General features: G+C 72.1%; 54 protein-coding genes (1 of these 54 running past the window's edge). 33 read left to right on the forward strand and 21 right to left on the reverse strand.

Annotated elements, in window-relative coordinates; genetic code table 11:
* From WMF42_RS06725 to WMF42_RS06740, 4 genes are all read left to right on the forward strand, one after another.
* On the forward strand, positions 1–48 hold the 3' portion of the coding sequence (locus WMF42_RS06725) for an ABC transporter permease (protein ID WP_437690965.1). Its footprint begins 813 nt before the window's first position; 48 of the gene's 861 nt are visible here — the last part of the coding sequence; its start codon lies off the left edge, out of view; its stop codon occupies positions 46–48.
* 29 nt (positions 49–77) lie between these two features.
* A complete protein-coding gene (locus WMF42_RS06730; protein WP_061609238.1) occupies positions 78–860 on the forward strand; it encodes an ABC transporter permease in 783 nt (260 codons plus the stop codon).
* 19 nt (positions 861–879) lie between these two features.
* The gene (locus WMF42_RS06735) at positions 880–1,635 is read left to right on the forward strand and encodes an ABC transporter ATP-binding protein (RefSeq protein WP_061609239.1); all 756 of its coding nucleotides are present in this window, start codon (positions 880–882) and stop codon (positions 1,633–1,635) included.
* Between the two features lie 129 nt (positions 1,636–1,764).
* Entirely contained in the window at positions 1,765–2,928 is a 1,164-nt protein-coding gene (locus WMF42_RS06740) for a sigma-54 interaction domain-containing protein (protein ID WP_437694218.1), read from the forward strand.
* Between the two features lie 64 nt (positions 2,929–2,992).
* On the opposite strand, the gene WMF42_RS06745 is transcribed toward WMF42_RS06740, so the two are convergent.
* Both WMF42_RS06745 and WMF42_RS06750 read right to left on the reverse strand, forming a co-directional pair.
* Positions 2,993–3,481, reverse strand: a complete 489-nt coding sequence (locus WMF42_RS06745) for a hypothetical protein (RefSeq protein ID WP_437690968.1) — start codon at positions 3,479–3,481, stop codon at positions 2,993–2,995.
* 202 nt (positions 3,482–3,683) lie between these two features.
* Positions 3,684–4,142, reverse strand: a complete 459-nt coding sequence (locus WMF42_RS06750; protein ID WP_437690970.1) for a thioredoxin family protein — start codon at positions 4,140–4,142, stop codon at positions 3,684–3,686.
* Positions 4,143–4,254: 112 nt separating this feature from the next.
* Here WMF42_RS06750 and WMF42_RS06755 point away from each other — a divergent pair, with 112 nt between their 5' ends.
* A complete protein-coding gene (locus WMF42_RS06755; RefSeq protein WP_434046088.1) occupies positions 4,255–4,512 on the forward strand; it encodes a hypothetical protein in 258 nt (85 codons plus the stop codon).
* Positions 4,513–4,594: 82 nt separating this feature from the next.
* On the opposite strand, the gene WMF42_RS06760 is transcribed toward WMF42_RS06755, so the two are convergent.
* The 5 genes from WMF42_RS06760 to WMF42_RS06780 all read right to left on the reverse strand — a co-directional run bounded on the left by WMF42_RS06760 (position 4,595) and on the right by WMF42_RS06780 (position 11,869).
* Complete coding sequence (locus WMF42_RS06760) at positions 4,595–5,053, reverse strand: SRPBCC family protein (RefSeq protein WP_061613198.1); 459 nt, start codon at positions 5,051–5,053, stop codon at positions 4,595–4,597.
* A 122-nt stretch (positions 5,054–5,175) separates the two neighbouring features.
* A complete protein-coding gene (locus WMF42_RS06765) occupies positions 5,176–5,979 on the reverse strand; it encodes a phosphatase PAP2 family protein (protein ID WP_434046089.1) in 804 nt (267 codons plus the stop codon).
* The gene (locus WMF42_RS06770) at positions 5,976–7,703 is read right to left on the reverse strand and encodes a M16 family metallopeptidase (RefSeq protein ID WP_437690973.1); all 1,728 of its coding nucleotides are present in this window, start codon (positions 7,701–7,703) and stop codon (positions 5,976–5,978) included. Before WMF42_RS06770 ends, WMF42_RS06765 begins: the two co-directional genes overlap by 4 nt.
* Before the next feature lie 3 nt (positions 7,704–7,706).
* Complete coding sequence (locus WMF42_RS06775) at positions 7,707–9,347, reverse strand: M16 family metallopeptidase (RefSeq protein ID WP_061612142.1); 1,641 nt, start codon at positions 9,345–9,347, stop codon at positions 7,707–7,709.
* A gap of 104 nt (positions 9,348–9,451) precedes the next feature.
* Positions 9,452–11,869 carry a lysyl oxidase family protein gene (locus WMF42_RS06780; protein WP_437690975.1) on the reverse strand — a complete coding sequence of 806 codons (2,418 nt, stop codon included), beginning with the start codon at positions 11,867–11,869 and terminating at the stop codon, positions 9,452–9,454.
* 47 nt (positions 11,870–11,916) lie between these two features.
* On the opposite strand from WMF42_RS06780, the gene WMF42_RS06785 reads away from it, so the two are divergent.
* Entirely contained in the window at positions 11,917–12,702 is a 786-nt protein-coding gene (locus WMF42_RS06785) for an SDR family NAD(P)-dependent oxidoreductase (RefSeq protein WP_437690977.1), read from the forward strand.
* Positions 12,703–12,776: 74 nt separating this feature from the next.
* On the opposite strand, the gene WMF42_RS06790 is transcribed toward WMF42_RS06785, so the two are convergent.
* Positions 12,777–13,796 carry a di-heme oxidoredictase family protein gene (locus tag WMF42_RS06790; protein ID WP_437690979.1) on the reverse strand — a complete coding sequence of 340 codons (1,020 nt, stop codon included), beginning with the start codon at positions 13,794–13,796 and terminating at the stop codon, positions 12,777–12,779.
* 85 nt (positions 13,797–13,881) lie between these two features.
* On the opposite strand from WMF42_RS06790, the gene WMF42_RS06795 reads away from it, so the two are divergent.
* From WMF42_RS06795 to WMF42_RS06825, 7 genes are all read left to right on the forward strand, one after another.
* Complete coding sequence (locus WMF42_RS06795; protein WP_155798956.1) at positions 13,882–14,076, forward strand: hypothetical protein; 195 nt, start codon at positions 13,882–13,884, stop codon at positions 14,074–14,076.
* A 176-nt stretch (positions 14,077–14,252) separates the two neighbouring features.
* Positions 14,253–15,404 carry a HesA/MoeB/ThiF family protein gene (locus WMF42_RS06800; RefSeq protein WP_437690982.1) on the forward strand — a complete coding sequence of 384 codons (1,152 nt, stop codon included), beginning with the start codon at positions 14,253–14,255 and terminating at the stop codon, positions 15,402–15,404.
* The gene (locus WMF42_RS06805; RefSeq protein ID WP_437690984.1) at positions 15,401–16,216 is read left to right on the forward strand and encodes a class I SAM-dependent methyltransferase; all 816 of its coding nucleotides are present in this window, start codon (positions 15,401–15,403) and stop codon (positions 16,214–16,216) included. Before WMF42_RS06800 ends, WMF42_RS06805 begins: the two co-directional genes overlap by 4 nt.
* A 15-nt stretch (positions 16,217–16,231) precedes the next feature.
* Entirely contained in the window at positions 16,232–17,305 is a 1,074-nt protein-coding gene (locus WMF42_RS06810; protein ID WP_437690986.1) for a S66 peptidase family protein, read from the forward strand.
* A 73-nt stretch (positions 17,306–17,378) separates the two neighbouring features.
* On the forward strand, positions 17,379–17,558 hold the full coding sequence (locus WMF42_RS06815; protein WP_437690987.1) for a hypothetical protein: 180 nt from the start codon (positions 17,379–17,381) through the stop codon (positions 17,556–17,558).
* Between the two features lie 176 nt (positions 17,559–17,734).
* Positions 17,735–18,268, forward strand: coding sequence for a hypothetical protein (locus WMF42_RS06820; protein WP_061612136.1), 534 nt, complete (start codon positions 17,735–17,737; stop codon positions 18,266–18,268).
* Positions 18,265–19,113, forward strand: a complete 849-nt coding sequence (locus tag WMF42_RS06825; protein ID WP_437690989.1) for an HTTM domain-containing protein — start codon at positions 18,265–18,267, stop codon at positions 19,111–19,113. Before WMF42_RS06820 ends, WMF42_RS06825 begins: the two co-directional genes overlap by 4 nt.
* A 277-nt stretch (positions 19,114–19,390) precedes the next feature.
* Here the strand turns inward: WMF42_RS06825 and WMF42_RS06830 are convergent, their stop codons facing one another.
* On the reverse strand, positions 19,391–20,953 hold the full coding sequence (locus WMF42_RS06830; protein ID WP_434046094.1) for a DUF1552 domain-containing protein: 1,563 nt from the start codon (positions 20,951–20,953) through the stop codon (positions 19,391–19,393).
* Positions 20,954–21,017: 64 nt separating this feature from the next.
* Entirely contained in the window at positions 21,018–22,634 is a 1,617-nt protein-coding gene (locus tag WMF42_RS06835; RefSeq protein WP_437690991.1) for a DUF1592 domain-containing protein, read from the reverse strand.
* A 127-nt stretch (positions 22,635–22,761) separates the two neighbouring features.
* On the opposite strand from WMF42_RS06835, the gene WMF42_RS06840 reads away from it, so the two are divergent.
* Positions 22,762–23,622 (forward strand): LamG domain-containing protein, encoded by an 861-nt coding sequence (locus WMF42_RS06840; protein ID WP_437690993.1) that lies wholly within the window; start codon positions 22,762–22,764, stop codon positions 23,620–23,622.
* A gap of 3 nt (positions 23,623–23,625) precedes the next feature.
* Here WMF42_RS06840 and WMF42_RS06845 read toward each other — a convergent pair whose 3' ends face one another.
* From WMF42_RS06845 to WMF42_RS06860, 4 genes are read right to left on the reverse strand one after another with little or no spacing between them, the layout of a single operon-like run.
* Entirely contained in the window at positions 23,626–24,657 is a 1,032-nt protein-coding gene (locus tag WMF42_RS06845) for a hypothetical protein (protein ID WP_434046096.1), read from the reverse strand.
* 9 nt (positions 24,658–24,666) lie between these two features.
* Positions 24,667–25,623: a hypothetical protein gene (locus WMF42_RS06850; RefSeq protein ID WP_437690996.1), complete on the reverse strand. Its 957-nt coding sequence runs from the start codon at positions 25,621–25,623 to the stop codon at positions 24,667–24,669.
* Positions 25,616–26,251 carry an RNA polymerase sigma factor gene (locus WMF42_RS06855; RefSeq protein WP_437690998.1) on the reverse strand — a complete coding sequence of 212 codons (636 nt, stop codon included), beginning with the start codon at positions 26,249–26,251 and terminating at the stop codon, positions 25,616–25,618. The genes WMF42_RS06850 and WMF42_RS06855 overlap by 8 nt, the downstream gene beginning before the upstream one ends.
* On the reverse strand, positions 26,248–26,889 hold the full coding sequence (locus WMF42_RS06860) for a glycosyl hydrolase (protein ID WP_437691000.1): 642 nt from the start codon (positions 26,887–26,889) through the stop codon (positions 26,248–26,250). The genes WMF42_RS06855 and WMF42_RS06860 overlap by 4 nt, the downstream gene beginning before the upstream one ends.
* A gap of 199 nt (positions 26,890–27,088) precedes the next feature.
* Between WMF42_RS06860 and WMF42_RS06865 the strand changes: the two genes are divergently transcribed.
* The 3 genes from WMF42_RS06865 (at position 27,089) to WMF42_RS06875 (ending at position 31,424) form a co-directional block, all read left to right on the forward strand.
* Positions 27,089–28,348, forward strand: a complete 1,260-nt coding sequence (locus WMF42_RS06865; protein WP_437691002.1) for a hypothetical protein — start codon at positions 27,089–27,091, stop codon at positions 28,346–28,348.
* A 427-nt stretch (positions 28,349–28,775) separates the two neighbouring features.
* Positions 28,776–29,390 carry a hypothetical protein gene (locus tag WMF42_RS06870; protein ID WP_155797941.1) on the forward strand — a complete coding sequence of 205 codons (615 nt, stop codon included), beginning with the start codon at positions 28,776–28,778 and terminating at the stop codon, positions 29,388–29,390.
* Between the two features lie 342 nt (positions 29,391–29,732).
* On the forward strand, positions 29,733–31,424 hold the full coding sequence (locus WMF42_RS06875; RefSeq protein WP_437691004.1) for a hypothetical protein: 1,692 nt from the start codon (positions 29,733–29,735) through the stop codon (positions 31,422–31,424).
* Between the two features lie 34 nt (positions 31,425–31,458).
* On the opposite strand, the gene WMF42_RS06880 is transcribed toward WMF42_RS06875, so the two are convergent.
* Positions 31,459–31,614, reverse strand: coding sequence for a hypothetical protein (locus tag WMF42_RS06880; protein WP_437691006.1), 156 nt, complete (start codon positions 31,612–31,614; stop codon positions 31,459–31,461).
* Positions 31,615–31,740: 126 nt separating this feature from the next.
* Here WMF42_RS06880 and WMF42_RS06885 point away from each other — a divergent pair, with 126 nt between their 5' ends.
* Positions 31,741–32,367 (forward strand): hypothetical protein, encoded by a 627-nt coding sequence (locus WMF42_RS06885; protein ID WP_437691008.1) that lies wholly within the window; start codon positions 31,741–31,743, stop codon positions 32,365–32,367.
* 75 nt (positions 32,368–32,442) lie between these two features.
* Here the strand turns inward: WMF42_RS06885 and WMF42_RS06890 are convergent, their stop codons facing one another.
* Positions 32,443–33,744, reverse strand: a complete 1,302-nt coding sequence (locus WMF42_RS06890) for a hypothetical protein (RefSeq protein ID WP_437691010.1) — start codon at positions 33,742–33,744, stop codon at positions 32,443–32,445.
* Between the two features lie 405 nt (positions 33,745–34,149).
* Here WMF42_RS06890 and WMF42_RS06895 point away from each other — a divergent pair, with 405 nt between their 5' ends.
* The 6 genes from WMF42_RS06895 (at position 34,150) to WMF42_RS06920 (ending at position 40,501) form a co-directional block, all read left to right on the forward strand.
* Positions 34,150–35,226: an FG-GAP repeat domain-containing protein gene (locus WMF42_RS06895; protein ID WP_061610011.1), complete on the forward strand. Its 1,077-nt coding sequence runs from the start codon at positions 34,150–34,152 to the stop codon at positions 35,224–35,226.
* 106 nt (positions 35,227–35,332) lie between these two features.
* Positions 35,333–36,046: a YcnI family copper-binding membrane protein gene (locus WMF42_RS06900; protein ID WP_437691012.1), complete on the forward strand. Its 714-nt coding sequence runs from the start codon at positions 35,333–35,335 to the stop codon at positions 36,044–36,046.
* A 16-nt stretch (positions 36,047–36,062) separates the two neighbouring features.
* Positions 36,063–36,326: a hypothetical protein gene (locus WMF42_RS06905; RefSeq protein WP_061610009.1), complete on the forward strand. Its 264-nt coding sequence runs from the start codon at positions 36,063–36,065 to the stop codon at positions 36,324–36,326.
* 598 nt (positions 36,327–36,924) lie between these two features.
* Positions 36,925–37,926 (forward strand): alpha/beta hydrolase family esterase, encoded by a 1,002-nt coding sequence (locus WMF42_RS06910; protein WP_437691015.1) that lies wholly within the window; start codon positions 36,925–36,927, stop codon positions 37,924–37,926.
* Between the two features lie 67 nt (positions 37,927–37,993).
* Positions 37,994–39,220, forward strand: coding sequence for a DNA polymerase IV (dinB, locus tag WMF42_RS06915; protein WP_437691017.1), 1,227 nt, complete (start codon positions 37,994–37,996; stop codon positions 39,218–39,220).
* Between the two features lie 27 nt (positions 39,221–39,247).
* Entirely contained in the window at positions 39,248–40,501 is a 1,254-nt protein-coding gene (locus WMF42_RS06920; protein WP_437691019.1) for an outer membrane protein assembly factor BamB family protein, read from the forward strand.
* 15 nt (positions 40,502–40,516) lie between these two features.
* On the opposite strand, the gene WMF42_RS06925 is transcribed toward WMF42_RS06920, so the two are convergent.
* Positions 40,517–41,542 (reverse strand): NADP-dependent oxidoreductase, encoded by a 1,026-nt coding sequence (locus WMF42_RS06925; RefSeq protein WP_437691021.1) that lies wholly within the window; start codon positions 41,540–41,542, stop codon positions 40,517–40,519.
* A gap of 410 nt (positions 41,543–41,952) precedes the next feature.
* Between WMF42_RS06925 and WMF42_RS06930 the strand changes: the two genes are divergently transcribed.
* The 8 genes from WMF42_RS06930 to WMF42_RS06965 all read left to right on the forward strand — a co-directional run bounded on the left by WMF42_RS06930 (position 41,953) and on the right by WMF42_RS06965 (position 49,573).
* Positions 41,953–42,498 carry a dihydrofolate reductase family protein gene (locus WMF42_RS06930; protein WP_061610004.1) on the forward strand — a complete coding sequence of 182 codons (546 nt, stop codon included), beginning with the start codon at positions 41,953–41,955 and terminating at the stop codon, positions 42,496–42,498.
* 299 nt (positions 42,499–42,797) lie between these two features.
* Complete coding sequence (locus WMF42_RS06935) at positions 42,798–43,880, forward strand: hypothetical protein (protein WP_437691023.1); 1,083 nt, start codon at positions 42,798–42,800, stop codon at positions 43,878–43,880.
* 68 nt (positions 43,881–43,948) lie between these two features.
* Positions 43,949–45,148 (forward strand): MFS transporter, encoded by a 1,200-nt coding sequence (locus WMF42_RS06940; protein WP_437691025.1) that lies wholly within the window; start codon positions 43,949–43,951, stop codon positions 45,146–45,148.
* Positions 45,149–45,350: 202 nt separating this feature from the next.
* Positions 45,351–45,818, forward strand: coding sequence for a hypothetical protein (locus tag WMF42_RS06945; protein ID WP_437691027.1), 468 nt, complete (start codon positions 45,351–45,353; stop codon positions 45,816–45,818).
* Positions 45,819–46,070: 252 nt separating this feature from the next.
* The gene (locus WMF42_RS06950; protein WP_434046116.1) at positions 46,071–46,511 is read left to right on the forward strand and encodes a hypothetical protein; all 441 of its coding nucleotides are present in this window, start codon (positions 46,071–46,073) and stop codon (positions 46,509–46,511) included.
* 373 nt (positions 46,512–46,884) lie between these two features.
* A complete protein-coding gene (locus tag WMF42_RS06955; RefSeq protein ID WP_437691029.1) occupies positions 46,885–47,949 on the forward strand; it encodes a hypothetical protein in 1,065 nt (354 codons plus the stop codon).
* A 357-nt stretch (positions 47,950–48,306) separates the two neighbouring features.
* Positions 48,307–49,170 (forward strand): HipA family kinase, encoded by an 864-nt coding sequence (locus WMF42_RS06960; protein WP_061610490.1) that lies wholly within the window; start codon positions 48,307–48,309, stop codon positions 49,168–49,170.
* A complete protein-coding gene (locus WMF42_RS06965) occupies positions 49,151–49,573 on the forward strand; it encodes a DUF3037 domain-containing protein (protein WP_061610491.1) in 423 nt (140 codons plus the stop codon). The genes WMF42_RS06960 and WMF42_RS06965 overlap by 20 nt, the downstream gene beginning before the upstream one ends.
* Before the next feature lie 26 nt (positions 49,574–49,599).
* Here WMF42_RS06965 and WMF42_RS06970 read toward each other — a convergent pair whose 3' ends face one another.
* Complete coding sequence (locus WMF42_RS06970) at positions 49,600–50,523, reverse strand: DUF808 domain-containing protein (RefSeq protein ID WP_061610492.1); 924 nt, start codon at positions 50,521–50,523, stop codon at positions 49,600–49,602.
* Between the two features lie 336 nt (positions 50,524–50,859).
* On the opposite strand from WMF42_RS06970, the gene WMF42_RS06975 reads away from it, so the two are divergent.
* A complete protein-coding gene (locus WMF42_RS06975; protein WP_061610509.1) occupies positions 50,860–51,432 on the forward strand; it encodes an NADPH-dependent FMN reductase in 573 nt (190 codons plus the stop codon).
* A gap of 58 nt (positions 51,433–51,490) precedes the next feature.
* On the opposite strand, the gene ylqF is transcribed toward WMF42_RS06975, so the two are convergent.
* The 3 genes from ylqF to WMF42_RS06990 form a co-directional block, all read right to left on the reverse strand.
* On the reverse strand, positions 51,491–52,390 hold the full coding sequence (gene ylqF / locus WMF42_RS06980) for a ribosome biogenesis GTPase YlqF (protein WP_061610493.1): 900 nt from the start codon (positions 52,388–52,390) through the stop codon (positions 51,491–51,493).
* A 35-nt stretch (positions 52,391–52,425) separates the two neighbouring features.
* Positions 52,426–53,136, reverse strand: a complete 711-nt coding sequence (locus WMF42_RS06985; protein WP_434046121.1) for a DsbA family oxidoreductase — start codon at positions 53,134–53,136, stop codon at positions 52,426–52,428.
* Between the two features lie 156 nt (positions 53,137–53,292).
* The gene (locus WMF42_RS06990) at positions 53,293–55,005 is read right to left on the reverse strand and encodes a rhomboid family intramembrane serine protease (protein ID WP_437694219.1); all 1,713 of its coding nucleotides are present in this window, start codon (positions 55,003–55,005) and stop codon (positions 53,293–53,295) included.
* Positions 55,006–55,151: the final 146 nt, after the last annotated feature.

The raw sequence follows: 55,151 nt of genomic DNA on the forward strand, positions 1-55,151 counted from the left end.
GAGACGATCGAGGCCCGCCTCCTCCGCTGGCGGCGCGCCGCGCTCTGACCTCCCGCACCTCGACAGGAACAACAACGATGAGCGCCATCACCCATGCACTGACAGCGCCGCGGCTCCGGCGCGGCCTTGTCCTGCCCATCTTCCTCGTCGTCGCGTGGATCGTTGTCTGCCGCTACGAGCTCGCCAACACCCGCATCCTCGTCCCGCCGCTCGCCGTCTGGGAGGCGGCGAGAGGGCTGCACGAGAGCGGGGAGCTCTGGGGCCACCTCCGGGCCAGCCTGCTCCGGGACCTGCTCGGGCTCTCGCTCGGCGTCGCGGCGGGCACGGCCGTCGGCGGCCTCCTCGCCCTCTCGCGCGTCGCCGACCGGCTGCTGTCGCCGAGCTTCCACGCCGCGAAGCAGGTCGCGCTGTTCGCGTGGATCCCGCTCATGTCGGTGTGGCTCGGCGTCGGCGAGGAGGCGAAGGTCGCGTTCATCGCGCTCTCCGCCTTCTACCCGGTCGTCGTGAACACCCATGAAGGCGTGCGGAGCGTCGCCGTCGAGCACCTCGAGGTGGCGCGCGTCCTCCGCTTCTCGCGGTGGCAGGTGCTGCGCAAGGTCGTCCTGCCGTCGGCCGCGCCGTCGCTCTTCGCCGGCGTCCATCAGGGGCTCATCTACGCGTGGCTCGGCACGATCGGGGCCGAGTACCTGCTCGAGCCCGCCCCCGGCGTCGGCAGCCTGATGGTCGACGGGCGCGAGCGCTTCGCCATGGATGTCGTGCTTGTCGGGCTGATCGTGTCCGGCCTCGTGGGCTTCGGCCTGAACGCGCTGGCTACGGCCGCGGAGGAGCGCCTGCTGCGATGGCGCGTCCGCGGCGTGTGAAACGTTGGAAGGAGAGATCATGAGCTCGCCCGGAGTCATCAACATTCGCGATGTCAGCAAGAAGTACGTGGTCAAGGACGAGTCCCTGCAGGTACTCCAGGGCATCGGCCTGACCGTTCACCCCGGCGAGTTCATCAGCGTCGTGGGCACGAGCGGTTGCGGCAAGTCGACGCTCCTCCGGCTCCTCGTCGGGCTGGACAGCGATTACCAGGGCGACATCCTCGTCGGCGGCGCGCGCGTCGAGGGGACGAGCCTCGACCGGGGGATCGTCTTCCAGGAGCACCGGCTCTTCCCCTGGCTCACCATCGAGCAGAACGTCGCGCTCGGCCTCGAGAACTCGACGTGGACAGAGGCGGAGAAGACCCGCGCTGTCGACGATCACCTCGAGCTCGTCGGCCTGTCGGCGTTCAAGCGGGTCTACCCGCACCAGCTCTCCGGCGGGATGGCGCAGCGGGCGGCGATCGCGCGCGGGCTGGTCAACCGGCCTGGCATCCTGCTCCTCGACGAGCCGTTCGGCGCGCTCGACGCGCTGACCCGCACGAAGCTGCAGCAGGAGCTCCAGCGCATCTGGCAGGCGGAGCAGATCACGATGATCCTCGTCACGCACGACGTCGAGGAGGCCGTGTTCCTGGGCGACAGGGTCGTCGTGCTCGAGCCGCGGCCCGGGCGGATCAAGCGCATCGTCCCCGTCGATGTGCCGCGCCCCCGGTCCCGCACCGATCACGACATCAAGGTGCTCACCGACGAGGTCCGCGGCTACCTCCTCGAGGCGTAGCGCGCCGCGCGGCTCCGGGGGGGCGGGGCCGCCCCGACGCGTCGCCCGCAGAAGATCCTGGCGCACGTCCACGGTGTCCGTTATAATGGACAAACCATCCGCTATCATGGTGAGTGACGCCCGATGACGATGCCCTTGCTCACGCTTCCCAACCCTGGCGCGCTGGCTCTCTCTGTGCGGGCCAAGGCGCTTGTCTTCGAGGATCCCCGGTCGCAGGCGATCCTCGATCGGATCCGGCAGCTCTCGCCGAGCGACGCGACGCTGCTCGTGACGGGGGAGACCGGCACGGGCAAGGAGCTTGTCGCGCGCCACATCCATGCGCTGAGCCATCGTCGGGGGCGGCCGTTCGTGGCGGTCAACTGCGGCGCCTGGTCGGAGTCGCTGGTCGAGAGCGAGCTGTTCGGCCACGAGAAGGGCGCCTTCACCGGCGCGACGACCGCGAAGGCCGGGTGGTTCGAGGCCGCGGACGGCGGCACGCTGTTCCTCGACGAGATCGGGGATCTCTCGTTGCCGCTCCAGGTGAAGCTGCTCCGCGTGCTGCAGGAGCGCGAGGTGGTGCGGCTCGGATCGCGCCAGCCGATCCCGATCGACGTGCGGCTCATCGCGGCGACCAACGTGGACCTGGAGGAGGCGGTGACCGCGCGGAAGTTCCGCGAGGACCTTTTCTACAGGCTCAACGTGGCGACGCTGGCGCTCCCGCCGCTGCGCGAGCGGCCGGGCGACATCCTCCCGCTGGCGCGCTACTTCCTCGAGCTTTACGCGCACCGGCTCGGCTCGGGGCCGGCCGCGCTCACGACGGAGGCGGTGGGGCGGCTCCTGGAGCACCCGTGGCCCGGGAACATCCGGGAGCTCGAGAACGCCATGCACCACGCGCTCCTGGTCTGCAAAGGCCATCAGATCGCCGTGGCGGATCTGCGGCTCACGGCGCTCCAGCCGAAGGCGGCGACGAGCCCGCCTCCTTCGGAGAGGGGGTTCGACAGGGGGGCGGCGGACGTCGCGTCCCAGGTCAAGGCGACGTCGCTGGAGGGCGCGTTGCTCGCGCTGTTCGAGCAGAACCTGCCGAACCTGCACGAGCAGATCGAGGAGACGATCATCCGGACGGCGTACCGGTATTGCGATCGCAATCAGCTCCAGACGGCGCGGCTGCTCGGCATCAGCAGGAACATCGTGCGCGCCCGGCTCGCGCAGTTCGGCGAGCTGGCGCGCTACCGCGCGGCGCGCGGCGGGGCGGCCGCCGCTGTGTTCGGGCGGGGGGAGCCGGTCGGGTCGTCGCGCGTCCCGGGAGCGAGCTGAGGGGGCGCGCCGGCGGGGCTGCGCCGGGCTGGGCGCCGCGGCGGTGAGGCCGGCGCGGCGCGGCTCAGGAGCGCGACGCGGGGGCCGGCCGGGGGCGACCCGGCGCGCGGGGGCGAGCCCTCGCGCCCGCGGTCCTCGTCGCCCCGAGGGCCTCGCGGATGGTCGTGGCCGTGGCGGCGCGCGCGATCCAGCGGTCGAGCTTCGCTGCGTCGGCGCAGGCGCGGATGCGCGCCTCGTCGTCCTGCGAGGGCGAGAGGCCGCGCGCCCGCAGCAGCGTGAGCAGCGCGTCTTGCCGACCCCTGGCCTCGCCCTCTGCCCGACCCCTGGCCTCGCCCTCTGCCCGACCCTTCTTCCGCCCCTGTGCTTCGAGGAAGAGGCGCAGCTTCCTGGCGGCCGGTGTTTCCGGGATCTTGTCGGGGTTCATCGAGGCCTCCCTGAGGAGCTCCAGCATCCGCTCGCTGAGCACGGAAAGGATCGCACGCTGCTGGGCCCGTCGCAACGCGCGCGGTAGCCGCTCGGTCAGCTCGAACGCCCGCATGTGTCCAATGGTCATGCGGAATTCGAAATGAGCGAATTGGCCTGCTAGTAATCGATCATGGGTTCACCGTGGCACCGTGCCCGCCGGCGGTGCAATTGAATGCAAGGACGCCCGTCCCGGTGAGGGCGCCAGCGCTGTCGACCCGACGTCGCGTGCAGGTGTGGCGTGTCGCCCCGTCTCACGACGCCCGCCGTTCCGTCGCGGTCCGCGGCGCGGCTCAGGCGTGGCTTGCGCGCGTCTGGGGCTGTCCGGAATGGCTCGCGATCCAGCGCTCCAGATCGGCGCGCGATGCCACGCCGCTGCGGCGGTCGAGCTCTCGTCCGCCGTGGAAGAGCACGAATGTCGGCACCCCCTGGATGCGCCGGCGCCCGGCCTCCGCCGGCTCGGCGTCCGTGTCGAGCTTCAGGACCAGCACCTTGCCCGCATTCCTGCGGCCGAGCTCGTCGAGGATCGGCGCCGCGACCCGGCACGGGCCGCACCAGGTGGCCCAGTAGTCGACGAGGACGGGGACGGGCGCGCTCGCGATCGCCTGCTCCAGCGCGGCCCCGTCCACGGATTGCGGGACGCCCGTCGTGTCGAGAGCATCCTTGCAGCGGCCGCAGAGGGGTCGATCCTTGACCCGCTGGTCCGCGACCCGGTTGATGGATCCGCAGCGGCCGCAACGGTAGATAGCCATGCTCCTTCTCCTTGGCGTCGCCGCGTGCCGCGGCATCGCGAAGATCTTGGACCCGGCGCCCGTCTTGGCAACGGGGGCTTTACAGTCAGCGATCGGGCTCCAGGGTCAAACCATGGAACCCACGAAAGAGCACGCAGGACCGAGCGAACAGGCTGAGCGGCAGATCGGCGGCGAGCAGCAGGAGCCGGGTGCGCCGACGCGGCAGTTGAACGACGAGACCACGCAGAGCTCGAGCGACGTCGAGCAGATCGCCCGACAGCAGGGCGCGTCGCAGCGGGGATACACGGCAGACGGACCGCAGAACGATCGGCCGGCGCAGTTCGATCCGGAGCACCCGGGCGGGCGCCCCGAGGGCGATCCGCGCCGCTGAAGGCGGGATGAAGGGCGGGCGCCGGGGGCCACCGCGGCAGGGGAAAGCGCGCGGGGCGCGCGCGTGGTGTCAGGTGAGCCTGTTACCGCGGCGGCGCCTCGCACGCCCGCCGCGTCACCTCGTGGCGGTAGTCGAACATCCGCTCCAGCTTGCGCCGGACGAAGCGGGCGCCGCCGAGCTGTCCGAGCGCGCCGAGCGGGAGCTCGTACTCCACGTGATCGGTGAGGTAGCAGCCGCCGGCGCCGTCGGGGTCCGTGCGGTGCGTGTGCACCCATCGCTTGAATGGCCCGCTGCGCTGCGTGTCCTGGAACATCCGGCCCTGCTCGTACTGCGTGTGCTCGGCGACCCAGCGCAGCGGGACAGGGCCGACGCGCGTCTCCATGACCACGCGCGCGCCGACGAGGATCCCGCCGCTCTTCTCCAGGACGCGCGCGTGCTCCCACGGGGGCGTGAGGCGCTCGAGGGCGTCGGGCTCCTCGTGGAAGGCGAAGACCCGCTCGGGGGGCGCGGCGATGCGCGTGCGCTTCTCGAAGATGGGCATGGCGCGAGCATGGATCGAGGCCTGCCGGCGCGCCCGCGCGCGCTGTCGCGGCCTCCCGGGCGACAGCGCGCCGATCGCGTCCTCGGGATCGGCCGCTCGGGCGGCGCGACCGGCCGGCGAGATCAGAACGTCCAGGACCAGGTGACCGCCGCGGGCTCCGGCATCGGACCGGGCAGCGGACCTGCCGCAAACCGGCTCTTGTTCGGCGCGATCGGGTGGATGGCCGCGAGCGCGAAGCCCGTCACGTGGCCCAGGATCATGCCGGCGCCGACGTCCTGCCACGAGTGCGCGCCCGCGCCGATCCGCAGCGCCATCGTCACCACGGTGGCCGCCTCGGCGAGGGCGAGCGCGCCCAGGCGCGGCGCGGCGGCGCCGGTCGTGCGCAGCGCGAGGTTGAGGCGCACGCCCGCGATGGCCGCGACCGGGGTCGTGTGGCCCGACGGGAAGGCGTCGAAGTCGAGGTCGGTCTCGCCGCATCGGTCCGTCCGCCACGAGCGCGGCCGGCACCGGCCCGACAGGCGCTTGATCATGTTCGAGAGGCCTGTCGACAGCGCCGCCGCCTCGACCTCGATCAGCGACGTCCTGAGCGCCCGGGAGAAGGGGCGGGGGACGCCGGTGCCCGCGAGGTAGCTGCCCTCGAGGGCGTACCCGCTGCCGAGCTGGAGCAGCGTGCCCACGGTGGCGCCGGTGATGTCGCTGGCGAGGCCGAGGGTCTCGTTGCGCTCCTCGCTGGAGGCTGCGCCCCACGCCGAGCGGCGCTGAGGCAGCAGGTACGTCGCCAGCGAGGCGGTGCAGGCCGCGACGATGGCCGCCTCGCCCGCCGGCGCCCCGAACGCCCAGTCCGGGGCCGCCGGTCCCGCCTGCGCGGCGGCGGGCGTGCTCCACGCCAGCGCGCACACGCCGGCGAGCGGCGCGGCGTATCTCACGGCTTCTTTGCGGCGGGCGGCGTCGCCTGAGGCGCCGCGGGCTGCGCGGGCTTGGCGGGCTGCGCGGCCTTGGCGGGCTGCGCGGGCTGCGCGGGCTGCGCGGCCTTGGCGGGCTGCGCGGCCTTGGCGGGCTGCGCAGGCGCCGCAGGCGCCGCCGGCTTGCCCGCCTGCGCCGCCCCGGGCTTGCCGGCCGCCGGCTGTCCCGCCGTCACGCCGGGCGCCTTCTGGACGGTGACCGGACCGAGCTGCAGCGCCGAGAGCTGCTCTCCGACGGCGCTGGCGTCGCCCACCAGCACGACCCGGAGCTGCTCGGGCACGAGGTACTTCTGCGCGACCCGCTGCACGTCCGCCGGCGTGATCCGCTGGATCCGCGCCGGCCGCGTCCCGAACTCGTCGAGCGGCAGATCGTAGACAGCGAGGCTCGCGACCGTCGACGCGGTAGCGCCGGCCGTCTCGAAGCGGGCCGGGAGCTGGCGGATGAGGTTCGCCTTGGCGTCCGCGAGCTCCTCGAGGGTGACGGGCTCCTTCCGCATCCGGTCGATCTCCGCGAAGATCTCCCGCACCGCCGGCCCTGTGTTCTCCCGCACCACCGCGCCGCCCGCGGAGAACGGGCCGGGCCCGTGGCGCATATCGAAGCCGGAGCGCGCGCCGTAGGTGTAGGCGTGCTTCTCGCGCAGGTTCAGGTTGAGCCGGCTCGAGAACTGCCCGCCGAGGAGGGTGTTCATCACGAGCAGCGCGTCGTAGTCCTTCGTCGCGCGCGGCACGCCGGGCAGCGTCACCGTGACGGTCGACTGCGTGAGCCCGGGCCTGTCGACGATCACGACGCGCGGCGCGCCCGCGTCGAGCGCCGCCGGATCGGCGGGGACCTCCGCCTTCGCCGGGACGGGCGGCGCGCCGGCCGGGCCCTTCCAGGCGCCGAAGACCCGCTCCACCTCCTTCACCGCGTCGGCCCTGGTGATGTTCCCGGCGATGGAGACAGTCGTCAGCTCCGGCCGGAACTGCGCGGCGTGGAACTTCGCGAGGGCGGCCGCCGTGATCTTCTTGAGCGCCGCCTCGGTGCCGAGCAGCGGCGCGCTGTACGCGTGGCCCTCGGGGTAGAGGGTGAGCCCCTGGGCGATGGAGAGGAGCGACGCGGGCCGGTCGTTCATCTCGGCGAGCTGGGTGATGCGGCGCGACCGCTCGCGCTCGATCTCCGCCGGCGCGAACGCCGGGTTCATGTACGCGTCGCCGAGCAGCGTGAGCATCTCGCCGAACCGCGGCGCCAGGCTCTGGCCCTGCACGCCGCCGCCGTCGAAATTGACCCCGGACGAGAAGTGCGCGCCGAGCTTGCCGAGCGCGTCACTGAACTGGAGCGCGCTGCGGGTCTTCGTGCCCTGCGTGAGCATCGCGCCAGCGAACGCGCCGACGCCCGGCGCGGCCTGATCGGCGCCCCGGACGGTGGTCACCTCCACCGCGACGATCGGCAGCTCGTGCCGCTCCACGACGAGGACGCGGATCCCGTTCGCGAGCTTCGCCTCCTCGATCCGCGGCGGCACGAAGACCACCTCCGGCCCTGGAGGCGGCGGCGACTTGCGGAAGGCGTCCGCCGCCTCCGGGGGCGGCGCGGCGGCGGGCGGCGGCGCGGCGGGCGGCGGCGCGGCGGCGGGCGGCGCCTTCGTGTTCGAGGCGCAGGCGGCGAGCGCCGCTGCGGCGAGCGAGACGGAGAGGATTCGTTTCATTTGCATGGCTCAACCTCCCTTCGGCGCGGGCGTGCCGGCCGCGGGCTTCTCGACCGCGGGCTTCTCGACCGCGGGGTTCTTCACTGCCGGTGCCGTCGCGGGCTTGCCGGTCGCCGGCGCCGCCGCCGCGGGCTTCGCCGCGGCCGGCGCCGCCGTCTCGGTCTGCTTCACGAGGCGCCCCGCCTTCGGGGCGCCCGGCTTCGGCGTGACGAGGGCGATCACGCGCCTGCCCTGGGGCAGGAAGTCCGCTGTCGCCTTCTGCAGGTCGGCGGCCGTGGCCGTCTCGTACCTGGCCACGTCCTTCGGGAAGTACCCCGGATCGCCGGCGAGCTGGTTGTAGTGGTTGATCGCGTTCGCGCGGGCGGTCACCTGCTCCATGCTGAAGACCAGGTCCGACAGCAGCTTCGCCCGGGCCCGCTCGTGCTCGTCCTGCGTCGGCGGCGCCTTGCGCAGCTTCTCGAGCTCCGCGTCGATCAGCTTCAGGGCCTGCTCGGGCGACTTGCCCTTCTTCAGGGTGGCGGTGATCTGGAACGTGCTGGCGAGCTGGCTCGACGCCTGCCCCGCGAAGACGTCCTGCGCGATCTGGAGATCGTAGACCAGCCGCTTGTACAGCCGGCTCGTCTTGCCCGACGAGAGGACGTTGCCGACGAGGTCGAGCTCGGCGTCGCCGGGCGCGAAATGCGGCGGCGTCACCCAGCTGATCGTCACGCGGGGCAGCTCCACGTCCGCCTCGATGTCGAGGCGCTTCTCGGCCGCGAGGTCGCCGGGGTCGGGCTTCGTCGCCACGGGCGGCGGGGCGCCCTTCGGGATCGGGCTGAAGTACTTGTGGACGAGCTCCTTCGCCCTGCCCCTGTCGATGTCGCCGGCGATGACGAGGGTCGCGTTGTTCGGCGCGTAGAACGTCTTGAAGAAGGCCCGCACGTCGTCCATCCGGGCGGCGTCGAGGTCCTCGGGCGTGCCGATGGTCAGCAGGTGGTAGGGGTGGTTCTCCGGGAACATGGCCGCGCGGAGGAACTGCGGCACGAGGCCGTAGGGCGCGTTCTCGTAGTTCTGGCGGCGCTCGTTCTTCACCACGTTGCGCTGGCTCGCGAACGTCTCCTCGTTCGCGTGGTCGAGCAGCCACCCCATCCGGTCGCTCTCCAGCCAGAGCACGAGCGCGAGCTCGTTGGCCGGGACGGTCTCGAAGTAGTTGGTCCTGTCGGCGTTTGTCGTCCCGTTGCGCTCGCTCGCGCCGGCCCGCTCCAGGTACTTGAAGAACATGTCCTCGCCGACGTTCTTCGATCCCTGGAACATGAGGTGCTCGAAGAGGTGCGCGAACCCGTTCTTCCCCTTCGGCTCGTCCTTGGAGCCCACGTGGTACCAGACGTTGACGGCCACGACGGGGGTGCGGTGATCCTCGTGCAGGACCACCTCGAGCCCGTTCTGCAGCGTGTACTTCTCGACCGGGACCATGACGCTCACGCTGGCCGAGGCCGGCGCCGCGGCCCCCGGCTTCGCGCCAGGCTGCGCCGCGGCTGCGGGCTGCGCCGCTGCTGCGGCCGGTGGCGCGGCGTAGGTGGGCGACGTCAGGCCGAGCGCGACGACGAGCGCGCTGGACAGGCACGAGGGCGCCCGGAGGCGCCTCCGCTGGGACGGATGGTTGGCTCGCATGGGCGCGGTTCTACCGCAGATCGCCCGAGGCGGAGCGCAAACTTCGCCCCCGGAGAGGCGGGATCACCGCCGCGCCGATCACGTCCGGCGGCGCGCTCGGGCCCTCAGAGCGGCGTGACGAAAATCTCGTAAGGCCCGAAATCCACCGGCGTGCGACCACTCACGGTGATCGACCCGAGGCCCCCTCCCGGCCGCGTCGCGACGATCACGGCATTGGCCCCCTCGGGGTCACCCGCGCACGCGTCCCTCGGCCTGGAGCACTGCACATGGGTCGGATTGCACGCGTCGTCCGCCGTCCTGAGCGTCATCGGGAAGTCCGCCAGGCCGCACGACGACACCATGAAGGCTCTCCCCGGGCACACGGGGACATAGAACGTCTGCTCAGGGCTGGCCGCGCCGCACGCAGACCTCGGGGGAATCGGCCTCCCGGTCGTGTCGCCGCGGATCAGCCCGCTCCTCGTGACGACCTCGGCCCCCTCGCCGAGGCACGACGCGCGCTCGAACGTGAGGCGCACCCTGCCGGAGGCGCCGGCGCTCACGGCCTTGACCACCACCGTGTACGTCCCCGCCGGGAGCCTGGCCGCGAAGTTCGCGCCCGGCGCGAGCTCGCCGCAGCTCCGGGCCGCGCAGCCGACGGGGGCGCCGCCGCAGCCGTCGCCCTCCAGCACAGCGAGCACCGTGTCGATCTCCGAATCCAGGGTGCCCAGGTACACGACCTCCTCGGACGGGAGCGTGAAGCGGAAGAACACCTCGCCCCCCTCGCCGCCGCACGGCAGGGCCACGTCGGAGGTGTTCCCCGCCATGATCTCCGCGGCGTAATCCATCGATTCCGTGAGCTCCGCCGCCGTCGCGCAGGCATCGGCGCCCGGGATCGGCGCGCACCCGTCGTCCGGGACCCCGTTGCAGTTCTCGTCGACGTCGTTCCCGCAGAGCTCGGTCGATGGGCGGATGCACCCGGCGCCGGCGCAGCCGTTGTCGGGGATCTCGTCGCAGTCCTGGTCGATGAGGTCCCCGCAGATCTCCGGCTCGGGCACGCAGGGCGCGTACGCCGGGACGTGGATCGGCACCTCGACAACGTTGTCCTCGATCGACCGCTCCGCGATGGCGCCGCCCGGGTTCACCGCGACGCGGAGCAGGTAATCGCCCTCGGGCACGCCCGTCACGTCGACCCACTGGCACGCCGTGCCCACGCCGTAGACGTCGGCCCACCCCGCGCTCAGGAAGTTGCACCCCGCGCCGCCCGCGCTCGGGAAGCCCCGCGGCGCCGGGTCCTCTGGATCGAGCGGCTCCATGTCGACCAGGCAGAACGACTGCTTGTGGCCCTGCGCGATGATCGCGCCGTCCGCGTCGAGCAGCCGGTAATCGGTGAAGTCGAGGATGTGGAAGTGCTGGTGGCACTGCGCGTACTCGAAGAGCGGGCTGTTGAACTCGGGGCCGGGGTCGAGGTGGCCGGGCCCTGTGTTCTCGATGCGCCCCTCGAACTGGAGGAGGTGCCGCCGGCCCGGGCCCCCGATGCACCCCTCCAGGATCTCGCACGCGTCCGCGGGGAACGTCTGGTACGAGAACTGGAGCGTATCGACGATGCGCGCCTCGTCCGGGCGCAGGTCGGGCAGCAGGCACACGTCGGCCCTGCACGCGTGGCCGGTCGGGCAGCACGCGCCGCCGCAGATCGTGCCGTCGCAGGCGGGGTAGTCGACCGGCAGGACGATCGTGTTGTTGTCGAAGCGCGCCTCGGCGAGGGTCTTCCCCGGGTTGACGGTGATCTCGAGCTCGTAGAGCCCGGCCCGCACCCCTGTCACGTCGAGCGCGTTGCACGCGACGGTGCCGGGCTGCTCTACGTGCTCTCCGGGCCAGAGGCCCTGCGCGTCGCAGTCGTACCGGCCGCCCGGCATCGCGACGCAGCGCGCGTCGAGCTCGGCCTCGGCGACGGCCGCGGCGCCCTGCCGGAGGACGGCGCGGAAGAGGCGCGGGACGACGTAGCTGTCCTCGCAGAAGTTCGGCTCGAACACGTCGCTCTCGGAGGGCGCGCCGAGATCGAGCGGCACGTCGCCGGCGTTCCTGAGCGACACGTGGAAGCGCAGGAGCGCCCGCCGGCCGCTCCCGCCGACGCACCCCCGGCGCACCTCGCACGCGTCCTCGCCGAAGCCGACCCAGTCGAACGCGACCGCCTCCGCGCGCTCCGAGGGCTCCAGCACGAGATCGGCCGCCCTGCAGCCGCGGTTCACGCACGACGCGCCGGGGCCGCAGCACGCCGCGTCGCCGCAGGCGCGCCCCTCGTCGCACGCCGCGGTGCAGCCCGACGGCTCGCCCTCGACGTCGATCTGGCACCGCGCGCCCTCGGGGCACACGAGGTCCGAGCCCGCGCACTGCAGGCCTCCTGCGCCGCCGCCGCCCGCTCCTGCCTGCCCGCCGCCTCCACGCCCGCCCGCGCCCGAGGGCGGCCCGGCCGGCCCGCCGCCGCCGCAGGCAGCGCCCGCGAGGAGCAGTGAGCCCATCAACAGCGTTCCAACGAGCTTCTTCATGCGCACCTTTCCCACAGATCCACCGAGGAGCGTATACTCTTGCCCACATGGCCTTCGTCGTCGTCATCACCGGTGCATCCAGCGGGATTGGTCGAGCGCTCGCGCTCTCCTGGGCGAAGCGCGGCGCGAGCGTGGTGCTGAGCGCGCGCGGGCAGGAGGCGCTCGAGCGCGTCGCCGCGGAGGTGCGCGCGGCGGGCGGCGACGCGCTCGCCGTGGCCGGGGACGTGACTGTCGAGGAGGACCGCAAGGCGCTCTGCGACAGGGCGCTCGGCGCGTACGGCCGGCTCGACGTCCTCGTGAACAACGCGGGGCGCGGCTACTACGTGCCCACGGTGGAGATCGACCCTGCCGAGCTCGAGGCGATCTACCGGCTCAACGTCGTCGCCCCGATGCGCCTCGCGCAGCTCGCGATCGCGCCGCTCTCGGCCGCGAAGGGCACCGTCGTGATGATCTCCTCGATCGCCGGGATCGTCTCCGCGCCGCGGATGGGCGCGTACGCCTCGTCGAAGTTCGCGCTGGAGGCGCTCTCGATGTCGCTCCGCGCGGAGGTCTCGTCGCGCGGCGTGCGCGTGCTCGTCGTGCGGCCGGGCCCGGTGGCGACCCCGTTCCACGCGAACGCCGTGGTGACCGACCACAACGTCGGCTACCGCCCGCCGGGCCACCGGGAGCAGAGCCCCGAGGAGGTCGCCGAGGGGATCGTGCGCGCCGTCGAGGCGGGCCGCGAGGTCCTGGAGACGAGCGTGTTCGTGAAGGCGGCGAGCCTCGCGGTCCGCGTGGCGCCCGGCCCCACGCGGTGGTTCTCGAAGTACATGGCGCGCCGCTCGGGGCTCTGAGCGAGGCGCGCCCCGCCCGCGCCCGGCGCGCCGAGCGGATCGAGCACCCGAGCAGGTCGCCGGGAAGGCGGCGCTCAGAGCGAGCGCAGGAAGGCGACGACGGCGTCGCGGTCCTCCCGCGGGAGCGCCACGAAGCGCCCCTTCGCGGCGTCCGCCTCGCCGCCGTGCCACAGGATCGCCTCGACGACATCCCGCGCGCGGCCGTCGTGCAGGAGCTGGGTGTGCCCGTTCACCGCCTCGAGCAGCCCGATGCCCCACAGCGGCGGCGTCCGCCACTCGCGCGGCCCCGCCAGGTGATCGCTCGTCGACGTGTCCGCGAGCTCCTCTCCCATGTCGTGCAGGAGCAGATCGCTGTAGGGATGGATGATCTGATCGCGCAGCTCGACGAACGGGTGATGCTGCCGGTCTTCATCGTCGTCGGAGAGCTCCGGAGTCCCGCTCGCGCCCCCCTGGCAGCCCGCCTGCATCGCTCCGCACTCCTCGACCGGGAACAGGCTCGTCGTCACGCCCATGTCCGCGACCAGCGCGTCGGCAACCTGGTGAGGCACGCTCACCTTGCCCGCCTTCCAGCCGAAGCGCCCTATCCGCAACACCCCTGAGACCGGATCCGGGATCAGGTTCGGACGCCCCGAGATGCCGTCCGGATTGCAGACGATCTCGTCCGCGCGCTCGAGCAACGCCGCCTCGGCGATCGCCTCGAGGAGGCCCATGCCCACGACCGGTCGGGCGACGCGGACCGAGTAGCTCGCGATCTGCCCCGCGACGGGCCCGCCGAAGCGGAACGTGGGCCGGCGCAGGACATACGGCGTGCCGTCGGGGAATTGCCCCGGTTGCTCCGTGTACGCCACGGTGGCCGTGCCCTCGCCGGGGCTCGCGTCGAGCGCATTGATGTTCTGCAATTGCCTTCCGTAGCTCGGGTGTGCCGTGGGCCTGCCGTCCGCGCTCGCTCCGGCGCCGAACAGCTTCACGACGGCGGTCACCATCGCCTCGCCGGGCTCGGGCGGGGCGCCGCGGCCGCTATTGATGTGGCACCCCCCGCACGTGGTCTGGTTCGAGAGCGCCCCCCCGCTTTCCAGAGGCAGCAAGCGGAGCATGGATTTGACGGATAATCGGGTTGAGTAGGCCCGATGGAAAGGATACCTATTCCCACACTGGGGGGCCAAACAAGGATAGAAATATATGAATGCAAAAGAGAAGGTGGGGCTTCTGGTGTCGATCCTTGGTGCTTCCGCGAGCGTCACGGGCGCCGCGCAGGCAGCCGAGGTGCCGTCGGCCGATTCGGCCGATGTTCTGGCGGCGCCGGTGGAATTGGGCATCATTGACACCCTGATCAAGCTCGTGCAGTCGACCATCAGGATGGAGGTGCCCAACTGACAGCATGAGGCCGGGCCACGCGATGCACCCTACGGAGCGTGCCGTTCTTCAGTGCCGCTCTTGAAGGCTGCATCGCGGAGTCGCCATCGGGCCGACGTGACCAAGAGACACACTCCGCGATCTGATCGCGGAGTGTGTCTCGTCCACATGCAATAGTACAACAAAGTGAGACTATCGTGGCGACTCTACCCGACGATATCTACCCGCTGCTGCCGGCGTACCTGCAGGTCACCGCAGCCCGATTGATCCAACCGGAGCCGGCGCGCTTCGGCCTGCGGCTCGCGGCGTTTCCATCCACTCCTTACGAGACCAGCGTTGAGGTCAGCGCTGTGACGCTCTTCCTCCTCTCGCTTGCGGACGGTCGGCGAACCTTGCGCGAGTGCCGTGAGCGCGTGTGTGAAGAGTTTGCCGGACTCGACGGCGCATGCGAGGACGAGCTTTGCGCTCTCGTCGAGCGTGGCATCCTGGTTGACGCGTCGACGCATCCGGAGTTGATGCCCGGCACGCGAGACCGATATGCGAGGCATCTCCTGTTTTACGGGAGCGTCGGCGCGCATGCACCCTCCGTGCAGCGCAGGCTGCAAAACGCGCGCGTCGCGATCGTGGGGGTCGGCGGCATCGGCACCTGGCTCTCTTTCCTGCTCGGCGCGGCTGGCGTTGGCCACATCAAGCTCATCGACGGCGATCTCATCGAGGAGAGCAACTTGACACGACAGCTCTACTTCACGCCGCACGACATCGGGAAGCCGAAGGTCGATGTCGCGCGGCAGAGCCTCCTGAACATCAACCCGAGCATCACGTGCGAGTCGCTCCCGCGCTCGATCCTGCACGAGAGTGACATGGATGAGCTGGTGGGCGACGTCGACCTGGTCCTCCTCTCGGGTGACACCCCTGCGAACATACATGACATCGTCGACAGCTACTCGTACCGCAGGCACATTCCTTGGTCCGCGGCTGGGTACGCGCATGCGATCGCGGTGTGCGGCCCCCTCGTCGCGCCTGGCCGGACGGCTTGCAGAGGCTGCATGATGCCGCAGGACGAGGCTCTACCGATGAGGGATCTACCACTGATCAGCGAGATCAACCGGCGCTTTCAGGTTCCGTCGTTCGGTCCGGTCAACGGGCTCGCCGCGTCGATGCAGGCGAAGGAGGCGCTCGCTTGGCTCGGGGGCCTGGAGCACCTGGTCCAGACGCTCGACGCCGTGGTTGCCATGGATGCGCTGACCCTGCGCAGCACAGTTACGAGGATTCCGCACGCGCCGACCTGTGATCGCTGTCGCCGGGCATCAGGACAGGTGTTCCCCCGGTTCGAAGAGGCGGCGCCATGAGCGAGTCGATGTCCCCCCTGCGAGGGATCACGTCGTTCGCCGACCTCCTCGCGCTACCATACTTTGAGTTCCTGTCGTGCCTCGGGGGATTCGCGCTCCACCCCGGCGGGCTCGCGGCCACCGTCGATCTGCTCAAGATCGCCGGCCTGCGGGCGCAGGATCGGGTGCTCGAGATCGGCTGCGGTACCGGCCATACAACGCGTGCTCTGCTGAGCGCCGGGCTCGACGTGAGCGTCGTGGAGCCGTCCCAGCGCATGCTCCAGGCGGCCTTGAGGAACTGCGAGCGCTTGACGCAGAGGCGGCCCAAGCATTACCTTTGCCGCGCCGAGGATCTTTCGTGCCTGCCCGCGCGCTCATTCGATGTGGTGCTCTATGAATGCGTGTTCGGCTTCATCTCCGATCCGAAGCGAGCCCTACGCGAATGTGCCAGAGTCATGGCGGACAGCAGGTCGCGCGTGTGCGTGATTGATATGCATTACGTGGCGGAGCCGCCTCAGCGTGTGCGACGCGAGCTGAGCGATATATTTGGGAAGGACATCGCGACTCTCTACGAGGCGGACTGGAGAGAGCTATTTGCTAATTTTGCGAGCACGCACTGGGATGCGGGCGAGTTGAGTGATGTCGCTGCGCCGGGACCGGACGGGATCAGGCAAATACTGTCAGACGCCGGGTTGCTCGACCAGCTCCCTGGCTCGGGGGATGAGCGATTCGAGCAGATCTCCCGGCGCTGGCACGAATGGAACCGCGTGTTCAACGAGAACAAGAGGCACATGCGCCTCCACCGCGCCGTGTGGACGCCGCGGTTTAACTGAGAATGACGAGGGTTTATGGCAGCAGAGGACAGGAACGCGGGGACCGGTCGGCCGATCATCCGCCCGCGCGCCCTCAAGCAGGGTGACGCGATCGGCATTTTTACGCCCTCGTACCCCGCCCATGTCGTTTTTCGCGATAAGTACCTCCACGGTAGAGAGACGCTGCGCAAGCTCGGGTTCCGCGTCATCGAGGGTGAGCTGACGGAGAAGGCCGTCGCAGAAGGCTACCGCTCGGGCCCTCCCGAGGCGCGCGCGAGGGAATTCATGGACCTCGTGACGAACCCGGAGGTGCGCGCGTTGATCGCTACGATAGGCGGCACGAACTCGTCGAGCCTGCTCGCGCACATCGATTTCGAGAGGGTGAGAGAGAATCCGAAGATCATTTGCGGGTACAGCGACGTTACCGCGCTGCACATGGGCCTGCTCACGCAGTCCGGGCTATCGACGTTCTACGGCCCTGCGGTAGTCCCCTCCTTCGGCGACTGGCCCAGGGTCGATGGGTTCACGCTCGACTCGTTCCTCGACGCCACCGGTCGCCACACGGACGGCGCGAGGGCTCTCCTGTGCCCGCCGCAGTGGAGCAATCACTTCCGGGACGCGAAGACGTCCGAGTGGTGCACCGCTCCACGTCGGTACGAGCCGAACGCCGGCTGGCGCGCTCTCGTGTCGGGGGACGCCGAAGGGCCCGCCATCATCGCGAACCTGAACACGTTGCTTTCGCTCGCGGGGACGAGGTACCTCCCGCCGCTCAGAGGAGCGATCCTGATCCTGGAGCAGATGGATTGCTGCTTTTCACGGGAGGAGCGGCAGCTACGCCAGCTCGAGGCGATCGGCGCGCTTGACGAGATCGCAGCGCTGGTGATCGGCAAGGCGGAGATGACCGACACCGAGGGCGCCCCGTTCAGCCATGACGAGCTCCTGCTCGAGGTGCTCGGGCTGCGTCGAGGTTATCCGGTCGTGACGAGCTTCGACTGTTCCCACACCGTTCCGATGCTCACCTTAGCCCAGATGTGCAGGATCCGTGTGCGGGCCCACGTGAAGCACGGCGTCGAGATGGCCGTGTGCGAGCCGATGGTGGAGGTGCGCTGAGTCGGGAAAACGTAGCCATGTGTCCGAGCGGGTCCGGACCCGCGCAGAGGGATGACTCGACGTCCTGTCCGATGTGCAAGGGTTCGCCGAGGTCGAACAGTCGACGCGTGATCCGCGAGGCGCGTGTCCCCCGCAGGGCGGCCGCATTTCGATGGAGCTTGGTGCATCACGTCGAAAACTCGCCATCGCGCACCTGGCGCTCGCGATGACGGGGCATGACGCCGATCTGGGGCGCCGCAACCTGGGAATGTGAACGTGAACTGTGATAACGAGGGTCCTCGCGTCCGATCTGCTCAGCTCGGTTTTCGCCGCTCTCCGTATCCAGCGAGACGTCGATCCGGATCGGCGCAGCCCGCTGTGCACGGTGCTTTTGACGCAAGGCTTGCGGGCCAGCGCCATCGGCTCACGCCCTCTGCCTGAGAAACCCCGATGAGCACGGTCCTCACGCACCGCGAGCGGTGGGCTCTTTCGCTGTCGCTGGCCGTCTTCTTCGGGATTCAAGCCATGCAGCTCCCGCTCTCGCTCTTCTTCGGCAAGGACCTCTGGCCGTTCGCGCCGTACATCATGTTCTCGTACCTGCAGCCGGCCAGGATGCGGCGCCCGCACGTGGTGCTCCACGACTCCTCCGGCCGGTCCCAGCTCGTCGAGCCGGGGCACGTGCTGCCGATCGAGTTTTTCCGCGCCAACGTCCTCCTGCGCTCCATCTACTCTCCCCAGAGCGACCCGCGGCCGAAGGTCGAGCTCGCCCGCGCCATCCTCACGCGGCTGCGCCAGGCTCCCTGGGATGCGTTCGACGAGGTATGGGCGGCCGCGCGGCCGTCGCCCGGGGCCACCTTCACCCGGCTGGAGGTCACCTTCTGCGAGTGGGATTTCACGCAGTACCGGTACGGCGCCGACTACAGTCCGGAGTGCGAGCCGCCCGTCTTCTCGTATCCCTCGATCGAACGGAGTCCTCACCCATGAGGCCCCTCTCCAGCCGAGCAGACCGCTTCCTGTTCGCGCAAGAGGCGTCGTTGGCGCGTCTGGCCGCCATCCGGGCGAGCCTCGGGCTGGTCATCCTGGTGATGGTATTGCTCGGCCCGTTCGACCGCTTCTTCGGCGAGATGGGTCCGTTGCTCTACGCGCCGCGCGGGCTTCTGGCCTTCACCCCCGTGCTCGACCCGGAGACGTACTGGAGCCTCAGGGTGCTCGTAGCTGCGAGCGCGCTCTCGACGTTGCTCGGCCTCGCGACGCGCGTCTCCACGGTAGCGCTGGCTCTTTCGTTTCTGGTGCTCAACTACTACACCGCGCAGTTCACCGGCATCTCTTGGAACTACGATACACACCTCAACTTCTTCGCGATCGCGCTCTGCGCCGGGCGGAGCGGCGCGCGCGGCTCGCTGGACGACCTGCTCGGGTGGACGAGGCCAGCCTCCGCGCGCGACGTCCAGCAGGCATCGTTCCTCCTCGCGTTCATGCAGCTCTATGTTGCGCTCCTCTACTTCCAGGCAGGCGTGTCCAAGCTCGTCGCCTCGGGACTCGTCTGGCTCACGAGCGGCGTGACGCCGTATCGCTTCACGATCACCTCGGGCGCAGAGCTCGGCCGGTACCTGACGCAGTGGCCCTGGATCTTCCAGGTCTTCACCGCGCTCGGCGGCTTGTTCGAGCTCGCCTTCCTTCCCTTGATGCTGTGGCGCCGCAGCTGCCGAGCCGTGGCGCTCGCCGCGATGGCGTTCCACCTCGGGATGTACCTCGTCATGGGCATCTCCTTCTGGCATCTCTGGGTGCTTTATCCCGCGCTGTTCATGTATCGGCCCCGCGGCGCCTGATCCACGCGCTCGGCCCCGCCACTCGCCCGCAGACCCCGCCGCGACCCTATCGCAGAGCGAAGCTCCAGTGCGCCTTGAGCTCCGCGGCCTCGCCTCCGCCGCCAGGCGGGGGAGACGCCGGCGACGGGTCGTCCGAGCACCCGGGCCCTGCTGCGCATGTCGCGAGCAGCCCGAGCGCGACGTGGAGGCCCCCGGACGCCCATCGACGTGAGCGGCGTTCGAGCATCACGCTTGACCTCCGACGTGAGCCCATCCGTCGAGACCGTGATTCACCGCGCTACCGCAAGAGCTCCTCGAGCAACGCGTTCGGCTCGCCGCGGCGATCTTCGCCGAACGACGAGATGCCCAGGCCGTAGTACTGGTTCATGATGGTGAACCACAGATCGCGGAGCTGGCGATCGCTGCCGAGGGCGCCGTAGGCGACGTGCGCGTCGTTCAAGAAGACGCCGTCGCCGCCGAGGAGCACGATGGGCAGGTCGTACCCGTCGTGATCGTGCGAGCGCATCTCGCTCATGTGCACCATGACGCTGTGATCGAGCACCGTGCCGTCGCCCTCGGGGATGGCGTCGAGCCGCTGCGCGAGCTGCGCGCTCTTCTGGTTGAGCCAGCAGTTGATCGCCGCGTAGTCGAGGTTGCTCTGCTGGATGATCTTGTACTGGCCGTCCTGGGTCGCGCGGTCCAGGTTGCCGGCGGCGTGCTGGGAGGAGTGGAAGTGCAGACTGCTCTCTCTCCTGTACGCGAGCCCCACCTTCGCGCGGACGTCCTCCGGGATGCACCGATACTCGAACTCGGAGCGCATGTCGTCGTGCATGTGGGTGATCACGCGCGTCACGTCGCATTGAATGGCCATGACGATGAGGTCGATCATGACCTTCGCGTGATCTTCGTGCTTGTACGGGCCGGCTCCCGTGTTGTCGTTCTCGTTGAGCCCCTCCGCCTGGCCCGGCGGCTCGGGGACCACGCCGGGCTGGCTGATCGGGCTGCAGCCCAGGCCCGCCGGAGGGGTCATCGTCGACTGTACGTGGGTCGCGTTCTTCTCGATCTCGCGCAGCGAGTCGAGGTACTGCTGGACGATCTTGCGATCCCCGGAGCCGACCCGGTTCATGAGCGAGTTCGCGTCCGCGAGCACGCCGTCGATGACGCTCTTCTCGGTCGCCGCGCGGCGCTCCGCCTCGATCCTGGCCTCCTCGTTGCTCTGCCCTGGCACGGCGGACCCCGCGCCCGCGCCGACGAGCGCGTCGAACACCGCCTTCGGGTTGACCGAGCGCTTCAGCGGCTCGCGCGGGCTCTTCCAGGAGAGGACCTGATTGTAGGCGTAGCTGCGCTGGTCGAAGAAGCCGGGCTTGACCCCGAGCCCCGTCTGCAGCGACGGGATGCGGGTCGCCTGCTCCGGGCCCGCCTTCTGGACGATGAGCTGGTCGACAGAGATCCCGTTGCCCACCCACTCGCCGAGGTCCTGGCGCGCCTCCCTCCCCATCTGATCGGCGTCCACGCAGGTCGAGAGCGCCGCGCCGAGGCGCGAGTGGGAAGGCTCGATGTAGGGGTGCTGCTCGGTGCTCCACGTGTAGTTGCCGAGGCGGCTTATCATGAGCATCTTCGACTTCACCGGCGCGAAGTGCTCGAGCACCCTCGGCAGCTTGAAGTCGGCGCCCTTCACCGTCTTTCCGAACGCGGGGGCCGTCTCCCACCAGTGATGGGGCGCCCCGTTCGGGAAGGTGCAGAGCAGGAAGCGCTTCGGGGTGCCGGGCTCCCCGGCGCGCGCCCCGCGCGGCGCGAGGCTCTCGAGCCACGGCAGCGCCAGGCAGACGCCCGCGCCGCGCAACAGGTTTCTGCGTGTCATCAAGCGTTTCATGTGCGCATCGCTCCTTCGTGCCTCGTCCTGTGCAGAAACAACCCGCGCGGCCTCACGGCGCCTTGTCCTTCGCTCGAAGGCGGAACGCCTCGCTGGTCACCACCTGCTTCACCAGATCCGCGACAGTCCCGCCGCCCCAGCGCGCGGTGATCTCCTCGATCCTGGTCCTGTCCCCGCCGCTCGGGCGCCGGCGCAGGGCGTAGCTGAAGAGCTGCTCGGTGGGGCACTTCCCCTGCCGGGCGGCCTCCACGAGCACCGGCACGAGGCCGGAGATGTCCTGGAACGCCACGCCCTCGTACACCCCCGCCGCATCGATCGGGTCGCCGTTCGGGTACGCGGTCCTGTAGGCGCCGATCGGGTCGAAGATCTCCAGGCTCAGCCCGATCGGGTCGAGCACGTCGTGGCAGCTGGCGCAGTCGGGCGACGCGCGGTGCTTCTCGAGCTCCTGGCGCACGTTCTCGACGGGGCCCTCGTCCCCACCCGCGGCGCCGAGCTCCGGGATGTCCACGTTGGCGGGCGGCACCAGGGGCACGCAGAAGAACTGCTCCAGGATCGTCTTCGCGCGGGACGTGGGAGAGGTCCTGTCCGCGCGGGACGACAGCGTCAGGAACGCCGGGAGCGTGAGGAACCCCTCGCGCACGCCCTCGGGGTCGTTCTCATAGATCGGCTCGAGCAGCCGGCTCTCCGGGTGGGGCGCCGTGAGGAACTCGGACCAGGGCCGCCCGCCCGTCGTGAAGCTCGCGAAGTAGTCGTTGACCTGGTCGAGCATCGCGCCCTTCACCTCGTCGTTCCAGCTCGGGTACCGGGTCGCGTCGGCGTTGTGGCTGGGGAGCGTGCGCGTGCCGAGCCACTGCCCGAAGAAGTTCTGGAAGAAGGCGGCGCTCTTCGGGTCCTCCAGCATGCGGTCGACCTGCTGCCGGAGCTCGTCCTCGGTGGCGAGCTCATCGCCCTCCGCCGCGTCGAAGAGCGCCTCGTCCGGCAACGAGCTCCAGAGCAGGTACGAGAGGCGCGACGCGATCTCGTGGCCGTTGAGGGCGCCCGGCGATCTCTTGGAGTCGGGCCCCACCTCGATCCTCAGGAGGAAATTCGGGGACGTCAGCAAGGTCCGGACGACGTGCTGCACCGCCTCGACGGGAGACATCTCGAGGGTGGTCTGCGCGTCGGCGTACTGCGCGGCGTACCGGTCGACCTCCGCCGCCTCGAGCGGGCGGCGGAAGGCGCGCAGCCCGAAGCGCTCGATGATCTCGCGCGCGCACCCGTCGCCCGCGCCCTCCGCGGGGTCGCACACGAGGATCGCGGCGCGCTGCGCCTCGTTCGAGAAGGCGTCCGCGGCGAGCGTCTTGGCGGCGTCGTAATACCCCTGGACCAGGACCTGCGAGAGGTTCGAGAGCGCGCTGACGTTCGCGTCGAAGCCCTTCGCGCCGAAGGCGGGGAAGCCATCCGCGGGCCTCAGGCGCGTTCCCAGGAGGTGGGCGACGGTGTTATTGTACTCCGACGCTGTCATGTGGTGCAGGGGCGTCCCGTCTAGCGCGACGGAGGCGCCCTGCTCCGGCTCGTCCTGGTTTCCATCGTCCTGGCTCCCGAGGATGCCAGTGCACGAGATGCCCAGGAGACATCCCCCGGCGGCGAGCCACGGACTCGCGAACACTCGGTCCCGTCTGAACGTCATCGTCGTCTCCCGCGTGTGGATTCGGCAGTTGTCCCCCTCGTGTCCGGAGCGCGCCGATTTCGTGATCAAATCGACCACGCGGCCACGCTAAAATCAGGACGTGCCGTGTGCGCAGAAAACTACGGTGATGGCGTTGCTCCTCGGGCTGTCCGGGTGCGGGGCGGACGTGGAGATCGCGGTGGGCCGCATGAATCCGGCGTCAGCGGCGAGCGGCAGCGGCGGTGAGGCGGGCAGCGGCGGTGAGGCGGGGAGCGGCGGTGAGGCGGGCAGCGGGAGTGGAGGGGGTGGTGGGACGACCTCCTGTGATGTATTGCCGTCGCCGATACATCGGTACACGTTCGACGGCGTGGGAGATGTCGTCGCCGATCTCGTCGGAGGTGCTGACGGCGTGATCCTCGGCGGCGCGAGCCTCGACGGCGGAGGGGGGCTCACCCTCGACGGCCAGGACGATTACGTCGATTTGCCGGCGGGGCTCCTGGCGGGATTGCGCGATGTCACCGTCATGGTCTGGGTCGTCCGCGACAGCGGGGGCTCCTACCCGCGCATCGTCGATTTCGGCCTATCCAGCCGAGGCGAAGATCCCGTCGAGGGCGAGGGGGGTGTGGGGACGTCCTATTTGGTGATCACCCCCTCGACGGTCTTCGACGTGCGGGGTGTCTCCACGCTCGCGAGCGACAGCGGCGTGACCGGCGAGGTGGCGATCCACGCCGAGCCGACGCTCGAGGACGGCGAGGTGCATCAGGTCGCCGTCGTCTTCGACGGCGCGGCGGCGACCCTGGCCCTCTACCTGGATGGCGCGCTCCTCGGCAGCGAGCCTGTCGGCTTTCCGCTCTCGGGGATCCAGGACGTGAACAACTGGCTCGGGCGGTCCCAGTTCGATGCGGACCCGTACTTCGGGGGGCGCTACGACGAGCTGCGGATCTACAGCGAGGCGCTGGCCGGCTGCGCGATCGAGGCCGCGTGGAACGCCGGCCCGGATCGGCCCTGAGGCTCAGAAGGCCAGCGCGACGCCGAGGCGGGCGCTGAGACCTGCGGCCGGGGGGCGATAGACGGTCCCCTCGAGGTTCTCGACGACGAAGCGCGGCCGCCGCAGCGGGGCGACGGCGTGCAGCGCTCCCTCGATCGTCAGCGGAGCGGAGAAGCGCCACTCGACAAGCGTCCCGAGCCCGGCCGCGAAGATCGGCGCCGTGCGGGTGAAGGCCTCGTCGACCTCGCGTCCCCGGGCGAGGAGCCAGTGCTGGCGGCCGAGCGCGCAGACGTGCACGCCGAGGGGGCGCTCGAGGGCGCGCGCGCACGCGTCGACCTCGAGGAACCAGAGCCGGAACTCGGCGCCGGCCGCCGTCCCGGCGATGCGGCTCGAGCTCGACGGCACAACGCCGGCCGCCCCGTCGATGCGGAGCCAGCCGCTGCGGATCCCGCCGCCTGCGGCGAGCCCGACGCCGATCGTCGGCACGAGCGCCTGCTCGACCTGCGCGCTCAGCCAGAGCGCCCCCTCCGGGCCGCCCTCGCCCGGCGGGGGCGGTCGGACCGCCGCGGGAGGCGGTCGGCGCGGCGCGGGGTCCGGCGCGGGGGGCGGCGCGCTGGGCGCGGGGGCGGCAGCCGCCCGAGGCGGCGCGGGCTGCGCGGGCTGCGCGGCGGCATTCCGCGCGACAGCGTCGGGATCGATCGACATCGCGACGATCAGCGCCGCCGCCCGCGACATGGACGCGCAGTCGTTGCCGTGGATGACCCGCTCGCCGGGCGCTGGCGCGCGGATGCGCAGGTCGAGCCGGAGGCGCGCGCCGCGCTTGCGGGCGACGGCGATCTCGACCTCGATCGTCTGCCGCTGCTCCGACGCCCCCAGCAGCCGGGCGATCTCGCTCCGGACCTCGTCGACCGGCGGGCACCCGTCGGGCGCTTCCCAGCGGAGGTCGATGGTGCGCGGCTCGGCGGGCGCAGCGAGGGCGCTCGCGGGCAGGAGCCCCGCCGCGACGATCAGCGCCTGCAGGGCCGACGCGGCCCGGGCCCACCTGGAGACGTGCACATGGGCACTCTACTCCTCCTGCCCGCACGCGGCGCGCACGCGCGTCGCGAGCGGCGAGCCCGGGCTCCGCGCGAGCAGCTTCGCCGCGATCGCCCTGCCGGACGCCGCGCGGCCGGAGCGGCAGAGCGCGATCGCGCGCGACGCCTCGCGCTCGGTCGAGAGCACGCCGCGCGGGTACCGGCTGGCGTGCTCGTCGAGCTTCGAGAGCGCCTGCGCGAACTGGCCCGCCTGCAGCGCCTGCTGCGCGTCGCGCAGCAGCGCGATCTCCGCGTCGAGCCCCTCGGAGCCCGGTCTCGCGGCGGCGGCCGCGGCCGCCGCGGGCCTGCGCGGGGCCGGCGCGCGCGCCGCGGTCGCGGGCGCGGCGCTGGTCCTGGCGGGGGCGCCGTTGCTGGCGGGGTCGTTGACCTCGGCGGAGACGGCGGCGCCGGCCCCGGCGGAGGCGCTCGCCTCGGCCGCAGGGGGCGCGTCGTCGCGGGCGCGCGAGGCGTCGGACGGGGCGGCGGCGTGCGACGCTCGGGGCATCGGGGCCGCGATCCTCGCGGCTTCCTGCGCGCGCGGCGCGTCGGGCGCCCCGTCGGACGTCGGGAAGTAGAGCGCTGCGCTCGTCGCGAGGCCCACGACCAGCGTCGCGAGCCCGATCTTCAGCGGGGCGCCGAGCAGCGTGAAGGCCGCCCCGTTCGCGACAGCCGTGCTCGCCGTCGCGGTCACGCTCGCGGCGGCGGGGCCGACGGCGTGCGCCGCCGACGCCGCGCTCGCGGAGCCAGCGGCGCCGGCGCCCGCAGCGCCGGCGGCCCCGGCTCCCGCGGCGTTCGCGGTGCTCATGGACACGGCCGTCGCCGCCGTCCCGGCGAGGCCGAGCCTCGCCCACACGGCCGCGCGCATCCGCCGCCGGTCGTCGTCGGTCGGCTCGTCCGTGTCGCGAAGGGCGCCCAGGAGCGCCCGCTCGCCAGCCTTCAGCTCATCCATTGCGGCCTCCTCGGATCCTGGCGTGGTGGCGTTGCACCGCGTCGGAAAACTCCTGTCGAGCGGCCCTCAGCCGCGCATACACGGTGTTGATGTTCACCCCGATACCCTGCGCGATCTCCGTCACCGGCATCTCTTCCAGCTCGGCGAGGAGCAGCACCACGCGCTTCTCCTCGTCGAGCGACGCGAGGAGGTCGTGCGCCACGCGCGCGGCCTCCGCCCTTGTCATGGCCTCGTAGGGGCTGAGGTTGCTCGGCCCTGCGAGCAGCTCCGGATCGACTGGCTCTCCCGTCCCGCGGTGGGCCGGGCTCTTGCGGCGCAGCGACCGCCGGTGCGCCTGCGCGACGTTGACCACGATCCCGAAGACCCACGTCTTCAGCGACGAGCGGCCCTGGAACTCCGGGAGCCGCCGGTGCACGACGACGAACACCTCCTGGCACACGTCCTCGTGCGCGGAGGCGTCCACGCCGAGGCGGCGCACGGTCCGCCAGACGAAGGGAAAGATCTCCTCGTACACCTCGGCGAAGTCGCGCGGCGCGGCCTGGATGCCGGCCGCGGGGACGGCGGGGACGGCGGGGACGGCGCCGCCGGCGGGAGGCATCGACGGTTCGATCGCCGCGCGGGCGGTCACGGGCCGCACCTCTCCGCGTGGGGGAGCGAGACGTAGAGCGCGCCGAGCGCTGTGAGCTCTCCGCTCGCGCCGAGCAGGTCCACGTTGGGGATCGCCTCGGTCCGCCCGGAGAACCACGCGTACCGGAAGACGTCGGGATCCGATTCGAGGAGGGGCACCGCTTCTCGCATATAGGCCGCCTGCGCTTCGGGCGACCGATCCTCGCCGTCTCCGCACGAGAGCTCGGTCAGCCAGATGGGGCGCCGATAGCGTTTGAGCTCGCCGAGATACCACTCGAGCGCCGGTCTGTCGCAAGCGTACCAGTGCGCCGCGATGAAATCGACGCGGCAGCCCTCGCAGGCGGCGAAGAAGGCGTCGAGGTACGCGAAGGGGTCGGTCTCGTGGCAGCCGCCGCCGCAGAAGTTCACGGCCCGCGAGACGATCTGGAGCTCCTTCTCGTCGGCGATCTCCTCGATCTGCGGCCACAGCGCGGCCGCCTCCGCGGCGGAGAGGTTGGCCTGGGTCGTCCCTTGGACGTTTCCGGCGGCACCGTCTCCGATCTCGTCTCCGTGGAAACTTTCTGCCATGCAGGCGGCGGACGGGAGGATCCCCAGCAGGGGACTGATGCCGCAGAGAGGGGCTTTGGGGTCTCGACGCATGGCTCGAGGGGTCTGGTGACCGGAGCCGTCGCCTTCCGTGACGGAAAGTGAGGGAGGGGGATACGGGCGCGTCGCGCGGTGGCCGATGGGCTGGCGTTCCTCGGATCGTGGGCGGATCCTCTGCTATCGTCGCACCGTGGCTGACAGCTCGCACTTCCGCGCGCTTGACGGCCGCGACGAGCGCGTCGAGGAAAACCGGATGACCACCGTTCGTTGGCTTGCCGCGCTGGCGGCGATCACCGTTCCCCTTGCGATCCCGGCGACGGGCTTTGCGCAGGACGACGCGCCCCTTCCGCCTCCTCCCTCCGGGCCGATCCCGCCGGCCTCGGCGCAGCCGCCCGTGCCGCCTGCGCCAGCGCCCTCGCCCGCGCCGTTGCCGCCGCCCGTGCCGCCTGCGCCGCCGCCCTCGCCCGCGCCGTTGCCGCCGCCCGTGCCGCCCGCGCCCGCGCCCGCGCCAGCACCGACCCCGGTGCCGCCCGCGCCCGCGCCAGCACCGACCCCGGTGCCGCCCGCGCCCGCGCCCGCGCCCACGCCGGTGCCGCCCGCGCCGGCGCCCGCGCCGACGCCCGTGCCTCCGGCGCCCGCGCCGCCGCCGCTGCCGCCCGCTGCACCCGCGCCCCCGGCGTCGCCTGCGCCGCCCTACGCGCCTGCGCCGCCCTACGCGCCGGCGCAGCCGTACCGGCCCGCGCAGCCGTACGCGCCGGCGCCGCCGCCTGTGTCGCCCGCGCCGCCCTACGCGCCGGCGCCGCCTGTGTCGCCCGGCCGGCCTTCGCCGGGCGCGCCGTCCTCGCCGCCTCCTCCCCGGAGCCAGCCCGCGCCGCGGAGCGATGCGCCGCCGCCGATCGGAGGCCCGGTGGAGACGACGGTCGACCCGGAGGCGTCGTCTGCGCCGGTCGAGCCTGCGGAGGAGCCGGAGAAGCCCGAGGACGAGGATGAGGAGCGGGACGGCGTCCGGCTCCGGTATGGCAGCACGCTGGGCGGCGGCATCATCAAGTCGCCGACGGGGACCGGCGGTGTCTTCGCGTGGACCGGCCGGATCGGCCTCCAGATCAACCACACGCTCGGGCTCTACTACCAGAACACCCCGATGCTGACGCTCACGCCCGAGAGCACGTCCAACAGCGCGGGCTTCGACGCGGGCTTCATCGATTACAACTCGCTCCTCGCGAGCCTCACCGTGTTCCACGTCCTCGATTTCGGGGCAGGGCCCTCGATGGACTACGTGGCCGTCGCGAGCTGCTCCGCGGAGTACGCGGGCATCGAGTCGGACGCCGGCTGCGCCAGCACCTCGGGCTGGTACTTCGGGGCGCACGCGCGCGGCGCCCTCCTCCTCGGCGGCCTGTCCGGCGACGGCCCGCGGCGCAGCGGCTTCGCCCTCGCCGCCGAGCTCCACCCGGTGTTCATGCCGGAGGCCACGACGTTCACCTTCACGATAGGGCTCGGCGGAGAGTGGTACTGACGAGCGCGCGCCGCGTGCGTCAGGCTCCCGTCCCGCGCGCCCTGCTCCGAGGGTGACGTCGCGATCCCGCGGCGCGTTGTGATCACGGCAGGACGAGAGCAGGATGGCTCACCCTGGGCCGAGGTCAGGGCAGCCCTGCGCTGGACCTGCCGGGCACGCCCGCTCGCCTCGAGGCCGGTTCGTGTGTGTCGCAATGAGCCACGATGAGCCGATCTGCGTGGCGGGAGGCGCAGGGGACTCACCCTGCTCCGCCGACAGTCGCTGCCGCTGCGCATCGTTGGATGGGCGGGCGGTCGCGGCAGATCCCGCGCACGCAGCGGGTCGCCGCGATGGGCTGATCGCGGAGCGTGCGTATGGCGCGCTGCTTGCTCTGATGTGCCCACAGTCCACGTACGAATCTCGCTCGGTCCTTCGAAAGGTCACGATCATGAGAGCAGCTCAACGCGCCTGTGGCGCACTCCTCCTCCTCCTCGTTGCGCAGGTTTCGCTCGTCACCGCCTGTTCGGCGACCATCGAGGATTCAGGCAGCGGCACGGACACCGGGACAGAGACCGATGAGTCCACCTCCTCCGGCGGACCTGGCGGCGGCGCGGCCGCGCCTGAGACCGCCGTGGACCTGTTTGCTTGCGGCCTCGAGCCGAGCTGCGACCCGATGGTGCGACATCTCGGCGTGGAACCGCTGGCTGCGACCGAGTGTGCGGCCAGGCTCGTGCTCGGCGGCGGCACGGGCGTCATCACGTCGCTCGACGCCCCCGGCCCGTTCATCGATGAGACAGAGACGCTCGTCGTGGTCCTCGGCGACGGCACCGGGCTGGTGCAGACCCGCGAGAGGCATTGCCTTCGCGACGACGGGCAGTGTGACGCCAATCCGCCCTGGGAGGCGTCGTCCCGGCATCAGCTCTGCGATCTGGAGGTCTCTTCGTCCGTGCAGGAAGCGTGCGAGGAGAACGTTGCCAATCAATGCTTCTGGACGCCCTGGGACGTCACCAATTGCCGTGACGTGGAGGATTCTACCTGCGACGACATCGCCCGTAGGTTGTGAGTCGCGTACCGGCGCGGGCTCACCGCTGGTCGCTCTCCTCGTGGCGGGGCCGAGGTCGCCCGGCCTCGGGTGCTGTGTTCGTCGGGGCAGACTGCATGTGCCGGAAGCTACCGATGCCGCAGCCAGCCGCCCGGTCGGCATACGGTGCCCACGTCATGAGGTGGACGTTGGTGTAAAATTCTGCCGATTGTGGATCGTTGCCTCTCCTCGGCCCCCTCACGAGCGCCGTCCCCCCGCGCCCGGCTCTCCGGTGGTATCCACGACCGCCCCGCCCGGGTCCCGACGGCCGCCCGCCGGTCTTCGGCGAAACCTTCGCGGGCCGCCCGTGTCCAAGGAGACTTGATGCGCTCGATCCCCCGCTCTGTCTTCACCGCCCTCCTCGCCGCGATGGGGCTCTCCCTCGCTGCCTGCGCCGCGGCGCCTCCGCCCGCGGCGCAAGCGCCCGTCCCGCAGGGCGACGGCCGCGCGGCGACCCCGCCGCCGCCTCCGCTCCCCGAGAACGAGGCGTTCGCCGTCCACGGGACGCTCAAGGACGAGTGGCTGCCGCTCCTCAAGCAGGCGCCCTTCGACCCGAAATCCGCGCTGGTCCCCCCGACGCCGGCCGGGGTGCCCGCCCCGCCGGCCGCCTGCGAGGCGTTCGCGCGGCGCGCCCCCGCCGCGCCCGCGCGGGCCTGCGGCGACGCGCAGGGCGCCCTCGACGCGCTCGACGCCGCGCTCGCCGAGGACGACCCTGCGAAGCGCGACGCGCGGCTCGCGGGCGTCGAGACGTGCGCCGGCCTCGAGGCGGGCCTCGCGCGCGCCCTCCGGGCCGAGCTCGCGCCCGTCGCCTGCGGCGACGCGATCGCCGCGCCGTTCCTCGAGGCGCCCCCGGCGACGCTCAAGGGCGACCTCTACCAGGTGCTGCTCGGCCTCACGCTCTCCGCCCGGCTCGCGCGCACAGCGACAGAGCCGCCCGCGCTCCGGCCGCCGTACGACGCCCAGCGCGTCGTCGCGTTCACCAAGGGGCCGCTCTTCACGTGGGTCACGGACCAGGCCCGCGCGATCGAGGACCTCGGTCGGCTCGGGGTCGCGCTGCCTTTCTACGCGAAGGGCATCGTCGCCGTGGAGTCCGGGCGGGCCGACATGCGGCTCGTCGAGGCGGTCCGGTCGGCGCCGCTGCCCGACGCCATGCGGAAGGACGCGGAGCTCAGCAACGTCTACTACGGCGAGCTCGACCAGCTCCTGGAGCCGTGGAAGACGCGCGGCCGCGACGCCGCGCTCGTCGGCCTGCGCGAGCTCTCGTCGGTCGGCGCGCTCCGCGACGCCCGCGTCGACGGCGCGCGCGCGATGCTCTCCCGCCTCTACGGCGGCCGGCGCGTCGACGCGCTCGACGCGCTGGAGCTGCCGCCGCTCCCGGCGGCGGCGCCGTCGACGGCCGCCGAGGGGCTCGCGGCCCGGCTGCCGACGTACTACGCCGGCCGCCTGCTCCCGGCCGACGCGGCGGCGCAGCCGGAGACCCTGCGCGCGCTGCTCGGCCGGGGCGTCCCGCTGCAGCACCGCGCGGCCCTGCGTACGGCCCAGCTCTCGCCCGAGGCGCGGCTGCTCTACGCGCGGGCGCGGATCGAGCTCGGCCGGCTGTACTGGCGTGCCGTGGACTTCGATCAGGCGACAGCGCTGCTCACGGCGTGGCCCGAGGGCACGCCGCGCCCGCCGGAGGCGACGATGCTGCTCGCGCTCGCGCTCGGCCTGCGCAACGGCCCCGAGGACGCGGCGCTCATGATGCGGCGGGCGCCGCTCGCGGGGCTCGGCCTGGGCGACCTCGCGGCGCTCGACTGGATGGCCCGCGCGAAGCCCGCCTCGCCCCACGCGGGCGTCGCGGCGTACGACGCGGCGCTGATCAAGCAGATCGCGGCGCCGCAGGGCGCGGACGCGAGCTACTGGTCCGACGTGGCCGCGCGGTTCCGCGAGGCGCAGGCGCTCCTGACGGGGCCGCTGGCGCAGGCGGCGGAGGAGCGGGCGCGCGCGGCCGACGAGGTCGCGCGGTCGGCGCGCTGAGGCGCGGACGGCCGAAGATCCCAGCGGGCGGCGCTCAGCGGGCGCCCTCGCCGGGCGGCTCGTGCTCCGTGATCTGACCGGTCGCGACGGAGCCTATCCCGGAACAGGGCCCCTGCTCGTCGGCCGAGGCCTGGAGGATCGCCCGCCGGAGCCCCGAGGCGCGCGCGTCCAGCAAGGGGCGCAGCGTCACCCCGCGGGCGCGCCGTCTCCGGCGCTCGACGTCACGCTCGCGGCGCGGGCGAACGCCTCCCCACGGAGGCTTGTGCCAGCGGTGCGCACCTCCCAGCCGGCCCGGCGGGTGCTGCGCGGAGAGGCCATGACACGTACGAACGACGTCGTGCGTCTTGAACATGCGACGCGCAAGCGCGTCGGCGACCCCGCCATGTCCGAGATCTCCGGCGTGGTGCTCGTCGACAACATCGCCCCTGACAAGCAGGTGCTCGTCCATTACCGGGACGCGGGCGGCAACTGGCGTGTCGTCCCGGCGCGGTATGACTCCGCGCCGCCCTGGGGCTCCCCCGAGCGGTGGGTGTTCTCCGGGATCCTCTATCCTGCCGGGCACCAGGAGCCGGCGCGGTTCGCGATCCAGTACATCGTCGCCGGGCGCGAGTACTGGGACAACAACGGGCAGCACGATTATCTCCTGGATCCGGAGAGCATCGTGTTCGGAGATGAGCCGCTCTTCGGCGTCGATCGTCTCCAGCGCATCGTGGAGTTCGTGGGCTGGCGATACCACATGGATGTGATGAAGATCGAGGAAGCCATGCCGCTCCCGGGGCGCGGCTACACCGCGCGCTACAAGGTCACGATCGGGCGAAGCATGGGACCAGGCCGCTACGCCCACGCGCGCTGCGTGGCCCTCGCGGTGCGCGGCGCCGACGTCAGCGTCCTTGGCCAGACCGCGTGCGACTCCCTCCCTTCGCTCGATCTCGTCGCCCCCTGAGCGGGGTGCCCGAGGGCCGGCGCAGCCGCGAGGCTGGCCGGCCGTCGAGGCGCGCCGAGCTGCGGCCGGCGAGCCTCACGGGCCGCCCGAGCCGCCGGCGCCGCCCGTTCCGGGGATCCACCAGCCTCCGCCGCTGGCTCCAGCGCCGCCGGTGCCCTGGTTACCGATGCCCGGGCCGCTGCCCGCGCCAGGGCCGCTGCCCGCGCCAGGGCCGCCGCCAGCGCTGCTCGCGCCAGGGCCGCCGCCGGCGCCGCCCTCGCCAGCGTCGCCGCCCTCGCCAGCGTCGCCGCCCTCGCCAGCGTCGCCGCCCTCGCCAGCGTCGCCGCCCTCGCCAGGACCTCCGCCCTCGCCAGGACCTCCGCCCGCGCCCGGGGGGTCCAGGATGGGGCCCGGGCTGACCACGCCCCCTCCCATCGCGGCGAAGTCATAGGCGCGGTACGTCGCAAAATAAACGCCGATCGGCTTGAGCACGAAGCCGGAGCCCACGACGACGCCCCCCGCCGGGCCGGCTCCCCAGCTCCAGCCGCCGGGGCTGATGATGTCCCAGGTGATCTTCTGGAACACGGGATACGCCGAGACCCGCGCGTAGGCAGCCGTGGGCACGAAGTAGGTCGAGCTGGCCTCGAGCGTGATGGTCTCGCTCACGCTGAACCCGACCGCCTCGGAGATATCCGAGAGAGATATCGGGCAGTTGCCCGGCCCCACGAGCGGGGCGCTGCCCGACGGCGCCCCGCTCGTGGGCGCGCCGCTGCCCGGAGCGTTCCACGAGGGCTGTCCGTTCGAGGGCGCGCCATTGCCCGGCGCGCCCCACGAGGGCTGTCCGTTCGAGGGCACGCAGTCGTCGAACATGCTCCACGGAGGCTGGCAGTCCGTTGGCGCGCGGGACCCCGGCGTGCCCCCCGTGCCCGGCAGGAACGGCGCGCCAGACGTCCCCGGCAGCCCGCTGCCGAGGCCCGTGCCCGGCGCGCCACCGAAAGGCGGTAGCCCCGATATCCCGAAGAAAGGTGGGAGGCCCGGCAGGCCCGGTATCCCCGTCGCGGGCGGCGTCTCCGCTGGCGTGACGGTGCCCGTGGCGGTCCCGGTGAGGCTCACGGTGGGCTGGACGCTCGCCGCCACGGCGACGTCCAGCGTCCGCGGGCCGAACCCCTCCGCCACGCTGAGCACGTGGGCGGGATCCTCCCAGTGGTACGTCTCCGGGAGGACGATCACATTCGCGATCATCTGACCGAGACACAGGGCGCCGCGCGCCTCGCCTGTCTCGGTATGCACACCGCTGCTGGCCGCGAGCCCCGGCGCCTCGCGCGGGCCCACGCAGCTGAGCGATGAAACGAGCACCATCGCCATGCAAGGCGTGATCTTTGTGTCGGGTGCAAACATCGTTGAGCCTCGGGTTGCCGTCCGTGCCGCGCTGATCTGAGCTGCCAGGCGTCGAGGGCTCCGGGGGGAAGGGTCGTCTCCCGCGGCGTTCGGGTCTCCTGGGAGGCCTCGCTTTCGGGACACCGGCGATCAGGGGGCAGATGCCAGCTCTTGAAGCGCCGCATGCGTCCGGAACTCTGGAGAGCGATCCGCTCGGTGAGCACAGGAAACCTGTTCGATGACCCGGCATGCAAGAAGCGGGGAATGCCAGGCTTGGCTCGCATGTGGGCGCCGCGCCGAGAACCGGCGCAAACCATGACTCGATGGACTGGCGCTTGCCGCTCCCCCCGCGCGCGTGACCGGCGCGCTCACGGCCGCGGCGCGGCGCCGCCGGAGCGAACATCACCGCGCGCGAGCGAGGCCAGCATGAGACAGCCTGCCACCGTCGTGAGGGCCGCGAGCGCGGCCTGCGCGATCCTCACCGCCGCCGCCTGTGCGCAGGGCGTCGACCACCAGCGCGGCGCGCCCACCACGGAGCCCCCGGGCTCGTCGATCGGCGCCGCGGGGCAGCGGCTCGGCGAGCAAGGATGGGTGATCACCCAGGCGCTCGACTTCAACGCCGACGGCATGGCCGATGTGCTCTGGAACGACGCCGAGCGGGGCCTCGTCGCCGTGTGGTTGATGGAGGGAACCCGCCTGCTCGCGCCCGGGCCGTTCATCCCGGGGCCGCCCGGCGGTCACTGGTTCGCCAAGACGAGCGATTTCAACTTCGACGGCATGGCGGATGTGCTCTGGCGTCACGAAGAGCTGGGCGCGATGGCTGTGTGGTTGATGGAGGGGACCCACCTGCTGGTGCCCGGGCCGATCCTCCCCGGACCGGGCGGTGGCGGCTGGTTCGCCAGGGCGATCGACTACAACGCCGACAACATGGCCGACGTGCTCTGGAGCCACGGCGAACAGGGGGTGATGGCTGTGTGGCTGATGGAGGGAACCCGGCTGCTCGCGCCGGGGCCGTTCATCCCGGGGCCGATCGGCGATGGCTGGGACGTCGCCGCGGTGGGGGACTTCAACGCCGACGGCATGTCGGACGCTGTCTGGCACCATGCCGAGCAGAACCTGATGGCTGTGTGGCTGATGGAGGGAACCCGGCTGCTCGCGCCGGGGCCGCCCATCCCGGGGCCGATCGGCGAGGGCTGGAAGATCGCCTGGGGCGCCGACTTCAGCGGCGATGGCATGGCCGACGTGCTCTGGAACAACGCGGAGCAGAACCTGATGGCTGTGTGGCTGATGGAGGGAACCCGGCTGCTCGCGCCGGGCCCGTTCATCCCGGGTCCCCTCGGCGAGGGCTGGGTGGCGCGCACCGCCGGCGACGTGAACCTCGACGGCATGGCGGATGTGGTCTGGCAAGCGGGCGAGACGAGCCAGATGGCCGTGTGGTTGATGCAGGGGAGCGGGCTGCTCGCGCCCGGGCCGGTGATCCCGGGTCCCCTCGGCGGCGGCTGACGCGGCGCCGCCGCCCGAGGACCGGAGCGCTGCGACAACAGGTCGCATTCTCAAAGCACGGAGACCTCACTAGAGTGCCCGAGCTTTCCTCGGTGGAGGTCTCGATATGAAGATAGCGTTGCAGAGCTGCCTGATCGTTGCAGGCTCACTGTTCACGGCGACGGCCGCGTACGCGCACATTTCGGTGTCGGGGCCCGCGTTCGCCGGCGCCACCCACGAGGCCAGCTTCGGCGTGGGCCACGGCTGCGACGGCGCAGACACCTACAGGGTGAAGGTCCAGATCCCGGCCGGGGTGACGTCGGTGCGGCCGACGGACAGCACGTTCGGCAAGGCCGCGCTGGAGAAGGACGCGGAGGGCAACGTCACGGCGGTCGTCTGGACGAAGCCCCTCGCGGACGTGCTTCCAGCGGACGTCAACTATTACAAGCTGTCCTTGCGGTTCAACGTCCCGGAGACGCCGTTCAAGACCCTGTACTTCCCCACCGTCCAGACCTGTCGCACAGCCGACGGCACCGAGACGATCGCCGAGTGGGTGGACACCTCCGGCGACCACGGCAGCCACGAGCCGAACCCCGACGCCCCGACGTCGCTCCCGGCGCCGGCGCTCACGGTCCTGCCGCCGCGCGCGCCCGGGTGGAACAAGTACACGGTGAACGAGCACGTCCACGATCTCTCGGTCTTCAAGGACGCGCTCATCGTCTGGGCGGGTAACGCAGCGTACAGCCCCAACCCGAGCACCCAGAGCCTGATCATGACGGAGCCGGATACCGAGGTGCTGACGATGATCCATCCAGGCACCGAGATCTGGGTCAAGTACTGAGCCGAGGAGTCAGACCATGCGAGCGTGGCTCCTCCTGATCGCCGCCTGCGCGCTCTGCGCTTGCTCCAACGAGTCGCTCTCGCCCCTGCAGGGCTCGAGCAGCTCGAGCACGGGCGCCGGGCCCGACCCGACCTCGTCCGGCCCGACCTCGCCGCCCGACGGCGGGACCGACGCCGGGCCCGACGCAGCGCCGCCGGCCTCGCTGCTCGACCGCCCGCCCGAGCTGCCGCGACCGCCGGGAAGCCGGCTGCCGGATGACCTGAAGCCGCCGGTACGCTAGCGCCGCCAGAGCCAGTCGCTGATTCCGGAAGGGCCCATGTCCTGGCCAGCGCTGAGCCGGTGTCATGCCCCGATCGGCGCTGAGCCGATTCGTGCTCGGGAGCGTCTTCCGTCGCCCGCGTCGAAGGGTGAAGACGGGAGGAGACGCGGCCTGCTGTGAGCGCTCACATCATCAACGTCAATCGGAAGGTCCGACCCGGATCGCTGTCCGGCGCCGGCGTCTCTTGACGCGTCGCGCCGGAGGGGCGCTGCCAGGCCTTTCTCCTCCTCGGCCTCGAGGGGGGACCCGGCGGCCCCGCCGACGAGCGTTGACATCGTCTATGTGAGCGCTCACAATACGCGCCCTTACACTGAGGATGCGCCTCGTGGAACGCTGCCGGTGAGGGCGGAGCCGCGCCTTCTCAGGACCCGTGATCGCCCGGGCCCCGGCGATCGGCAGCTAGCGAGGTGGTGTCATGACGAGTCGATCTGCATCGAGCCTGAGCGTTCTTTTCACTGTTGGCGTGGCGATGGGGCTGTCCGCTTGCTCGTCGGAGCCGGATTCCGTTGACCCCGGCGCTGGTGCGTCTTCCAGCGCCAGCACGAGCGGTGGCTCCACTGTGAGCTCGACGTCGGGCGGCGGTGCCAGCGTGAGCGGGAGCGTGAGCGGGAGCGGGGGCGCGGGCACGGCCGAGAGCGCGAGCAGCTCCGGCGGCGCGGGCGGCGCGGGCGGCGCGGGCGGCGCGGGCGGGGACTCGACCGGCGGCGGCGGTTCGGCGGGCCCCGACGACAGCGGCTCGATGGGCTGCGGCAAGCCCGCGACGCGCCCCGACCCCCGCACCCAGCAGACGTTGATGGTCGGCGGGGTGACGCGCTATTACCTGATGTACGTGCCGCAGAACTACGACCCGAACAAGCCGCTGTCGCTTGTCTTCGGTATTCACGGCCTGAACATGAACAACGTGTGGGCTGCGCACGACAACAGCGGGTTCCAGCTCATCCAGGAGACCGACGACCAGGCGCTGCTCATCTACCCGCAGGGGCTGCCGGCGAGCGGGCGATCCACGCCTCCGAGCACCGAGTCGCAGTGGGGCACCGCGGACTCCAACTGGGGCGGTCCGCCGCCGAGCGCCAATCGGGCGCGCCTGGACGCCGATCTGGCGTTCTTCGATGCCATGCTCGAGCACGCCAAGTCGAACTACTGCGTGGATACGAAGCGCGTCTTCGCTGTCGGGTTCAGCCAGGGTGGCTTCATGACGAACACGCTCGGCTGCGAGCGCTCTTCGGAGTTCCGCGGCCTCGCGCCGGTCGCCGGGTGGGGCCCCAATGGATCCCAGCCCATGTGCGGCGACGCGAGCGCCGCGCACGCGCTGATTCAAACGCAGGGCGACACCGACGGGACGGTGACCCCCGCGCTGGGACAGTCCACCCGCGACTTCTGGCGCGCTCGGAACGGCTGCGAGGCGAGAACGATGCCGTCGGCGGCCTTCGGCAACGGGTGCGTCGAGTATCAAGGCTGCGACGAGGGCACGCCGCTCGTGTACTGCACGCACCCCGGCGGTCACTCCGTGCCGTCCGGCGCGGGCGGGCGAGCCTGGCGGTTCTTCCAGTCGCTCAAGTGAGCCCCGCGGGCCGCGTCGCGGCCGGTTGATCCCGGCGCGATCCCGGGGTGCAATCGCGCGCCCCGCGATGCGCCAGATCCTCCACATCGACATGGACGCGTTCTTCGCGTCCGTCGAGCAGCTCGACGACCCGTCGCTGCGGGGTCGCCCCGTCCTCGTCGGCGGGGCCTCGCGGCGCGGCGTCGTCGCGGCCGCCTCGTACGAGGCGCGCCCCTCCGGCGCCCGCTCGGCCATGCCGATGGCCGAGGCGATCCGCCGCTGCCCGCAGGCGATCGTCGTGCCGGTGCGGCACGCCCGCTACGCCGAGGTGAGCGCGCAGGTCTTCGCGATCTTCCGCCGCTTCACGCCGCTCGTCGAGGGGCTGTCGCTCGACGAGGCCTTCCTCGACGTGACAGCGAGCCGCTCGCTCTTCGGCGACGGCGAGGCGATCGCGGCGCGGATCAAGCGCGCCGTCCGCGACGAGATCGGCCTCACCGCCTCGGCCGGGGTCGCGCCGTGCAAGTTCGCCGCGAAGATCGCGAGCGATCTGCGGAAGCCCGACGGGCTCGTCGTCGTCCCCGACGACGTCGCCGCGTTCCTCGCGCCGCTGCCGCTCGAGCGCATGTGGGGCGTGGGCCCGCGCGCGGCCGAGCGCCTCCGCGGCGCGGGGCTCGCGACCCTCGGCGACCTCGCGCGCTGCCCGGCGCCGCGCCTGCACGAGCTCCTCGGCCCCGCGTGGGGCGAGCACGTGCGGCTCCTGGCCGCCGGGATCGACGAGCGCGACGTCGTCCCGGGCCGCGCGGCGGAGTCGATCGGCGCGGAGGAGACGGTGGAGGAGGACCTCCTCGGCCGGGCGCCGATCGAGCGCTGGCTGCTCGAGCTCTCGGCCCGCGTGGCGCGGCGCCTGCTCAAGGCGGGCCTCTCCTGCCGCGCGGTGGCGGTGAAGCTCAAGTACTCGGACTTCACGCTGCGGACCCGCCAGACGAAGCTGGGCGATCCGGTCGCGGACACCGACTCGATCTACGCCTGCGCGAAGGGGCTGCTCTCGCGCTTCGACCTGTCGCGGCCGGTGCGGCTCGTCGGCATCGCCGCGGGCGACCTGACCCGCCAGACCGAGAGCCCGACCCTGAGCCTGTTCCCTGTCGCCTCCGAGCGCCGCCGGCGCCTGGAGGGCGTCGTGGCGGACGTGGCCGAGCGCTTCGGGGGAAAAGGGATCACGCGCGCGGCCCTGCTGGAGCAGCCGCGCGAGCGCGAGCCTCCGCGCGAGCGCGGCGCCGTCCCCGGGGCGCGCGGGAGCACACGAGAGAGGAAGTAGACGGCGGAGCTCGTGTAGAGTGGAACGATGGCAAGGATCGTCGACACCCGATGCCCCCGATGCGGCGCCCCGCTGCCGATCCAGCCGGGGATGGACGCGGTCACCTGCCAGTACTGCGGCGCGCGCTCGCTGATCGACCGCGGCAGGAAGCCGACCACCGCGCCGGCCCCGCAGGGAATGCACGTCGTCCGGGTCGCCCCGCCGTCCGGCAACGCCGCGGCGGTCACCGTGACGGCGGCCATCGCCGGCATGGTCGTTGTCGGCGCGGTCGCCGGCGCCGTCGCGCTGGGCGCGTCGGGGGGTTCCGGCGCAGGGGCTCGGCCGGTCCTCGGCGCGGTACCCAGGACGTACTTCAGCGACAGGCCGATGGTCGCCGACGTGAACGGCGACGGCGCGCCGGACGTGGTCGGCAAGAGCAGCATCCCCGCTGGCGAGGCGTGGATCGCGGCGTATGACGGGCGCGACGGGAAGCCGATCTGGCGGACGGCGGCCCTCGCCAAGGACGCGACAACGCACGAGGCGCGGCGCGCGGTCGTCCTCGGTCGGGTGATCTCGGTCGACGCGCTGGGCAAGGCGCAGGCCTACGATCTGCGCACCGGGACGCCGTCGTGGTCGGTGCCGCTCGGCGAGAAGCCCAGGCGGGTGTGCCAGGGGAGCGGCGTGATCGTCGTCGAGACGGTCGACGACGTGAAGCACGGGCTGGATCCGGCGAGCGGGACGAAGCGCGCGCTCGCGAAGGACGCGGCGTGCACGTCGGTCCCGAGCTCGAACAAGGAGGAGGCGCCCGGCTATCAGCTCGTCGGCTGGGCCAATTTCGACAAGCTCGGGCTGCCCAGGTCGCACGAGCTCGAGGGCATGTCGGTGGACCGCGCGCTCGTCGCGAGCGGGCCCGGGCCGCGGTTCCTGCTCGGCAGCCGCAGCAAGGGCAGCCGGATCGGCATGGTGGCGGCGGTGGACAGGAAGAAGGTCCTCTGGGAGACGGTGGTGCCCGGCGTCGACCCGCTCACCACGAGCACATCAGGGGTCGACGAGGCGGCCTACGAGGGGGGGCTCCTGGTCATCCCTTACGACATGAAGGATCACGGCGACGGGACGCGCCTTGCCTGCTTCGACGGGGGCACCGGCGCGCGGCTCTGGGACGTGCAGATCCACAAGAAATCGCAGGTCTCGCTCGGGATCTCGACGTCGGCGAGCGACGTCTATTACGCCACGTGGACGGCGCTCTACGTGTTCTCGCTGAAGACGGGGAAGCTCAGGTACACGGTCGGGACCGAGTTCTGACCGCCGCGTGTCGCCTCACGGATCGGCGACCTTCAGGAGCTGCTTGCCCACGTTGGCGCTGGTGAACAGGCGGTTGAGCGTCGCCGGCGCCTTCTCGAGGCCCTCCTGGACGTCGACGCGGTTCTTGATCTTGCCCGAGCTCACCCAGGCGCCGAGATCGGGGATCGCCTCGCCCAGGCGGTTGAAGTAATCGCTGACGATGAACCCCTCCATCCGGCCCCGCCGGATGAGCAGGTTCAGGTAGTTCCTTGGGCCGGCCGGCAGCTCGGACGCGTTGTAGTCGCCGATCGCGCCGCAGACGACGACCCGCCCGCGCATCGCGAGCTCGGCGAGCGCGGCGTCCAGGATCGCGCCGCCCACGTTGTCGAAGTAGACGTCGATGCCGGAAGGGCAGAGCTCGTGGAGCCGGGCCGCGACGTCCTCGGACCGGTAGTCGATGGCCGCGTCGAATCCGAGCTCGCCTGTCAGCCACGCGCACTTCTCCGGGCCGCCCGCGACGCCGATCGCGCGGCAGCCCTTGAGCTTCGCGATCTGACCCACCATCATCCCGGTCGCGCCGGCCGCGCCCGAGACGACAACCGTCTCCCCCTGCTGGACGCGGCCGACATCGAGCAGGCCGAAGTAGGCAGTCAGGCCGGTCACGCCGAACACGCTGAGCGCGAGCTCGGGCGAGATGCCGGGCGGCAGCTTCGTCGCCGGGATCGCGGCGGCATTGCCGGACGCCAGCACCGCGTAGTCCTGCCAGCCGAGCATGCCCTGGACGAGGTCGCCCGCGGCAAACTCGGGGTTGTTCGAGCGCACGACCTTGCCGACACCGAAGGAGCGGACGACATCGCCGATCGGGATCGCCGGCATGTACGCGTCGCGGTCGAGCCAGATCCGCTGTGTTGGATCGACCGACAAATACAGCGTGCGGACGAGGATCTCACCATCCGCCTTCGGCTCGGGGACGGGCTCTTCGCCGAACGTGAAATCGCTGTCCTTGATCATGCCGACGGGGCGAGAGGCCAGGCGCCAGCACCGATTCACGTCGCTCTTCATGATGTCTTCTCCTCGGGGGCGACGACGCTACCAGCGCGTCATGAGCAGGGCAACCGACCGAGGCGGTAGGCAAGCGCGCCGGCCCATGCTACGGTCGCCAGCGACGCCTCACCCGCGTCGCTCATGACCATCCCTCGCTGAATCCATCGCTCCGTCACTCGGCCGTCCGAGGTGAGCCGTCCATCGCGTGCACCGCGCGCGATCGTGGACGATCGGCTCCCGGCGCGCACGCCGTGACGGGCAGCGACAGCGGCAGCGATGGCAAGGACGGGGACGACCGCGGCGCGCTGAAGGGACGTTTCCCGAGGCCGCCGGAGCGCCGAGCCGGAGGGCTCGCGGCGCTGTCGGTCCGGCCCGCCGTCGCCATGGGATCCGGGCGCGAACAGGGCAGTTTTTGAAGGAGGATTCGTATGAGAAAGATCGTCTATGACGTCGCGGTTTCGCTCGACCATTTCATCTCGCACGAGGATGGCTCGGTCGACGGCTTCCTGATGCAAGGTGAGCACGCCACGGAGTACGTCGCGCGCCTCGAGGGCTACGACACCGTGGTGATGGGGAGGAAGACGTACGAGTGGGGCTATGATCACGGCCTCGTCCCGGGGAAGCGCGCCTACGCGCACATGGAGCACTACATCTTCTCGAAGACCCTGCGCTTCGACGAGGGCGCGGAGGTCCACGTCGTCGATCGCGACGAGCTCGCGGTGGTGAAGCGGCTCAAGGAGCGCGACGGTGCGGACATCTATCTCTGCGGGGGCGGCGCCTTCGCCGGCTCCCTGCTGGACCACGGGCTCGTCGACCAGCTCGTCCTCAAGCTGAATCCCCTCCTCCTCGGCCATGGGGTCCGGCTCTTCGGCGGCAGCACAAGGAAGGTCGCCCTGGCGCTCCTGGAATCGAAGGCGTACGCGAACGGCGTGGCCCTCCTGAGGTATGACGTGAAATACGGGGGCGCTGCGTGACGGACCGCCCCCGGCGATCCGCGGGCCGAGCTCGACCCGCCATGATGCGACTCGACCCCACCGCGGCGCCCTCGTCATGTGCCCGCCGCACGTGTAGTGGAGTCAGCGCCGATCTTCTCCAGGTGTGCTGAGCTACTGACGACAGATTCATACGCCCAGACCGTTGAGAAGATTCTCTGTCCAGGATAGCCTCGCGAGTGCGGGGCTGGCGTGGAGGAGCTCGGGCAGGATGGAGTCGCCATGGCGAACGGCGGATTCGGCCGCGTAGCCTCGCGGGGTATGTTCACGGAGGGGTCAGGATGAGATCAGTCCATTCGTTGGCGGTGTATGGGGTGCTCGCCGGCGCGTTCGCCATGGCGGGTTGCAGCGACGACGCCTCGGGCAGCGGCGGCGCCGGCGGGAGCTCCTCCAACTCCACGTCGTCGAGCTCGACGGGCGGGACCGGCAGCGCGACAAGCACGGGGTCTGTCAGCGGCTCGGGCGGCGGCACCGTCGACCCGGGCGAGCATTGCTCCGGTTGCGCGCGGCTGTCCGTGCCGCTCACGGCCGCGAAGCAAGCGACGCAGTTCTTCATCGGGTTCGACGAGGCGATCGACCTGACCGGCGCCACCGTCACGTTCCGCGTGAGGGCCCACACCGGGACGAGCGGCGGCGTGCAGCCGTTCGTGCAAAACGGGGCTGACCTGTTCTGGGCGAACATCGGCTATACGTGGAATCCGGTCGCCGACCTCGGGGAGTGGACGGAGTTCAAGATCGATGTCGATACCGCGGCCGCGGCGTCTCCGTTCTTCAATCGCACCGTGGTGGAGGTGATCGGGCTCAACATCGCGGCGGGCGACACGGGGCCCTGGGCCAACCCGACCGTCATCTATGTCGATTCCATCACCGTCACGAGGCCCGCCAGCACGAGCGGTCAACGCAACGCCGGGGGCCCGAGCAGCGAGCGCGGCGAGGGCGGCGCCGGGGGCACGAGCGGCGAAGGCGGCGCGGGCGCCACCAGCGGCGCCGGGGGCACGAGCGGCGAAGGCGGCGCGGGCGGTGAAGGCGGCGCGAGCGGCACCGGCGGTGAAGGCGGCGCGAGCGGCACCGGCGGCGCGGGCGGCGAGGGCGCCGCGAGCGGCACCGGCGGCGCGGGCGGCGAGGGCGCCGCGAGCGGCACCGGCGGCGCGGGCGGCGAGGGCGCCGCGAGTGGCACCGGCGGCGCGGGCGGCGAGGGCGCCGCGAGCGGCACCGGCGGCGCGGGCGGCGAGGGCGGCAGCGGCCCCGGCGAGGAAGTGATTCACGTTGTCGGCCCGTTCGAGTTCACGACCAGCGAGGAGCCGATGGTGATGGGCAATTACATGCCCGTGACAGGCTCGACGCTGCGCCACATCCCCGACTGATCCCGGCCGGTGATCGGGATCGACGGCGTGCGCTGCGCCCGGATGGCGTAGACTCGCGCGCCGTCGCCATGTCGCCGGTCAAGCAGAACCCCTGGCTCATCTGCGCCTACTACGGCGTGCATTCCGCGATGTTCCCGACGGCGATCTTCCCGCTGTTCTGGACCAGGGACATCGGGATGAGCGTGGCGACGATGATGAGCGTTCAGGCGTTCTTCAGCCTGAGCATCGCGCTCTTCGAGTTCCCCTCCGGCTACATCGCCGATCGGCTCGGCCACCGCCGCGCGCTCGTGCTCGGCAGCGGCGCCATCGTGATCGGGTGGCTGCTCTACGCGCTCGCGCGCGGGCTGTGGTCGGTGCTGGCCGCGGAGCTCGTGCTCGGCGTGGGGTTCTCGCTCATCTCGGGCGCGGACGCCGCCCTGCTCTACGACTCGCTGCGCGAGGAGGGCAGGGAGCACGAGTTCGCCCGCTGGTACGGCCGCATGCGCTCCGCGGCGCAGATCTCCTCGGGGGCCGCCGCGCTGCTCGCGGGCTTCCTCTACGCGCGCTGGTCCCGCCTGCCGTTCGTGATGGAGCTCGTATGCTGGGTGGTCGCGCTCGGGATCGCCCTGCGGTTCGGCGAGACCCGGCGCGCGCAGCCGCGGGTCGAGGACCACCTCGGCCGCATGCGCGCGATCGTGCGCGACTCGCTGGTCAGGCGCGCCGACCTGCGCGCGGTGATGCTGCTCGGCGTGGCGTTCGCGCTCGCGGCGTACCTGCCGACGTGGCTCATCGCGCTGTACGCGACAGAGGCCGGCGCCGAGGTCGCGTGGATCGGCCCCATGTGGGCCGCCGCGAGCTTCACCACGGCGCTGGGCGCCATGGTGAGCGAGCGCGCCGGCCGCCGCCTCGGCATGACGGGGACGCTGCTCGCGTGCCTCGCCCTGGTGGCGGCGGGGTACCTCGGCCTCGCGCTCTCCCATCACGCGCTCGGGTTCGCGTTCTATTTCCTGCTCACGTTCGTGCGCGGGCTGCACATGCCGCTGCTCCACCACGAGGAGCAGCGGCTCGCGCCCGACGACGATCGCGCGAGCTGCGTCTCGCTGCGCAGCTTCCTGTTCCGCATCGCCTTCGTGCTGCTCGGGCCCGTCGTGGGCATGGGCGTCGACCGCTACGGGCACCGCCCCGTGCTGTGGGTCGCGGGCGCGCTCATGGTGGCGCTCACGCTCCTCTGTCTCGGCCTGTTCCGCGCCCACGCGGCGCCGCCGTCATGCCAGGTGAACAGCGCATGACAGGCGCCGCTCCGCGCCAGGAGGCCGGCCGCGCCTCGGGCCGATCTCGACATCTGCCGGGCCATCCCAGGCGCCTCATCTCCTGGACCGCGCGGACAACCTCCATAGGTCTCATCGCGCTGCGCCGGGCCGGGGATCATGTGCTTCGGCCGACGGCGCGACCGCGTCGCCCGCCGCGGGGCGCAGTGCTACGGCGTCCGCGATGAAGAAGGTTGCGCGGGACGAAGAGGCGGACCGGATCCTCGAGCTCGCCGGCCAGTCCTGGGACGCCATGCACGGCATCCTGGAGCGGCAGTTCGCCGTCCTCCATAACCGTGCCCAGGTGCTGATCGGCCTTTGCGGCATCGTCATCACCACGACCGGCTTCTCGGGCCGCCTCATCGCCGGCACCAGCCGCGCCGCGCAGGGGCTGATCATCGCCGGCGTCGCGATCGTACTGCTCGCCGCCACGCTCATCGTGTGGGGGGTGCAGCATATCCGCTGGCTCACCCAGCAGCCGGGCGGCGACAGACGCGAATGGCTCCTCGTCTCGCTCGCCTACCGCGACCGAAAGACCACGATCTACCGCGTCGCCATCGCGTTCCTGCTGGCGGGCCTGTCGTTCTACGTCATCGCGATCGCCCTGATGCTGCTCGACCCCACCGCGGCCCCGTCGTCCGGCGGCCGCTGAGCTGGGCGCGCCGCGAGCGCCGCGCCGGAACAGCCTGTCGAGCCGTCGCTCGCCTGAGGCGAAATGCGCCATGTGCGCGCGCCGCGGCGGCGCAATGGGCGCAGGAAGCGCGGCGCGGCGCGCGATCCCCGGCGAGGTCCCGCCGGCACGATGCGTGCTTTGGCTCGAGAGGACCCAGGACAACGACACGATGGAACAGCCGCGAGCCGCCCCTGCGAGGCGGGGGCTTCGGGCTCTGCGAGGGTGATTGCCATGCACGACACCGCGTTTGAACCTCTCGAGAACGATCTTCAGGCGCGCCGCTGGCGCGAGGAGCCGCTGCCCGCGGGCGTCCCCCCGCACGCCTCCGGCCTGGCCAAGGCCGCCGCGGGGGCCCTCGCGGGGGCCGCGGCGGGCGCGGCGGTGGGCGCGATCGCCGGCCCGCCCGGGGTCGTCGCTGGCTCGGTGATCGGCACGCTCGTCGGGACGGTCGCGGAGGTCGTCGTCTCGCGCGATCGGCGGCGGGAGGCGCAGCGGGACGCGGCGCTCGACGAGGAGATCGGCGTCGTCGGCGGGGAGATCGGCGCGGCGGCGCCCGGCCAGCCCGCCGCGGCGCGCGGCGCCTTCTCCGCGCCGGTCGCGGGCGCCGCGGGGGCCGTCGACGGCGGGTTCGGCCCGGCCGGCGGTCCGCTGCAGAACGTCGAGCTGGCCTGAGCGCCGCTCGTCCCCGCGGCGCCTGTCGCCCGGCGCGCCGCGCCGTCCTCGGGGCCGGACTCCCGGCCCATGGCGCTGCGCTGGTGCTCCGGCGCATCTCCCGCGCTCGCGGCGAGGCCGACGGTCGATGATCGTCCGGCGCGCGGAGCCCCCCTTCCCGGTTCGGAAACATCCACCTGCACCGTTGAGAAAATTCCGGTTTCGGGATAACGTCGCGCCCGCGCGACGGGTCCGGAGCGAGCTCGGGTACGGCGAGAGCAGGTACGGCGAACGGCGATCTCAGCCGCATGGCCCGCGTGGGACAGATAGAGAGGGTGCGATGAGATCAAGTCTTTCTTTGGCGATGTGTGGATTGCTGCTTGGCGCGTTGGCCATGGCGGGCTGCGGCGATGACGACGGCGGCGGCAGCGGGGGCGCTGGCGGGGCCGGTGGGAGCACCTCCTCCAGCTCCAGCACGTCGGCGAGCTCGACGAGCTCCAGCACCTCGCCCAGCACGGGGTCCGGCGGCGAGGGCGGCGAAGGCGGTGAGGGGGGTGCGTCCGAAGGCGGCGGTGGCGCGGGCGGCGTGGCCGAGGGCGGCGGTGGCGCGGGCGGCACACCGGACATCGGTCCCGGTCCGGAGGAGAGCTGCTCGGGTTGCGCCCGGCTGGCCGTGCCCCTCACAGCGGCCAGCACCGGGACGCTGTTCCAGTTCGACTATCCCGAGCTCGTCGACCTGACCGGCGCGACAGTCACGTTCCGCATCAAGGCGCACGCCGCCACCGGCGGTGGCGTGCAGACGTTCGTGCAGAACGGCGGCGCACAGAACTGGGTGGGCGTCCCCTGGGCGTGGACGAACTTCACCGATCTCGGCGAGTGGACGGAGCTGACCATCGACGTCGATGCCGCCGCCGCGGCGGATGCGGCGTTCGAAAAGACCGCGGTGCAGCGCATCGGCCTCAAGGTCGATGCGGGTACCGCGGGGCCGTGGGCCAACCCGACCGTGGTCTACGTCGACTCCATCACCGTCAGGAGGTCCAGCAGCACGAGCGGCGAGGGCGGCGCCGGCGGCGCCGGCGGCGCGAGCGGCGAGGGCGGCGCCGGCGGCACGGCCGGTGAGGGCGGCGCCGGCAGCACGAGCGGCGAGGGGGGCGCCGGCAGCACGGCGGGCGCTGGCGGGAATGGCGGCGCGAGCGGCGATGGCGGCTCCGGCGGCACGGCCGGCGAGGGCGGCGCCAGCAGCACGAGCGGCGAGGGCGGCGCCAGCAGCACGACGGGCGCCGGCGGCGCCGGCGGCACGAGCGGCGAGGGCGGCGGCGCGAGCGGCGCCGGCGGCGGCGCGAGCGGCGAGGTGGTCGATGTGATCGGTCCGTTCGAGTTCACGACCGAGCTCCACGGATTGCTTGTCGGTGACTACATGATGGTGCCGGGATCCCGGCTGGATCTCCTCACCGAGTGAACCAGGACGGCCTGTGGCGCTCGCTCTCGCGCTGCTGCGCGGAGCGAGCGCCCGGCCCGCCTCCTCGATCCTCCCGGGCGCGCTCCGGCGCGGCCCGGCTCGACCCAGCTCCCCTCTTTCACCTGATGTGAGTGCGCGCCTGCTGCCGTGCTGGCCGCGGCGTCGCCTTGCGATCCGCCGGACCGCGGCGGGGGCCGCGGCCGGTGCGGGCGCTGGTCGTGTCGTCGTGAGCCGCGGCTGTATCGAAGGTCAGCGCGAGGGGCCGCTGGACGCGAGGCGCTGGAATGGAGCGCCGAGATGTCGTCAACTACCGCCGTCCTACCCGAGGGCGCCGCCCGTCGGGTCGCCAAGGTCCGCATGATCCGAACTGTCCACACGACCCGCTACGTCACCCCGCTCCGTGAGGGCGGCTCGCTTCCGGCGATCGTCGAGGCGGACGACGACGGGCTCTACGTCGTGAAGTTCCGCGGCGCCGGCCAGGGGCCGAAGGCGCTCATCGCGGAGCTCGTCGCCGGGGAGATCGGGCGCGCGCTCGGCCTGCCCGTGCCGGAGATCGTCTTCATGGAGCTCGACCCGGAGTTCGGGCGCGCCGAGCCGGACCCGGAGCTCTCCCACCTGCTCTCGGCGAGCGCGGGCCTGAACCTCGCGCTCGACTACCTACCCGGGTCGTTCGCGTTCCAGCCGCTCGCCGGCGCCGAGCTCGACCCGGCGCTCGCGTCGGCCGTCGTCTGGTTCGACGCCTTCGTGAGCAACGTCGACCGGACGCCCAAGAACCCGAACCTGCTCCTGTGGCACCGCCGCCTCTGGCTCATCGACCACGGCGCGGCGCTCTACCTCCACCACGCCTGGACCGACGCGACCGATCCGCTCGCCGACGCGCCCGATCGGTTCCCCCTCATCGGGAGCCACGTGCTGCTCCCGTTCGCCCGCGACATCGCCGCGGCCGACGCCGCCCTCAGCGCCCGGCTCACGCCCGAGCGGATCGCGGCGATCGTCGCCGCGATCCCGGACGCGTGGCTTGTCGAGCCGGAGCCGCCGACCCGGCGGGTCAGCGAGCGGGCTTCGGCATTTCACGGCCTCGATGAAGGCGAGGCGCCGCCGCCCTCCGCCGCGCCGAGCGCCGAGGCGCGGCGCGCGAAGTACGCCGCGTACCTCACCCACCGCCTCGCGTCGCCGCGGGGCTTCGTCGAGGAGGCGCTCGATGCCCGCGCCCGACGCTAGCCCGCCGCGCGCGCGCGGCGCCGCCGACGCCTTCGACTACGCCGTGCTACGCGTCGTCCCGCGCGTGGAGCGCGGCGAGCGCGTCAACGTCGGGGTGGTCCTCTTCTGCCGCGCGCAGGGGTTCCTCGAGGCGCGGACCGAGCCCGACGAGCGGCGCCTGCGGGCCCTGTGGCCCGCCCTCGATCTCGAGGCGGTCCGCGGCCACCTCGACTTCGTCCGCCGCGTGTGCGCGGGTGACGCGGCGTGCGGCTACGTCGCCGGGCTCCCCCAGGTCGAGCGCTTCGGCTGGGTGGTCTCCCCGGCCAGCACCATCGTCCAGCCCTCGCGCGTCCACGCCGGCCTCTGCGCCGACCCGGCCGCGGCGCTCGACAGGCTGCTCGCGGCGCTGGTGCTGCCGGGCTGAGCGGCCCGGCTGAGCGAAGGCCGCGCTCAGTGGCCGCCCTTGTCGCGGCCCAGCGCCTTCTTCACCGCGGTCACGATCCCCAGCAGCACAGCGCCGGCCACGGCGCCGACAACGGCGTTGGCCAGCGGCGGCACGATCGCGCCGAGCACGGGGCCGGCGCCCTCGGTCATGCCCTCGATGTGGTGGTGCAGCACCGGCACGCCGTGCGTGAGGATGCCGCCGCCGACGAGGAACATCGCCGCCGTGCCGGCGACCGACAGGGCCTTCATCAGCCAGGGCGCCGCCCTCAGGATGCCGCGGCCGAGCGACTGCTGCCCCGGGTTGCTCTGGCGGCTCAGGTAGAGGCCCGCGTCGTCGAGCTTGACGATGCCGGCGACCAGCCCGTAGACGCCGAAGGTCATGATCAGGGCGATGCCGGTCAGCACGGCGACCTGCGTGCCGAACGGCGAGGCCGCCACGGTGCCCAGCGTGATCGCGATGATCTCGGCCGACAGGATGAAGTCGGTGCGCACCGCGCCCTTGATCTTGTCCCTCTCGAACGCCACGAGGTCGATCTTCGGGTCGGTGATCGCCTGCACCAGCTCGGCGCGGCGGGCCTCGTCCTCGTGCTCGGTGTGCAGCAGCTTGTGGGCGATCTTCTCGAACCCCTCGTAACAGAGGAAGGCGCCGCCGAGCATCAGCAGGGGGGTGATGGCCACGGGCACGACGGCGCTGATCGCCAGCGCCGCCGGCACCAGGATGGCCTTGTTGATCAGCGAGCCCTTGGCCACGGCCAGCACGACCGGCAGCTCGCGGTCGGCGGTGACGCCGGTCACCTGCTGGGCGTTCAGCGCCAGGTCGTCGCCCAGAACGCCGGCGGTCTTCTTGGCGGCCACCTTGGTCAGCACCGCCACGTCGTCCAGCACGGTGGCGATATCGTCGATCAGGGCGAGCAGGCTGCTTCCGGCCATGGAGTGAGGTCCTCGTCGAAGGGATGGGGTGGATGACGTCGCGGCGTCGCCCCTGGCGGCCGTCGCGGCCCGCATGGTAGCGGGCGCCGGCCGTCGCCGGGTCGAAGAACCTGGACGTTCACGTCGACCGGCGAGGCTAGCACGTACGGCCTGCGGGCGACGGCCCGCCGGCCGCGGCCTGCGCGCGGCGTCGACGTGGGCCGGCATCGCCCGGCCCACGTCGACGCCGCGCGCCCTGACGACGGATTGGACACTGTCCAATCCGTTGGCGCATGATCCGACAGAATGGACAGCCCGGCTTACCTTGATCGCATCTGGGGGTTGGAGGAGGCCGTCATGAGGATAGGCATAGTGCTCGGCAGCACGAGGACCGGAAGGCAGTCGCACAAGGTCGCGCGTCACCTGGAGAGGGAGCTGCAAAAGAGGAGCGTCGCCACGGACCTGATCGATCTGGCCGAGAGCCCGCTGCCGATCCTGGACGAGCGCGCCGGCCGTCACCCGCAGCTCCAGGCGAGGGTCCAGGGCCTGAGCGCGCGGCTCCACGAGGCCGATGGGCTTGTGTTCGTGACGCCGGAGTACCACGGGAGCTTCTCCGGTGTGCTGAAGAACGCCCTGGATTACTTCTGGGAGGAGTTCAACAAGAAGCCGATCGGCGTGGCCGCCGTCTCGGCGGGGAAGCTGGGGGGCATCAACGCGTCGACCCAGCTCCAGCACGTGATCCTGAGCCTGGGAGCCTTCCCGCTGCCGATCAAGCTGCTCGTCCCGGAGGTCCATGACGCGTTCGACGAGTCGCTCCAGGTGAAGGGCGAGCACATCGAGCGGTCGACCACCAGGTTCCTTGACGATTACCTGTGGTTCGCCCGCGCGATCGTCGACGCGAAGCGCGCCGCGTCCGAGCGGGCGGCGTAGCGACGGAGGCGCCGCCGCGGGGAGATCGGCTGGATCGACTGCGCCCGCGCGTCGCCGCTCAGGCGCTCTCCTCGATGCCCGACGGCTCTTCCAGCCCCGGCGGCTCCTCCAGGCTGATGCGCCCGAGCCGGCCGGCGCGGAAGTCGTGGACAAGGATGTCCGACGCTTTGTGCAGATCCACCGAGCCGCCGCCGCGCAGGCAGCCGCGGCGGCGGCCGATCTCCTCGATCAGCGCGGCGGCCGTGGTCGGGAGATCCGTCAGCTTGTAGCGGGCGGCGAGGAGCTCCGGATAGCGCCGCAGGAAGTACCCCGCGGCGAAGTGGGCGACGCTCTGGTAATCGATGGCCGTATCGGGGATCGCCCCGCCAACGGCCAGGCGGAACGAGGCCGCCTCGTCGTCGATCTTGGGCCAGAGGATCCCCGGGTTGTCGGAGATGGCCATGCCGCTCTTCAGGGTGACGAGCTGCCGGCTCTTCGTGACCGCGGGCTCGTCGCCGACCTTGGCCACCTTGCGCTCCATGAGCGTGTTGATCAGCGTCGATTTACCGACGTTCGGGATCCCCACGATCATGGCCCGCACCACCTTGCCAGGGCCGTTCTTGGGGGGCGCGAGGCGCTTGCAGAGCTCCGGGATCCGGCGCCGGGCCTCGGACGACTGGCTGGCGGAGATCGCGATCGCGAGCACCTGGCCGCCGGCGGGCGCCCCCCCGGACGGGGCCGGGTGCTCCGCCTCGAGGTGACGGAGCCACGCCTTCGTGACGGCCGGGTCCGCGAGATCGCTCTTGTTCAGCACCTTGATGCACGGCTTCTGGCCGCGCAGCTCGGCCACGGCGGGGTTCTCGCTGGCCCGCGGCATGCGGGCGTCGAGCACCTCGATGATGACGTCCTGCGACGGCATCGACTCGGCGATCGCGCGCCGAGCCTTGGTCATGTGGCCGGGATACCATTGAATCGACATCGGTTGCCTGTCGCAGCTCTACCACGGGCCGAGGCTCAGGCGCAGCCGTCCGGCCCGCAGGCCGCGCCCTCGGCGGGCGCCTGCTCGGGCTCGTCGGCCGCCTCGGCCCACGCCCTCTGGAGCACGCCGAGGAGGGCCTCCGCCGGCTGCGCGCCGGAGACGCCGTACCGCCCGCCGACAGCGAAGAAGGGCACGCCCGTGACGCCGATCGCGCGCGCCTCGGCCTCGTCGGCCCGCACCTCGCCCGCGAAGGCGTCGCCCGCGAGCGCCGCGCGGACCTCGGCCGGGTCGAGCCCCGCCTCGCCGGCGAGGCGCGCGAGCACCTCCGGCTCGCCGATCGCCTCGCCCTCGGTCATGTACGCCCGGAGCAGCCGCTCCTTCACGGCGTCCTGCACGCCGCGCTCGGCCGCGAGGTGCAGCACGCGGTGCGCGTCGAAGGTGTTGCCGGGCCGGACCTTCTCGAAATGGAACTCGAGCCCGTCCGCCGCGGCCACCTCGGTCATCTGCCGGATCATGCCCTCGGCCTTGGCGACCGACGTGCCGTACTTCCTGGCGAGCCGCTCGGCATAGGAGGCCCCGGCGTCGAGGACGCGCTTCGCCGAGGGATCCAGCTCGAACGCGCGCCAGACGACCTCGACCGCATCCCTGTGCGCGAACCTGGCGAGCGCGGCCTCGAGCCGGCGCTTGCCCACGTAACACCACGGGCACGCGATGTCGGACCAGACATCGATACGGAGCTCCTTCATGGCGGTCATGGTAGGCCGCCGCGGCGCCCCCGGCCAGGCGCGTTCGGCGCCTGCTCACGCGATGGGCTCACCCGGCGAGAGCGCGAGTTCATGGGGTCCGCAGGTCAGGTCTCCGCCCGTCGTTCGCCTGCCATGCCGGCCGCGCCCTGCCGCGGCTCATTGCGGCCCGATCGTCGCTGCCACCCTGTCCTCGATGCCGGCCCAGGAAGCCGGCCGATCCGCCGCGACGTAGGCCTTGAGGAGCACGTCCCGGTCCTCGAGCGCGACGACGTAGGTCACCAGCTCTAACCCGTTCTGGTGCTTGTGCCTGACGCTCAGCGCCGGCCTTCCGCCCAGCGTGAGGCGTGTCGCCCGGCCCTTCGTGACGGCGGCCTCCGGCGGCTCCTCGTCGAGCGCCTTGCGCCCCTGCTCGAGGTGCGCGTCGATCTGCTCGGGCGTCATCTCCTCCGGGCGCGGGAGCACGGCGAGCTGGAACATCATCGGCGTCTCGGGCAGCCGCCCGTAGGTGTGGAGGCGGAGGCCGTCCACCTCGTCCACGGACGTCGTCTTCGCGAGCGTCTCCGGCAGGTCCAGCGCGACGCCGACGTCCGCGACCGCTGTGCGCTCCAGCGCCGGCGGCGCGCGGAGCTCCCAGGGGCGGCCCGCGGCGAGCGCCGCCACCACGGAAAGCGCCATCGCCGCGGCCGTGAGGATGGCCGCGGCCGTGAGGAGGGGTCGCGGCCTCGGCTCGGGGTCGGCGGGGCGCTCGCCGCCCGCGCGCTGCTCGACGGGCGTGAGGCCCCGGGGCAGGACCGTGACGACGAGCGCGAAGCCGACGACGCCGCCGCCGAGGTGCGCGAGCAGATCGATGCCGGGCTGGAAGCTGTACGCGAGGTTGATCCCGAGCGGCCACCAGGCGCGGCTGCGCATCTGCGCGATCATCGCCGGGGGCAGGAGCCCGTGGGGCCGGAGCGCGATGCCGATGCCGGCCGTCATGAGGCCCCAGATCGCGCCCGAGGCGCCCACGCCCCACCGGCCCTCCGCGAACGCGCTCGCGCTCGCGCTCGCGATCGACCCGCCCAGCGCCGAGGCCCCGTAGAGCAGGAGAAAGCGCCGCGGGCCGAGGAGCGCCTCGAGCATCGGCCCGAGCGACCAGAGCGCCAGCATGTTGACGAAGAGGTGCACCACGTCGGCGTGCAGGAAGGCCGAGGCGAGGAGCCGGTAGACCTCCCCCCGGCGCACCGCCTCACCGCTGTTCGCGCCCATGCGCCACAGCGCCAGCTCGTGCGTGCCGGGGCCGAAGGCGTAGCTCACGGCGAGGAGCGCGGCGCACGCGATCACGAGCACCGCGGTGACGCGGCGGCTGCCCGCCAGGCGGTCGACGATCGCGCGCTCCTGCTGCGCGAGCGCCTGCCCTTCCGCGAGCGCACGGTCGAGCGCCTCGGGGCCGAGCGGGCCCACCTCGGCGAGGCGCGCGCAGGCCTCCTCGAGGGCCGGCAGGGCCTGCCCCTTGACGCGCGCGAGCGCGCCCGCGGCGTCGACGTGGTGGAAGCCCATCCGCACGGGCTGGATGATCGGCGCCGCCTTGGCGAGCGCGGCCCGGGCCGCGGCGGCGTCGCCGCCCACAACGACGAAGTGCGTCGGCGGCCCGCCGGGGCGCGCCGCCTTCACCAGCGGCTCGACCCGGGCGCGGATCAGATCGGCCGAGGCACCGTCCGCCGCCGTGACGAGGACGATCCGGAGGGGCGCCGCGCGCCCGACGAGCTCCGAGACGCCCGCGTCGCTGCCGAGGAGCACGAGGTCGCCCCGCCCGACAAGCGCGGCGAGCAGGCGTCCGTGCCGATCCGCCGCCTCGTCTCCAGGCCCTCGTTCCATGTGCGGAAGCTCCACCAAGCTGTCTTCTCCTCGCTGCTGCGGTCGGCCGCGCCGCGCGCGGCCCTGCGGCTGTCGCGCCGCGAGCCTAGCCGAAAGGCCGCGGGGGCAGGATCGCGAAGCGCGCCCGGCGCGGCGCGCCGCGCCGCGCGCCTCGGGACCCT

The sequence above is a fragment of the Sorangium sp. So ce176 genome (genome assembly GCF_051519835.1).
GTDB classification, from domain to species: Bacteria; Myxococcota_A; Polyangia; order Polyangiales; family Polyangiaceae; genus Sorangium; species Sorangium cellulosum_G.

Coding starts and splice junctions, on each gene's coding strand:
- WMF42_RS06730 (WP_061609238.1), top strand. CDS start 78: ATGAGCGCCATCACCCATGCACTGACAGCGCCGCGGCTCCGGCGCGGC.
- WMF42_RS06735 (WP_061609239.1), top strand. CDS start 880: ATGAGCTCGCCCGGAGTCATCAACATTCGCGATGTCAGCAAGAAGTAC.
- WMF42_RS06740 (WP_437694218.1), top strand. CDS start 1,765: ATGCCCTTGCTCACGCTTCCCAACCCTGGCGCGCTGGCTCTCTCTGTG.
- WMF42_RS06745 (WP_437690968.1), bottom strand. CDS start 3,481: ATGACCATTGGACACATGCGGGCGTTCGAGCTGACCGAGCGGCTACCG.
- WMF42_RS06750 (WP_437690970.1), bottom strand. CDS start 4,142: ATGGCTATCTACCGTTGCGGCCGCTGCGGATCCATCAACCGGGTCGCG.
- WMF42_RS06755 (WP_434046088.1), top strand. CDS start 4,255: ATGGAACCCACGAAAGAGCACGCAGGACCGAGCGAACAGGCTGAGCGG.
- WMF42_RS06760 (WP_061613198.1), bottom strand. CDS start 5,053: ATGCCCATCTTCGAGAAGCGCACGCGCATCGCCGCGCCCCCCGAGCGG.
- WMF42_RS06770 (WP_437690973.1), bottom strand. CDS start 7,703: ATGCAAATGAAACGAATCCTCTCCGTCTCGCTCGCCGCAGCGGCGCTC.
- WMF42_RS06775 (WP_061612142.1), bottom strand. CDS start 9,347: ATGCGAGCCAACCATCCGTCCCAGCGGAGGCGCCTCCGGGCGCCCTCG.
- WMF42_RS06780 (WP_437690975.1), bottom strand. CDS start 11,869: ATGAAGAAGCTCGTTGGAACGCTGTTGATGGGCTCACTGCTCCTCGCG.
- WMF42_RS06785 (WP_437690977.1), top strand. CDS start 11,917: ATGGCCTTCGTCGTCGTCATCACCGGTGCATCCAGCGGGATTGGTCGA.
- WMF42_RS06790 (WP_437690979.1), bottom strand. CDS start 13,796: ATGCTCCGCTTGCTGCCTCTGGAAAGCGGGGGGGCGCTCTCGAACCAG.
- WMF42_RS06795 (WP_155798956.1), top strand. CDS start 13,882: ATGAATGCAAAAGAGAAGGTGGGGCTTCTGGTGTCGATCCTTGGTGCT.
- WMF42_RS06805 (WP_437690984.1), top strand. CDS start 15,401: ATGAGCGAGTCGATGTCCCCCCTGCGAGGGATCACGTCGTTCGCCGAC.
- WMF42_RS06810 (WP_437690986.1), top strand. CDS start 16,232: ATGGCAGCAGAGGACAGGAACGCGGGGACCGGTCGGCCGATCATCCGC.
- WMF42_RS06820 (WP_061612136.1), top strand. CDS start 17,735: ATGAGCACGGTCCTCACGCACCGCGAGCGGTGGGCTCTTTCGCTGTCG.
- WMF42_RS06825 (WP_437690989.1), top strand. CDS start 18,265: ATGAGGCCCCTCTCCAGCCGAGCAGACCGCTTCCTGTTCGCGCAAGAG.
- WMF42_RS06830 (WP_434046094.1), bottom strand. CDS start 20,953: ATGACACGCAGAAACCTGTTGCGCGGCGCGGGCGTCTGCCTGGCGCTG.
- WMF42_RS06835 (WP_437690991.1), bottom strand. CDS start 22,634: ATGACGTTCAGACGGGACCGAGTGTTCGCGAGTCCGTGGCTCGCCGCC.
- WMF42_RS06840 (WP_437690993.1), top strand. CDS start 22,762: ATGGCGTTGCTCCTCGGGCTGTCCGGGTGCGGGGCGGACGTGGAGATC.
- WMF42_RS06850 (WP_437690996.1), bottom strand. CDS start 25,623: ATGGATGAGCTGAAGGCTGGCGAGCGGGCGCTCCTGGGCGCCCTTCGC.
- WMF42_RS06860 (WP_437691000.1), bottom strand. CDS start 26,889: ATGCGTCGAGACCCCAAAGCCCCTCTCTGCGGCATCAGTCCCCTGCTG.
- WMF42_RS06865 (WP_437691002.1), top strand. CDS start 27,089: ATGACCACCGTTCGTTGGCTTGCCGCGCTGGCGGCGATCACCGTTCCC.
- WMF42_RS06870 (WP_155797941.1), top strand. CDS start 28,776: ATGAGAGCAGCTCAACGCGCCTGTGGCGCACTCCTCCTCCTCCTCGTT.
- WMF42_RS06875 (WP_437691004.1), top strand. CDS start 29,733: ATGCGCTCGATCCCCCGCTCTGTCTTCACCGCCCTCCTCGCCGCGATG.
- WMF42_RS06885 (WP_437691008.1), top strand. CDS start 31,741: ATGACACGTACGAACGACGTCGTGCGTCTTGAACATGCGACGCGCAAG.
- WMF42_RS06890 (WP_437691010.1), bottom strand. CDS start 33,744: ATGTTTGCACCCGACACAAAGATCACGCCTTGCATGGCGATGGTGCTC.
- WMF42_RS06895 (WP_061610011.1), top strand. CDS start 34,150: ATGAGACAGCCTGCCACCGTCGTGAGGGCCGCGAGCGCGGCCTGCGCG.
- WMF42_RS06900 (WP_437691012.1), top strand. CDS start 35,333: ATGAAGATAGCGTTGCAGAGCTGCCTGATCGTTGCAGGCTCACTGTTC.
- WMF42_RS06905 (WP_061610009.1), top strand. CDS start 36,063: ATGCGAGCGTGGCTCCTCCTGATCGCCGCCTGCGCGCTCTGCGCTTGC.
- dinB (WP_437691017.1), top strand. CDS start 37,994: ATGCGCCAGATCCTCCACATCGACATGGACGCGTTCTTCGCGTCCGTC.
- WMF42_RS06920 (WP_437691019.1), top strand. CDS start 39,248: ATGGCAAGGATCGTCGACACCCGATGCCCCCGATGCGGCGCCCCGCTG.
- WMF42_RS06925 (WP_437691021.1), bottom strand. CDS start 41,542: ATGAAGAGCGACGTGAATCGGTGCTGGCGCCTGGCCTCTCGCCCCGTC.
- WMF42_RS06930 (WP_061610004.1), top strand. CDS start 41,953: ATGAGAAAGATCGTCTATGACGTCGCGGTTTCGCTCGACCATTTCATC.
- WMF42_RS06935 (WP_437691023.1), top strand. CDS start 42,798: ATGAGATCAGTCCATTCGTTGGCGGTGTATGGGGTGCTCGCCGGCGCG.
- WMF42_RS06940 (WP_437691025.1), top strand. CDS start 43,949: ATGTCGCCGGTCAAGCAGAACCCCTGGCTCATCTGCGCCTACTACGGC.
- WMF42_RS06945 (WP_437691027.1), top strand. CDS start 45,351: ATGAAGAAGGTTGCGCGGGACGAAGAGGCGGACCGGATCCTCGAGCTC.
- WMF42_RS06950 (WP_434046116.1), top strand. CDS start 46,071: ATGCACGACACCGCGTTTGAACCTCTCGAGAACGATCTTCAGGCGCGC.
- WMF42_RS06955 (WP_437691029.1), top strand. CDS start 46,885: ATGGCGGGCTGCGGCGATGACGACGGCGGCGGCAGCGGGGGCGCTGGC.
- WMF42_RS06960 (WP_061610490.1), top strand. CDS start 48,307: ATGATCCGAACTGTCCACACGACCCGCTACGTCACCCCGCTCCGTGAG.
- WMF42_RS06965 (WP_061610491.1), top strand. CDS start 49,151: ATGCCCGCGCCCGACGCTAGCCCGCCGCGCGCGCGCGGCGCCGCCGAC.
- WMF42_RS06970 (WP_061610492.1), bottom strand. CDS start 50,523: ATGGCCGGAAGCAGCCTGCTCGCCCTGATCGACGATATCGCCACCGTG.
- WMF42_RS06975 (WP_061610509.1), top strand. CDS start 50,860: ATGAGGATAGGCATAGTGCTCGGCAGCACGAGGACCGGAAGGCAGTCG.
- ylqF (WP_061610493.1), bottom strand. CDS start 52,390: ATGTCGATTCAATGGTATCCCGGCCACATGACCAAGGCTCGGCGCGCG.
- WMF42_RS06985 (WP_434046121.1), bottom strand. CDS start 53,136: ATGAAGGAGCTCCGTATCGATGTCTGGTCCGACATCGCGTGCCCGTGG.